Here is a 57,671-nt window from a genome sequence, read left to right as displayed (position 1 = left end):
ATGGAATATCATTATCCATACATAGAGAAGAAGCTGTAGAATCCATTACACCTAAACCTTCTTTTAATACATCTAAGTAAGTAAGCGTTTCGTATTTCGTAGCTGTTGGGTCAATAGATGGATCTGCGCTATATACGCCATCCACATTATTTTTTGCCATTAAAATAACGTCTGCTTCGATTTCCGCTGCACGTAATGCTGCTGTTGTATCTGTAGAGAAGTATGGATTACCTGTACCTGCTGCAAAGATAACAACACGTTTTTTCTCTAAGTGACGAACTGCTTTACGGCGAATGTAAGGCTCTGCCACTTGACGCATCTCAATTGAAGTTTGTACACGAGTTTGGATTCCAATATTCTCCAAGCTATCTTGAAGAGCTAATGAATTCATAACTGTAGCTAACATGCCCATGTAATCTGCTCCTGCACGATCCATGCCCATTTCACTTCCAATTTTCCCACGCCAAATGTTACCGCCACCAACAACAACAGCAACCTCTACATCAAGTTCTGCAATTTCTTTTACTTGTTCTGCAACTGACTTAATAACAGTTGGATTAATTCCAAATCCTTGCTCTCCAGCTAAAGCTTCTCCACTTAGCTTTAAAACGACACGATTATATTTCGGTTTACTCATAATGAACCTCCAATTGCTTACATCTTTATTTTAAAAAAGGGAACACAATGTGTTCCCTAATCTGTATTAGTTACTACCTTTTACTTGGTTCATTACTTCTTCAGCAAAGTTGTCTTCGCGTTTTTCGATACCTTCACCAACAGCGTAGCGAACGAATCCTTTTAATGTTCCGCCTTTAGACTCAACGAACTGACGAACTTTCATATCAGGGTTTTTAACGAATGCTTGGTCAAGTAAGCAAATCTCTTCGAAGAATTTGCCTAGACGGCCTTCAACCATTTTTGCAACGATTTTTTCAGGCTTGCCTTCGTTTAATGCTTGTTGTGTTAATACTTGACGCTCATGCTCAACTTCTTCAGCTGTTACAGCATCGCGGTCGATGTATTTAGGGTTAACTGCAGCGATGTGCATTGCAACATCTTTAGCAGCAGCTTCATCAGTAGAACCTTCAAGAACTGTTAATACACCAATGCGTCCACCCATGTGTAGGTAAGCGCCGAATGCATCTGCATCAGTTTTTGATACGATTTCGAAACGACGAAGTGTAAGTTTTTCACCAATTTTAGCGATTGCTTCATTGATGTGCTCTTCAACGTTTTTACCGTTTTCCATTGTTTGAGCCATAGCTTCTTCAACGTTAGCTGGTTTGTTAGTTAATAAGTGAGCAGCTAATTCTTTAATTAGTGCTTGGAAACCTTCGTTTTTCGCAACGAAATCAGTTTCAGAGTTTAATTCTAAGATTAAAGCGTCGTTACCGTTTGTTTCGATGAAAGTTAAACCTTCAGCAGCAATGCGGTCTGCTTTTTTAGCAGCTTTCGCAATACCTTTTTCGCGTAAGAAGTCAATTGCCTTCTCCATGTCGCCGTTAGTTTCTGTTAAAGCTTTTTTGCAGTCCATCATACCTGCGCCAGTTTTTTCACGTAATTCTTTTACCATTTGAGCAGTGATTGCCATATTTTTCATCCTCCTAAAATATGTATTTATACCTTTTATAAAGGTGTTTATACCTTAAAAAAGGTGATAAAAGGCCGAACCCCTTATCACCTTTCCAACTTTGTTACGCAGTAACAGTTTCTTCACCTTGTTTTGCTTCAAGGATCGCGTCTGCCATTTTAGATGTAAGAAGTTTTACAGCACGAATTGCATCATCGTTTGCTGGAATAACGTGATCGATTTCGTCTGGATCACAGTTTGTATCAACGATACCGATGATTGGAATGTGTAATTTGCGTGCTTCAGCAACTGCAATACGCTCTTTACGAGGGTCTACTACGAATAATGCACTTGGAAGACCTTTCATATCTTTAATACCGCCTAAGAATTTCTCAAGACGCTCTAACTCTTTTTTAAGTTGAACAACTTCTTTCTTAGGAAGTACTTCGAAAGTACCATCTTCTTGCATTCTTTCGATGTCTTTAAGACGCTTGATACGCTTTTGGATTGTTTGGAAGTTTGTTAAAGTTCCGCCTAACCAACGTTGGTTAACGAAGTACATACCAGCACGAGTTGCTTCTTCTTTAATAGCTTCTTGTGCTTGTTTTTTAGTACCTACGAATAAGATGTCTCCACCTTCAGCAGCGATGTCGCGCATCGTTCTGTAAGCTTCCTCAACTTTTTTCACAGTTTTTTGTAAGTCGATGATGTAGATACCGTTACGCTCTGTGAAAATGTAACGCTTCATTTTTGGGTTCCAACGACGAGTTTGATGTCCGAAATGAACACCAGCTTCAAGCAATTGCTTCATAGAAATTACTGACATAATATAGTTCCTCCTAAATGGTTTTTGATATCCTCCGTTTACTTCATCTCTAAGCGAAACTACAAACGTAGCACCAACACTTAAATCAGTAAACGTGTGTACTTTGTACTGACACCACTGCTTACTATATCATACTGAAATATTACAATCAAGTCGAAAATGCGAACAATGTAAAACTTTCTTTGTTCATACTCGAATTCTAGTATTACCAACCTTCATTTCTTTTAAGCAAAAAAGTAAAACACAATTAATAGTTTTCCCAGAAAACACGCTTATGGCACTTTTCACAAGCGCCATCAATCCATTGCACAAAAAAACTCTCCTCGATCGAGGAGAGTTTTTTATAAATTAGTTTGTTTTTAATTTAGCAAGTTCCTGTAGAAACTTGTCGTTTAGCACTTTAATGTATGTTCCTTTCATACCTAAAGAGCGAGACTCAATTACACCAGCACTTTCTAATTTACGTAGTGCATTTACGATTACAGAACGAGTAATTCCTACACGATCAGCAATTTTACTTGCAACAAGTAAACCTTCTGTTCCATTTAATTCTTCGAAGATATGCTCAATTGCTTCTAACTCACTGTAAGATAATGAGCTAATCGCCATTTGAACAACAGCTTTACTACGTGCTTCCTCTTCGATTTCTTCTGCTTTTTCACGTAAGATTTCCATGCCTACAACAGTTGAGCTGTACTCAGCAAGGATTAAATCGTCATCTAAGAACTCTTGACCAAGACGAGCTAATACTAAAGTACCTAGACGCTCACCACCACCAACGATTGGTACGATTGTAGTTAAACCTTGACCAAATAATTCTCTGTTTTCTACCGGGAATGCTGTGTAAGCACTGTTCACATCTAAGTTTGAAGATGTTTCTGTAATGTTGAATAAGCTTTGTGTATATTCTTCTGGGAATTGACGTTCTGCAAGCATTTGCTTCATGCGTTCGTTTTCGATTTGTTGGTGAATTGCATAACCTAGTAATTTACCACGACGACTAACTACGAATACGTTTGCTTCGATTACTTCACACATTGTGTCAGACATTTCTCTAAAGTTTACAGGCTTCCCTGCTGCGCTCTGTAATAACGCATTTAATTTTCTTGTTTTTGCTAATAATTCCATTTCAAAAGTTCCTCCTACATGTTACTCACATATTTTTTCATCACTTGGAAACTAGGGCGAGTCACCTGATGACACTATTACAAAATAAACTGGCTCACATCTTTATTTTTAGCAATTGTTGCTAATTTCTCCTCAACGTATTGAGGGGTTATCGTTATTTTCTCTAACGTAATTTCAGATGCTTCAAACGATAAATCTTCAAGGAGCTTCTCCATAATCGTATGAAGTCTTCTTGCTCCAATATTATCTGTATCCTGATTAACTTGATAAGCAATCTCAGCAATCTTACGAATAGCTTCGTCTGAAAATTCAATTTCTATACCTTCAGTCGCTAATAATGCCATATATTGTTTAATTAACGCATTGTCAGGCTCGATTAATATTTTAACAAAATCGTCTGTCGATAATTTTGTTAATTCTACTCGAATCGGAAATCTCCCTTGCAATTCCGGAATTAAATCCGACGGTTTAGACATATGGAACGCTCCAGCTGCAACGAATAAAATATAATCCGTTTTTACTGATCCGTATTTTGTCGCAACATTCGACCCTTCTACAATTGGCAAAATGTCACGTTGCACACCTTCACGTGATACATCTACGCTATTCGACTGCTTACCAGCAATTTTGTCAATTTCATCGATAAAAATAATCCCGAGCTGTTCAGCACGATAAACAGCCTCTTGTGTAACTTCATCCATATCAATTAAGCGCTGTGCCTCTTCATTTGTCAAGAGTTTTCTTGCTTCTTTTACAGAAAGTTTACGTTTTTTTGTTTTTTTCGGCATAAAACTCCCTAACGCATCTTGGAAATTCATTCCCATTTGCTCCATGCCAGTTCCTTGTAACATATCAAACATTGACGACTGTTGCTCAGTCACTTCAATCGATACAATCTCTTCTTCAAGAAGCCCTGCAGCAAGCTTTCTCTCCACATCTTGACGTTTCTTTTCGATTTCACCATCTTCTTGTGTATCAGACGTTTGACTCGAATTTTGAGCGCCCCCAAAAAGCATCTCTAATGGATTTTTAAATCCAGATTGCTTCTCCGGACTCGGTACTAAAATTTCAACAAGACGTTGATTCGCTTGCTCTTCTGCTTTATCTTGAACTTTCACTACCATTTCTTCTTTCACGATACGAACCGATGTTTCCACAAGGTCACGTACCATCGACTCTACATCTCTACCCACATATCCAACTTCTGTGAATTTTGTAGCCTCAACCTTAATAAAAGGTGCTCCAACGAGTTTCGCCATTCGTCGTGCTACCTCTGTTTTCCCAACACCTGTCGGTCCAATCATCAAAATGTTTTTAGGTGCTATTTCATCACGTAAATTTTCAGCTAATTTACTGCGACGGTATCGATTTCTCAACGCTACAGCAACCGCTTTCTTTGCGTCTTTTTGACCGATGATATATTGATCTAATTTTTCCACAATTTGGCGCGGAGTAAAATGTAAATGCATATAAAATGCCTCCCTTACGATTCTACAATTCTTCAACAATTATGTTGTGATTCGTATAAACACAAATATCACCAGCAATCTCTAAACTCGCTTTCGCAATTTGTTTCGCTGTTAAGTGTTCACTTGCATATTGCTTTAAAGCACGACCTGCAGAAAGCGCATAATTTCCACCAGATCCAATTGCTAAAATACCATCATCCGGTTCAATCACTTCTCCTGTACCTGAAACAAGAAGCATAGTTGTTTTATCCATGACAATGAGCATCGCTTCTAGTTGACGTAACATTTTATCGCCACGCCATTGTTTTGCCATTTCAACAGCAGCACGCTGCAAGTTGCCATTATACTCTTCTAATTTCCCTTCAAACATTTCAAAAAGAGTAAATGCATCAGCAACTGAACCTGCAAAACCAGCTAAAACTTTACCTTGGAAAAGTCTGCGAACTTTACGAGCTGTATGTTTCATTACAACAGCATTTCCCATTGTCACCTGACCATCTCCAGCCATTGCACATTCTCCATTATGATGAACTGCAAATATCGTTGTAGCGTGGAAATTCCCCATAGAAAAAACTCCTTTATTTGTTTTTATAGCTTTTAAAGCAATTTATGCCCGCGGGTGATGCTTCATGTAAACAGAACGCAATCTTTCTTTAGATACATGCGTATAAATTTGTGTAGTCGACAAATTCTCATGACCTAATAGCTCCTGTACAGTACGTAAATCCGCCCCTTCATCTAACATGTGTGTAGCAAATGTATGCCTTAACATATGGGGACTTATCCGCATTGTCAGTGACGCCTTTTTAATGAGTTCATTTAAAACATAACGTACTCCACGACTTGTTAGCGGTGTACCTTTCGCATTTAAAAATACCATACGAGAGTCTTCGTCAGTCTTATTAACTAACTGTTTTCTCCCATTCTCTATATAAGTAATTAAAGAATCTTGCGCATAGCTTCCGAACGGAATATACCTTTGTTTTTTTCCTTTTCCCATTACTAAAATTGTTCCCACCGCAAAGTCAATATCGGTAAGTTGTAAATTGACACATTCACTCACACGGATTCCAGTCGCATACATCAACTCTAATAAAGCTTGATTCCTTTGACCTAATGGTGTTCCCGTGTCAGAAACTTCAAATAATTCCTCTAACTCTTCAGCATATAAAAACTTTGGGATTGACAATTCTTTTTTGGGGAGTGACGCAAGTGCAAACGGATTATCTTTTCGATAACCTTCACGCATCAAAAAACGATATAAACTTCGTAAGCTTGATACTTTTCTTGCGACAGATTTACGGGCTAACTTTTCATCGTGCAACGTCGTTAAGTACAAACGAACATCCGCGTATGTAACGTCTAAAAAAGAGGATATGCCTTCTCGCTCCATAAATTGCACAAAATGTTCTAAATCATTTTGATAACTTGCAATTGTATATTTTGAATAATTTCTTTCAATTTGTAAATATCCAACGAATAATTGTAACAATTTCTTCACATTCACACAACTCACCTCAATAAAGGCTACTAAATCGTATCACAACTTAGTAGCCTTTGCAAGAAATTTAACTAAATATTTACAAAATTTTGAATTGTTTCTAAAGCTCGTGTTGCGTATGCTTCATTTCGTTCCGCTTTCTTTTTGATCTTTTTCTCTAACGGTGCAAATAGACCGAAGTTTGCATTCATCGGTTGGAAGTTTTTAGCATTTGTTGCCGTAATGTAATTTGCCATGCTACCCATTGCAGTTACTGACGGTAATACAACTGGCTCTTCACCTTGCACAAGACGTGCAGCATTAATTCCCGCTAATAATCCTGATGCTGCTGATTCAACATATCCCTCTACTCCAGTCATTTGACCAGCGAAGAATAAATCATCACGTTGTTTATATTGATATGTTGGACGAAGCAAATTAGGTGAATTAATAAACGTATTACGATGCATTACACCATAACGTACAATCTCTGCATTTTCCAGTCCCGGAATTAACTGTAGCACTTCTTTTTGTGGTCCCCATTTTAAATGCGTTTGGAAACCTACGATATTGTATAAAGTTCCCGCTGCATCATCTTGACGCAACTGAACAACAGCATATGGCGTTTTTCCTGTTTTTGGATCTTCCAATCCAACAGGTTTCATAGGTCCAAATACTAGCGTCTGTCTCCCTCTACTTGCCATAACTTCTACTGGCATACAACCTTCAAAGAAAATTTCTTTTTCAAACTCTTTTAAAGGCACTGTCTCAGCAGCAATTAAAGCCTCATAAAAACGGTCAAACTCTTCTTCTGTCATTGGGCAATTTAAATATGCAGCTTCACCTTTGTCATAACGCGATTTTAAATATACTTTATTCATGTCAATGCTGTCTTTTTCTACGATTGGTGCTGCCGCATCGTAGAAATAGAAATAATCTTCACCTGTTAGTTCTTTTAATTGTGCAGCAAGATCAGGAGATGTAAGTGGACCTGTTGCAATAATTGTTGGTCCTTCTGGAATTTCAGTAAGCTCTTCGTTCACTACAGTTACATTCGGATGGTTTTTTACGTATTCTGTTACTTTAGCTGCGAACTCATGACGGTCTACAGCTAAAGCACCTCCAGCTGGTACAGAGCACTCGTCTGCCGCACGAATAATTACAGAATCCATTAAACGCATTTCCTCTTTAATAACTCCAACTGCATTTGTTAAAGTGTTTGCACGAAGTGAGTTACTACATACTAATTCCGCAAATTTATCTGTGTGATGAGCTGGTGTTTGCCTTACCGGCCTCATTTCATATAATCTAACTTGGACACCACGTTTTGCAATTTGGTAAGCTGCTTCACTTCCTGCAAGACCTGCGCCAATGACGTTTACTACTTGTGTTGTCATTTATATCACCTTTCCTTTTCTTCCCGAAAAAAATGTGAGCAGTTACGCTCACATTTGTTGTTCTTCTTCATAATCGCACGAAATACATTGTACTTGCACGCCTTTTTTTAACTTTTTCTCTACAAGCATGCCTTCACACTTCGGACATTTACGACCAATTGGCTTATCCCAAGATACAAAGTCACACTCTGGATACGTACCGCATCCATAGAAAAGACGTTTCTTTTTGTTACTGCGACGCTCAATAATTTGTCCTTCTTCACATTTCGGACAAGTTACACCGATTTCTTTCACAATCGCTTTTGTATTACGACAATCAGGGAAATTCGAACAAGCCATAAACTTCCCGTATTTACCCATTTTAAAGACCATTGGATGTCCGCATAATTCACAGTCTTCCCCAGCTGGCTCATCTTTAATTTCCACTTCACGCATTTCTTTTTCCGCTTTTTCTAAGCGCGGTTCAAATCCTACGTAGAAATCATCAACAATTTTCACCCAATTGGCATTTCCTTCTTCTACTTCATCAAGGCTTTGCTCCATATTGGCAGTAAATTCAATGTTAATAATTTCTGGGAAAAACTCTAAAATAAGTTCAATTACTATTTCACCAAGTTCAGTCGGAACGAAGCGTTTATTATCCAAACCTACATATCCACGTTTTTGAATCGTTTCAAGTGTAGGTACATAAGTCGACGGTCTTCCAATTCCAAGTTCTTCAAGTGTTCTTACTAGACGGGCCTCTGTATAGCGCGGAGGAGGTTGTGTAAAATGTTGCTTCGGTTCTAAATCCTTTGAAAATACAGTTTCCCCTACTTCTAAAGGCGGCAACATCTTATCCTTTTCTTCCGCACCATCATCTTTCGACTCTACATACACTTTCATAAATCCTGGAAACTTTACAACCGATCCACTTGCACGGAACTGAACATTGTTATTAATGAGTCTCGCTGTCACAGTATCCATTATAGCAGACGCCATTTGACTTGCAACAAATCGCTCCCAAATCAATTTATATAATCGAAGTTGATCACGACTTAAGAAACTTTTCAGTTCCTCTGGCTTTCTCATTACCGAAGTAGGACGAATTGCCTCATGTGCATCTTGTGCATTTGACTTTTTCGATTCTTTCTTCTTTTCTGTTCCTATGTATTCCGTACCATACGCTTCAGTGATGTAAGTACGTGCCTCTGTTTGAGCTGTTTCTGAGATACGTGTTGAATCAGTTCTCATATACGTAATAAGACCTACAGTTCCTTGTTTTCCAAGATCTATCCCTTCATACAATTGCTGTGCAAGCATCATCGTTTTCTTTGCTCGCATATTTAACTTACGTGCTGCTTCTTGTTGCAAGGAAGATGTTGTAAACGGTAATGCAGGATTACGTTTTCGCTCTTTGCGCGTTACATTTTCAACTGAAAACGCATTGTCTTTCATCTGTTCAATTATTTCATTCACTTGCGTTTCATTCGTTAATTGAACTTTTTCACCATCTACACCGTAAAAACTTGCTTCAAATGTGTCTTTTCCTTTTACAAATTCTGTTTTAATTGTCCAGAATTCTTCAGGTTCAAAGCTTTGAATTTCCTTTTCACGTTCGATGATTAAACGAACTGCTACAGATTGTACACGCCCTGCACTTAATCCTTTTTTTACTTTCTTCCATAATAAAGGACTAATATTGTAACCAACAAGACGATCAAGTATGCGTCTTGCTTGTTGTGCATCTACTAAATCCATATTAATTGCGCGAGGATGTTTAAATGATTCTTTGATTGCATCTTTCGTAATCTCATTAAACACAACCCGACAATCTGATTCAACGTCCACATTTAACGTATTCGCTAAATGCCAAGCAATCGCTTCCCCTTCGCGGTCTGGATCGGCCGCGAGATAAACTTTCTTTGCTTTTTTCGCCGCTGATTTTAAATCCTTTAAGACGGGACCTTTACCACGAATGGTAATATACTTCGGGGTGAAGTTGTTCTTTACTTCTATCCCCATTTGACTTTTTGGCAAATCGCGAACATGTCCCATAGACGCGACAACTTTGTATTTTTTCCCTAAATATTTCTCAATGGTCTTCGCCTTAGAAGGCGACTCCACGATTACGAGGTAATCTGACATGCTAGTGCCTCCTTAAGAGGTGGATTCAAGTCTTCATTAATCTTATTGATTTCTCTTGTTTTTGTCAATCAAGAATGAATATACCATACAGTGCCAATCTACCATTTGTCAATAATTGTTTAATAAAAATTTAAAAATATAAGGTTAATTTAAAATCTCCTCCAAGATATCTTCTGCATTTCTTACTAATTTTGCTCCTTGTTGAATAAGATGATTCGTTCCCGATGCCCCCTCTATAAATATAGGTCCAGGAAGCGCAAACACCTCTCTATTTTGCTCTAACGCAAGGTCTGCAGTAATAAGTGTTCCACTTCTCGATTTGGCTTCTACAACTAAAACACCTTTACTTATACCACTAACAATCCGGTTCCTTTTTGGAAAATACCATTTTTTCGGTGCATAGTGCGGAGGATACTCTGTCAATAACAATATATATTCCTTCCACATTTCATATAAATGTCTATTTTCTTTCGGATACATAAACGACAATCCGTGCCCTAATATCGCAATAGTCGGGCAATGATGCCTTACTGTAATCTCATGAGACATTGTATCTATCCCTTTTGCAAACCCACTGACAATAAGCCACTCTCTTTCTAATAAAGGGTGTAAAATAAACTTCAAACTCTCATGACCATATAATGATGGTTCTCTCGTTCCAACAACTGCTAATTTATTTACTTTATTGAGAAAATCTTTTTCTCCTTTTCCATATAAAATGAAGGGAGGATCTTGTATTTCACGTAATAATTGCGGATAATTTTCATCCCATATCGTTATATAAAAAATACGATTTTTCTCTAAATAAGATATATATTGCGGAAGATTTGAACTTTGAAGAAATTTCACTAGTTCTGAAGATTTTTTCGAGGATATTCCAGTGTAGTATTCCATTTGTTTTTCGTTAAAAGTATATATGTTCTTTAATTCTGGATCGACATATAGTAGCCTCTCCATCGCTTTCCAATAATCTGCTAGCAAGTAATGAAGATGTAATAATCGCTCTCTTTTCATCTCAATTCTCCTTACCCATAATTTTTATTATGTAAACAGAAAAAGTGTAAAAAGACACCCTCAAGTAAGAGGGTGTCTTTCAACAGATTAATAGTTTTTGCAAGTCTCAAATAAACCTTTTTCTTTTAAAACAGAGATTAGCGTTTCTCCCATAACTGCTGGAGTTTCAGCTACTTTAATGCCACAAGCTTCCATTGTTTTAATCTTTTCAGCAGCAGTTCCTTTACCGCCAGAAATGATTGCACCAGCATGGCCCATACGTTTGCCAGCAGGCGCTGTTTGACCACCAATGAAGCCTACAACAGGTTTTGTCATATTAGCTTTTACCCATTCAGCTGCCTCTTCTTCTGCTGTACCGCCGATTTCACCAATCATAATTACAGCATGTGTTTCTTCATCTTCATTAAATGCTTTTAACGCATCAATAAAGTCTGTACCGTTAACAGGGTCCCCGCCGATACCTACAGCAGTAGATTGTCCAATACCCTCTTGTGTTAACTGGTGTACAGCTTCATACGTTAAAGTACCAGAGCGCGATACGATACCTACATGACCTTTTTTATGAATGTATCCTGGCATAATACCGATTTTACATTCATCAGGCGTGATAACACCTGGGCAGTTTGGTCCAAGTAAACGTGTATGTTTACCAGCCATATATCTCTTTACGTTTACCATATCTAATACAGGAATTCCTTCAGTAATACATACTACTAAATCAATTTCTGCATCAACTGCTTCCATAATTGCATCAGCCGCAAAAGCGGGTGGAACGTATACAACTGAAGCGTTTGCGCCTGTTGCTTTCACTGCATCTTCTACAGTATCAAATACTGGTACACCTTCAATATCAGTGCCACCTTTACCTGGCGTTACACCACCGACAATTTTCGTACCGTATTCAATCATTTGTTTTGTATGGAATAAACCTTGAGAACCTGTAATACCTTGAACAATAACTTTTGTATCTTTATTAACTAATACGCTCATTTTTCTCCCCCGCTTTCTATTAGCCCACTAGTGAAACAATTTTTTGTGCACCGTCTGCCATAGATTCTGCTGCAACAATATTTAAGCCAGACTCATTTAAAATTTTCTTACCTAGTTCTACGTTTGTACCTTCAAGACGTACAACTAAAGGTAACTCAAGACCTACCTGTTTCGTTGCTTCAATAACACCTTCTGCAATAACATCACACTTCATAATGCCACCAAAAATGTTAACGAAGATACCTTTTACATTTTTGTCAGAAAGGATAATTTTGAATGCTTCTGTAACTTTTTCGGCAGTTGCACCGCCACCAACATCTAAGAAGTTAGCTGGGTCACCGTGGTAATGTTTAATGATATCCATTGTAGCCATCGCTAAACCTGCACCATTAACCATACAACCGATATTTCCATCTAAAGGAATGTAGTTTAAGTCGTATTTTGAAGCTTCAATTTCTTTTGCATCTTCTTCGTCAAGATCACGAAGCTCTAAAATGTCTTTATGGCGATATAACGCATTAGAATCAAAGTTTAATTTTGCATCTAGTGCCATAACTTTACCTTCACCTGTTGTAACAAGTGGGTTAATCTCAGCGATAGAGCAATCTTTTTCAATAAACGCACGGTATAAGCCCATCATAAACTTCACAGCTTGTCCTACAAGCTCTTTTGGAATATTGATGTTAAATGCAATTCGGCGCGCTTGGAAACCTTGTAAGCCTACTGCCGGATCAATATATTCTTTAAAGATTTTTTCAGGTGTTTTTTCTGCTACTTCTTCAATTTCTGTTCCGCCTTCTTCAGAAGCCATTAAAACAACTTGAGAAGTTGCACGATCTAAAACTAGACCTACATAATATTCTTTTTTTATATCGCAACCTTCTTCGATAAGTAAGCGTTTTACTTCCTTACCTTCAGGACCTGTTTGATGTGTCACAAGTGTAGTTCCTAAAATGCTTTCTGCATATGTACGAACTTCATCTAAATTTTTTGCAACTTTTACTCCGCCAGCTTTGCCGCGTCCACCAGCGTGAATTTGTGCTTTCACTACACATACATCTGTTCCTAATTCTTTCGCTGCTTCTACAGCTTCTTCTACTGTAAATGCAACCTTCCCGTTCGGAACGCTAACCCCATAGCTTCTAAGGACTGCCTTACCTTGGTACTCATGGATATTCATGGTCCCATCCTCCCCTGTTTTCCTGTTTTACTCGAAAAGTTTTTTAATGTTTAAAAAACATTACATTGCCATTGTATAAGATGATTGGCACGCTGTCTACAATAAAGTGTCAGAAAACTGAAATCGCTTTATTCTTTTTCGAAAATAGTAATGTTTATATGCCAAAATAAAAAATAAGCTGCATATTTACAGCTTATTTTTGAATCATATCTTTAATTGGCGCGAATGACTTTCGGTGTTCCTCTAATACTCCATGCACTTCAATTGCCTCTAAATGTTGCTTTGTGCCATATCCCATATGTTGCTCAAATCCGTATTCAGGATACTTCTCTCCCAGTTCTTTCATCATACGATCTCTCGTTACTTTTGCGATAATGGATGCAGCTGAAATCGAAACACTTTTCGCATCACCTTTAATAATTGAAGTTTGCGGAATTGGTGTGGGAAGCTTCATCGCATCAATTAATAAATGTTGGGGTGTATAAGATAAATTTGCAACAGCATCTAACATCGCTTGTTTCGTTGCTTGGTAAATATTAATTTCATCAATAACTTGCGGTGATACAATTCCAACTCCAATTGCAATCGCTTGTACTTTTATTTCATCATAAAAACGCTCACGTTTCGCTTCACTCAGCTTTTTTGAGTCATTTAACCCTGGAATATAAAAATCCTCAGGAAGAACGACAGCTGCCGTCACAACAGGCCCAGCCAATGGCCCGCGCCCTACTTCATCAATACCTGCGATATATGTGACCCCTTTTTCACGCAAAGCATTTTCATACTTGGACATTTCAAAAAACTTCTCTTTTTCTTTCTGTTCTAACTCTTTTTGTTTATACCACTTCAAAACGAGCTTTTGAACGCCTTTTCGCTCATCTTTCATTAACAGTTGAAAGCGATCATCTTCTTCATTCATAATTTCTTTCAATACATTTTCCGCTTCTTTTATCGTCATTGTTTGCATTTATACAAGCTCCTTTTTAAACGTATCCAAAAAGAAAAGACGCACAAACGCACGTCTTATACTTCTTCTATTTTTTCCACATCTTCTACTTGCTCTGCAAACTCTTCCGGTGTCTCAAACGTCATTTTTCCAAGTTTGCCACCACGAAGCTCACGAAGTACAAGCTCAGATGTCTTATCATAATCAATCATTCCGCCGCCCATTAAGCAGCCTCTATTTTTTCCAATTGCATCGAATAATTCCACAATATCTTCTGGAATCTCATTTAAATTGTAGCGTTCTTTCAAGCGTTCTGGATAATGTTTCTCCATAAAACGTAATGCGTAAACAGCTACATCTTGTAAATTTAAAATTGAATCTTTAATTGCACCCGTCGTCGCTAAGCGAAGACCCACTAATTGATCTTCAAATTTAGGCCACAGAATACCTGGCGTATCTAACAATTCCATTTCCTTCCCAACTTTAATCCATTGTTGAGCTGTTGTCACACCTGGACGATCTCCTGTTTTAGCAATATTTTTCTTTGCCAATTTATTAATTAATGTAGATTTACCAACATTTGGTATACCTACAATTAATGCGCGAATCGCTCTCGGTCTAATACCTTTTGCAACCATTTTATCAAATTTTTCTTTAACAAGCACTTTACAAGCTGCTGCAATTTCTTTCATACCTTGTCCAGCTTGCGCATTAATCGAAATTGCCATATGGCCTTTTTCTTTAAAATATGCGATCCATTGTTTTGTTAAACGATCATCTGCCATATCCGCTTTATTTAAAACAACAAGCCTCGGCTTATGTGTAATGATTTCATCAATCATTGGGTTTCGAGATGATAATGGTAATCGAGCATCTACAAGCTCAATTACAACATCAATTAATTTTAATTTCTCCGTTACTTGGCGTCTAGCCTTCGCCATATGCCCTGGAAACCATTGAATTACCATGTTGCCACCTTCTTTTTCATTTATTTCACAATACGTGCGTCTTCTAACGGCCAATATAACATATTGGCTTTACCAATTACTTGATCCTTTGAAATCGTACCGATTGAACGGCTATCTTTACTAAAACGACGATTATCACCTAAAACAAATAATTGATCTTTTGGAACAGTTTTCTTGCCTGTCATTTCTTCAAGATTAAAATCATATGTAAGCGGTCCGTCAGCAATTTGCTTTTTCTGCTTGTCTAAATACGGCTCCTCATAAGCCTTTCCGTTAACATACAGTTTATCATTACGATACTCTATTTCATCGCCTGGCAGGCCTATAATGCGCTTAATGTAATCTTTATCTTCTGTTGCTCGAAATACGATAATATCAAAGCGTTTTGGATCTCCAATGTGATAACCAATTTTATTCACAATCATTCGATCACGATCATGTAAGGTAGGTGCCATCGATACCCCGTCTACGAGAATTGGAGCAAAGAAAAACTGTCTAATAACACCAGCTAATACAACAGCAATCAAAATTGCTTTAATCCATTCCCAAAGTGAACTCTTCTCTTTTTTCATGCATTTCCCCTCCACGGTTATGTAAGCTGTTCGTATTATACCAAAATTTCATATAGATTGGAAAAAGGGAGCTTGTGCATTTACAAGCTCCCATACATGTCTTATCGAATTTCTTTAATACGTGCTTTTTTACCGCGAAGGTTACGTAAGTAGTATAACTTAGCACGACGTACTTTACCACGGCGAAGTACTTCGATTTTCGCGATTCTTGGCGTGTGAACTGGGAATGTACGCTCAACACCTACACCGTAAGAAATCTTACGAACTGTGAATGTTTCACTAATTCCGCCACCACGACGTTTAATTACAACACCTTCGAAAAGCTGAATTCTTTCACGAGTTCCCTCAACAACTTTTACGTGTACACGTAAAGTGTCACCAGGACGGAATGAAGGAAGGTCAGTTTTTAATTGGCCTTTTGTAATTTCTGCGATTAATTGTTGCATATTAAATTCTCTCCTTTAAACAGATGCTCTTATAAAGTCTTAATAAATTACAGCGGAACATCGTTAATACGGCTACTGATTTCAGTAGCACAAATGTTATAATAGCATATTACTAGGCCTGTTGCAATAGCAAATATATGAAGTTATTACTGCTCTCGCTTTATTTCCTCAAGCCATTTTTTCTCTTGTTTAGATAGATCTCTATCATCTAACAAATCAGGTCTACGCGTATACGTACGGCGCAAAGATTCCTTATGTCGCCATTCGTCAATATTTTTATGATTCCCTGACATTAATACATCCGGTACCTTCATACCACGAAAATCAGCCGGACGTGTATAATGAGGATGCTCTAATAAACCTGTACTAAACGAATCCTCCACTTGTGAAGCATGATTTCCTAGCACGCCTGGCAAGAGACGTACAACACTATCAGTAATAACCATAGAAGCTAATTCTCCGCCCGTTAATACATAGTCACCAATAGAAATCTCATCCGTTACGAGATGCTCACGAATTCGTTCGTCATACCCTTCATAATGCCCACATACAAAGATCAAATGTTCTTCCTCTGCAAGCTCTTCCGCTTTCTTCTGCGTAAATCTTTCGCCCTGCGGACACATTAAGACAACTCTCGGCTTACGCTCTGTCTCTTTCGTCAAATCTTCTACAGCATCAAAAATAGGCTGAGGAGTAAGCACCATACCAGCTCCTCCGCCGTAAGGATAATCGTCTACGCTATTATGCTTACTTGTTGTATAATCACGAAAGTTAACAACACGAAGGTTTACCGCTTCTTTTTCTTGCGCCTTCTTTAATATAGAAGATCCAAATACACCGGTAAACATGTCTGGGAACAACGTTAAAATATCAATTTTCATTATAGCAACCCTTCCATTACATGAATGGTTACTAATTTATTTTCAATATTAACTTGAAGTACAACGTCATCAATATAAGGAATTAAAAGATCTTGACCCTTCGGACGTTTAATCACCCAAACATCATTTGCACCAGGAGAGAGAATTTCTTTGATTGTCCCTAGCGCTTCTCCTTCTTCCGTTACAACGCTGCAACCAATAATTTCGTGATAGTAGTATTCACCTTCAGCAAGTTCGCCTAACTGCTCTTCTGGTACTTTTATTAAAGAACCTTTAAACTTCTCTACTTCATCTACATTGTTATATCCTTCAAATGTTAATAAATCGAATGTCTTATGTTGGCGATGAGAAGTTACCTTCACCGGAAGGTAGTCTGTGTCTTTCTCATTCGATATGTATAGTGTGTTTCCTACTTTATATCGCTCTTCTGGAAAATCAGTACGAGAAATAACACGGATTTCTCCTCTTACGCCATGAGTATTTACAATTTTCCCTACGTTAAACCATTTTGTCATAAATAGTATGTCACCCCTGGTTTCTATATAAATTAAGCATCTCCATTTCATAGATGGAACATGCAATCTCTATTTAAATGTTAAAAAAGGGAGAGGAATAACTCCTCGCCCTTTTTACGTTTATTGAATTTCCAGTGTTACTTTTTCATCATTATGATGTCCCACTGAATACAAGAGCATTCGAATCGCTTTCGCAACTCTCCCTTGCTTTCCAATGACTTTTCCAACATCCTCAGGATGTACAGTTAATCGATACTTTATCTCTCCGTTGTAAAGTTCCTGTGTAACTTTTACATCTTCAGGATGATCGACAAGAGGCTTGACAATCGTCTCGACTAACTTCTTCATAGTCATTGCCTCAATTACTTACCTTGTTTAGATAAGTGGAATTTCTCCATGATACCTTGGTTAGAGAATAAGTTACGAACTGTATCAGATGGTTTAGCACCATTTCCTAACCATTTTAATGCTGCTTCTTCGTTGATCTTAACTTCAGCTGGTTGAGCAACTGGATTGTAAGTTCCGATTTCCTCAATGAAACGTCCGTCACGAGGAGAACGAGAATCTGCAACAACTACACGATAGAAAGGAGTTTTTTTAGCTCCCATACGTTTTAAACGAATTTTAACTGCCATTTATAAAGCACCTCCGAATTTATTTCACACAGATAATTATATTAGCAAAAAGACTATTGCTTTGTAAAGTATTTTTTCTTAACAGAGCCATCTTTTTTTCCTTACATGAATGGAAACTTCAATCCACCTAGTCCTTTTTTCTTGCCTTTTTGCATTCCAGTCATCGTCTTCATCATTTTTTTCATGTCATCGAATTGTTTGATTAGACGATTGATTTCTTGTACAGTTGTACCGCTACCTTTGGCAATGCGCTTTTTGCGACTAGCATTGATTATTTCCGGTTGTTCTCGTTCTAATTTAGTCATAGAACGAATAATTGCCTCAATATGCCCAATTTGTTTTTCATCAACTTGCGCATTTTTCAGCCCTTTAATTTTATTTGCACCAGGAAGCATTCCTAACAATTCATCAAGCGGCCCAAGTTGACGCACTTGTCCAAGTTGTTCTAGGAAATCGTCAAGTGTAAACGAAAGCGTACGCATTTTTTGCTCAAGTTCTTTTGCTTTCTCTTCATCAACTGTAGCTTGCGCTTTTTCAATCAATGTTAAGACATCGCCCATCCCTAAAATACGGGATGCCATACGCTCTGGATGGAACGCTTCAATTGCATCTAGTTTTTCACCCATACCAGCAAATTTAATCGGTGTGTTTGTTACAGCCTTAATAGATAATGCAGCACCACCGCGCGTATCACCATCTAATTTCGTTAATACAACACCTGTTAAACCTAACTGTTCATGGAAACTTTGTGCAACATTTACCGCGTCTTGTCCCGTCATCGCATCGACAACAAGGAAAATTTCATCCGGTTTCGCAACTTCTTTAACTTTCGCTAATTCATCCATTAGTTCTTCATCAATATGCAGGCGACCCGCTGTATCGATTAAAACATAATCATGATGATCTTCTTTTGCTTTTGCAATCGCTTGTTTCGCAATTTCAACAGGACTTACTTGATCTCCTAAAGAAAATACAGGCATGTCCAATTGCTTCCCTAATGTTTCAAGCTGTTTAATTGCTGCTGGACGGTAAATATCAGCTGCAACAAGCATCGGTTTACGATTATGCTTTTTACGAAGCAAATTCGCAAGCTTACCTGTCGTCGTTGTTTTACCCGCACCTTGCAGACCAACCATCATAATAACAGTCGGTGGCTTATTAGCAACAGCAATTTTGCTTTGCTCTCCGCCCATAAGTTCTGTAAGTTCTTCCTGTACAACTTTAATTACTTGTTGTCCAGGTGTCAAACTTTTCATTACATCTTGTCCGACAGCACGTTCAGACACACGCTTCACAAAATCTTTTACTACTTTAAAGTTAACATCTGCTTCTAAAAGAGCTAGACGAACTTCTCTCATCATTTCTTTCACATCGGCTTCAGAAACTTTTCCTTTGCCGCGGATTTTTTGCATTGTCTGTTGAAGTCGGTCGGCTAATCCTTCAAATGCCATATTGCCGCCCTCCTAATCTAATTTTTCGATAGCTTCAACAACTTGTTTCATTTCTTCATTCACATGCTCTTCTTCGCTGATTAGCTGTTTTAGCTTTGCAACAAGTCGCTGTCGCTCTTGAAACTTTTGAAGTAATACTAATTTTTCTTCATATTCTTCAAGCATCGCTTCAGTCCGTTTAATGTTATCATACACGGCTTGGCGACTTACATCAAATTCTTCCGCAATTTCACCAAGAGATAAATCATCTAGATAATAAAGCGACATATAACTTCTTTGTTTTTGCGTTAACAACGATTGATAAAAATCAAATAAATAGTTCATTCTCGTTGTTTTTTCGAGCATGTTGGATCATCCTTTGTTAAGTGATTTCCCTTTACATGAATTAGTTTACATGGAGTCCAAAAGAGTGTCAAGTTTTTTTCTTAACATCATATGTTTTTATAGAAAAAGAAGCGGAAATACCGCTTCTTTCGCTTATACTTCTTCTGTTTCTACTAAGTTCGCAAATAAACCATACACATATTGTTCTGGATCAAACTGCTGCAAATCATCCATTTGCTCTCCTAATCCAACAAACTTCACCGGTACATCCATTTCGTTACGAATCGCTAATACAATACCACCTTTAGCAGTTCCATCTAACTTCGTTAAAACAATACCAGTTACATTCGTTGCCTCCCGGAATGTTTTCGCTTGGCTTAAACCGTTTTGTCCTGTTGTTGCATCAATAACAAGCAATACTTCATGAGGAGCACCTGGTACTTCACGCTCAATTACACGCTTCACCTTCTCTAACTCTTTCATTAAGTTTACTTTATTTTGCAAGCGTCCTGCTGTGTCACATAGTAATACATCTACCTTACGTGCTTTCGCAGCTTGTACAGCGTCATACATAACCGCCGCTGGATCAGATCCAGATCCTTGTTTAATCACTTCTACACCAACACGATCGCCCCATACTTCTAATTGTTCAATCGCCCCAGCACGGAATGTGTCTCCTGCTGCCAATAGGACTGACTTACCTTCTGATTTAAACTTATGCGCCAGTTTACCAATTGTTGTCGTTTTTCCTACACCGTTAACACCAACAAATAAAACAACCGTTAATTGGTCCTCTTGCATATTAATTTCGTTACTAAAATCGCTGTCACCTTTGTAAATTCCCACTAGTTTTTCTGAAATAACAGCTTGTACTTCTTTTGGATCTTGAATGTTACGACGTTGTACTTCTTCTTTCAATTGATCAATTAATTCCATTACCGTCGCAACGCCAACGTCTGCACCAATTAAGATTTCTTCTAACTCTTCGAAGAAATCTTCGTCCACTTTACGGTAACGATACACTAAATCATTCACTTTATCCGCAAATGAATTTCTAGTTTTTTCTAATCCGTGTTTAAATTTCTCTGTTACTGTATCCGTTTGTTTTGAAATTTTTTCTTTTAGTTTTTTAAAAAAACTCATACTTTCCCATCCTTCCTATTCACTTGCAATAAGTTCTTCTCCGGCATCTAAACGAACCGAAACAAGTTTAGATACCCCTGATTCTTGCATTGTTACACCGTACAACACATCAGACTCTTCCATTGTACCTTTTCTATGTGTAATTACAATAAACTGCGTCTCATCACTAAATTTCTTTAAATACTGTGCAAAACGAGCTACATTCGCTTCATCAAGGGCGGCCTCTACCTCATCTAGTACACAGAACGGTACTGGGCGCACTTTTAAAATACCAAATAAAAGCGCAATTGCCGTTAAAGCACGCTCTCCACCTGAAAGTAAACCTAAGTTCTGCAATTTCTTCCCTGGCGGTTGTGCTACAATATCAATACCCGTATTTAGTAAATCCTCTGGATTAGTCATTACTAAATCCGCTCTACCGCCTCCAAATAATTCAGAGAATACCGATTGAAATTCCATTCTAATGCCTTCAAACGTAGTAGAAAAGCGCTTTTTCATTTCTTCATCCATTTCGGTAATAAGCTGGTGCAATGTCGTTTTCGCTTCTTCTAGATCGTCTCTCTGCTCTAGTAAGAATGTATGACGCTCCGCTACACGTTCATATTCATCAATTGCCCCTAGGTTCACTGTACCTAACTCTTCTATGGATAATTTGATTAATTTTACTTTCTTACGCGCATCTTCTGCAGGCATTGTCATTGTATATTTTAGTTTCGCCGCTTCAAATGAAATCGTATATGTTTCACGTAAATGTTGTAATCTATTTTCCAACTCTACATCAAGTCGGTTTATTCTCACTTCTTGATCTTTCAACATTTCAAGAATATATTTATGTTTACCTGTCGTTTCTTTCAAATTGCGTTCTAAATGTTCTACTCTCTCTTGCAACGATACACGTTGTTCACGACGAGAGCGAATTAATTCTGAAGTTTGATTACGATCATACGCTTTCTTCTCAATCATATTCGTAATTTGCTCTTCACCACTTGAATTAGATGTCATTTCTTGTTTTAAGAATGCTAAATCCTCTTTCGTTTTTACAAGTGTCGTATCCGTTTCTTCTTTTTCCTTCGTCAATCGTTCAACTTTTTCTTTTTGATTAGATAAGCGTTGTTGCTTTTCAGCTGCCAGCACTTTTAATTCAGTCATTTCTTTTTGAACTTTTTCTTTCGAAGAATGTTGCTCACTTTTTTGTTTTGTTAAAGCTACAATTTTACTATCTAACTCAGTGATATCAGCTTGAAGATTCGCTAAAATCCCTTCTAACTCCTCTTTACGCCCTTGCATTTTTACTCGATCTTGTAAAAACCCTTCAATCTCTAAATCATAAATAGACAAGCGGTCATTAATACGATGTTCTTCTAATTCTAAACGATTAATCTCTTCTCTTAATTTCTGCTCTTCTACACGATCCACTTCTACAGTTTGCCTTAGTTCGCGTATTTTCACTTCTTTTTCTTGAATCTCTTGTTTTACTGCTTTAACAAAGTTTTCTAACTTCGTTGTTTTTTCTTCCATATCAGTTAACTTGCGAGTCCACTCTTCCAGTTCACGTTGGCGTCCTAATAAAGAAGATTTCGCTTGTTTTACCGCCCCACCAGTCATAGAACCGCCAGGATTCACTACGTCACCTTCAATTGTTACAATGCGATAACGGTATTGCAGTTGTTTCGCCAACTCATTTGCTCCGCGTAAATCTTTCGCAACAATAACAGTACCTAATAAATTTGAAACTACATTTTCATATTTATTGTTGTACTGCACAAGTTCTGCCGCCACACCTACAAACGATGGGTGTTGATTTACAATGCGTAATTGCTCAAATGATAACGATCTGCTTTTAATAACAGCTTGCGGTAAAAACGTTGCACGTCCATGTTTATTTTGCTTTAAAAATGCAATCGCATTACGAGCATGCTCCTCTGTTTGTACAACAATATGCTGCATCGCTGCACCTAGAGCGATTTCCATTGCAACTTCGTATTCTTTCGGAACCGTTAACAGTTCCGCAACAGCACCCTCGATACCTTGCAACCTATTTTCTCTAGCTTTCAATACTTCACGTACACCTTGATAGAAGCCAGAATAATCTTCTTGCATCTCTTCAAGCATTTCTTTTCGAGAACGTGCCTGTTGCACAAATTGGTATGCTTGGTATAGTTTTGTTTCATTTTCACTATACTGCGTCTTACATTTCCCAAGTGCCGCCTCTGTCTTCTGTATGTTTGAGAGAATGCCAGCTACTTTTTCTTTCGCTTGTTCGTAACTTTCTACAAGTTTCGTCTTTTTCGCTGTAATTTCCATACGCATTTCTACATATTTCGCATTCTCTTCATCTAGACGCTCGTTTTTAGACGTTTGCTGTTTAGATTGTTCTTCAATCATAGATAATTCATTGCGATGACTAGCTTGTTGATTTAAAAGTTCAATATAGTCACCTTTTAAATTCTCAATCTGTTCCTCTAAATTGTCAGCAAAAGTAGCAAGCAATTGCTCATTATCATGCAATTTTTGCTCCAACTCTTTTACTTCATTCACAAATTGCATTAAAGCTTCTGTACTTGACTCAATCTCACCATCGTAAATTTTAGCTTTCTCTGTTAATTCAACAATTAACTGCTCAAGTTGCGCACAATGCGTCGTAGCATTTTGCTTTCTCTCTTTTAACAACTCGCGCTGCCCTTCTAGTTTTTCTAGCTCTTTACTAGAAAGAAGAAGTACCTCTTGCAACGAGTCTACAGACTCATCTACCGCTTGTAATTGTCCTCGTAATTCCTCAAGTTCTTCTTCACTTTTTTGTAAATTCGTTGACATTTTAGCTTCTTCGTTTTTATTATGCCCAAACTGATTTCGAAGTGCTTCCCATTTCTCATGCAATTCTTCAATTTCATGGACAATAAGCGCAGCTTCTACTTTCTCTAATTCTTCTTTATTCTCAAGATAATCTTTCGCAATAGAAGCTTGTCTTTCTAAAGGTTCTACTTGACTACTTAATTCATGAATTATATCTTGTACACGATTTAAGTTTTCTTGTGTTTCTTCTAATTTTCCTTCAGCTTTCTTTTTGCGAAGTTTGTATTTTAGTACGCCTGCCGCTTCTTCAAATACACCTCGACGCTCTTCTGACTTACTACTTAAAATCTCTTCCACTTTCCCCTGGCTAATAATTGAAAAAGCTTCTCTTCCCATACCAGAGTCCATAAATAAATCAATAATATCTTTCAATCTACATGATTGTTTATTAATATAAAAATCACTTTCACCTGAACGAGATACACGACGTGTTACACACACCTCATTGTATTCAATTGGTAAACGTTGATCTTCATTATTTAAAGTTATTGTTACTTCAGCAACATTAACCGCTCTCCTCGTATCACTGCCTGCAAAAATAATATCCTCCATCTTTGCACCACGTAATGATTTTGCAGATTGTTCACCAAGTACCCAGCGAATTGCATCAGTAATATTACTTTTCCCGCTTCCATTAGGTCCTACTACAGAAGTTACACCCGGGACAAAATCAACAGATACACGCTCAGCAAAAGACTTAAACCCTGCTATTTCTAATCTTTTTAAAAACACGAAAGGCCTTCCTCCTATTCTCCGTCTTTATAAATGTTCTCTATACAAAAACAAGCTATTATACGGATTTACCTTCTTTTTATTTACAAACAAAAAGAAAGTTTCATTCTATGCACAAGGAATCCCCCTCATTCAAAGGGGGATTCCTTATAGTTGTTCTTTTAATTTTTTCAATGCTTCTGCAGCAGCTTGTTGTTCTGCTTCTTTTTTCGACTTACCACTACCAAGACCTAAAGCTACGTTATTTAACGTAACACGTGACACAAATTCTCGATTGTGAGCTGGTCCTTTTTCTTGCAAAATTTGATACTCAACATTGCCACTACCATCACGCTGAATCAATTCTTGTAACTGACTCTTATAATCCATCACATGAGAAAAAGCACCCTCATTAATTTTCGGATATACAATTTCTTTTAAGAATTCCCAAACTGTTTCTAACCCTTGATCAAGATAAAGGGCACCAATAAACGCTTCAAAGACATCCGCTAATAAAGCTGGTCGTTCACGTCCACCTGTCATTTCTTCACCTTTTCCTAATAAAACAAGGCTACCAAATGACAATTCGTTCGCAAAACGAACAAGAGATGGCTCACATACAATAGCTGCACGTAGTTTTGTTAACTCTCCTTCGCTCATTGTCGGATATTTTTGAAACAGATACTGCGATACAGTAAGTTCCAATACTGCATCTCCAAGAAATTCAAGACGCTCATTATCTTCATGCGGTTTTTTTCGATGCTCATTCACATACGATGAATGCGTAAATGCTTGAATCAATAATTTTTCATCTGTAAACGTAATACCTATCTTTTCTTGAAACACTTTAAATGCTTCACGATATTTTGTTTCGTATTTTTTTTCTCTATATTTTCGGTACGGCATAGGTCCCTCCAGATATAAGCCAGAAAGCCCCGCTAAAAAACGGGACTTCACTTAAGCATTATAGATGACTCTCTATGTAAGTCACAGCATCGCCAACAGTAGCAATCTTTTCAGCATCTTCATCAGAAATTTCCATTTCGAATTCATCTTCTAATTGCATTACAAGTTCTACTACATCTAGGGAGTCTGCTCCTAAATCTTCCTTGAAGCTTGCAGCTGGTACTACCTCAGTCTCTTCTACTCCTAAACGATCAACGATGATTTTTGTTACGCGCTCTAAAACATCTGCCATATTCCATTCACCTCCCCTCAAATATTATATTAAATATTGACCAAAAAAACTAGGTGAAATCGATTCTTTTATTACATTACCATACCGCCATCAACATTTAACGTTTGACCTGTAACATATTTGCTTTGATCAGAAGCAAAAAACGTTACAGCATTCGCGATATCTTGCGCTTCACCAAATTGAGCAGCTGGAATAACTTTTAACATTTCGGCTTTAATATTCTCATCTAGTACATCAGTCATATCAGTCGCAATAAAGCCTGGCGCAATTGCATTCACAGTAATATTTCGACTTGCTAACTCTTTTGCAGATGTTTTTGTTAATCCAATAACACCCGCTTTAGCAGCAACATAATTAGCTTGCCCTGGGTTTCCTATAACACCCACAACAGAAGCGATATTTATAATTCTACCGTGACGTTGACGCATCATATAACGAGATACTGCTTTTGTACATAAGAATACACCTTTTAAGTTTGTATTAATAACTGTATCCCATTCTTCTTCTTTCATACGCATTAATAAATTATCTTTTGTTACACCAGCATTATTTACAAGAATATCAACTTGTCCAAATGTATCTACTGTTTGTTTCACCATATTTGTAACATCATCAGCATTTGCAACATCTGCTTTTACCGCAATCGCATCAGAACCTAATTTCTTAATTTCATCTACTACTTCATTTGCTTTTTGTTCATTACCTGCATAATTTACTACTACATTTGCCCCTTGTTTCGCTAAATCGATCGCAATCGCGCGACCAATTCCACGTGAAGCGCCAGTTACTAATGCTACCTTCCCTTTTAACATCAGTTTTCTCCTCTCAAATTTGAAATGGTATCTTTTAATGTCTCTTCATCATATATCGCATATGCTTTTACTGATGAATCAATTGACTTCATAAGTCCAGCAAGTACTTTTCCAGGTCCAATTTCAATAAATGTATCTACTCCCTGCTTCACCATACATTCAATAGACGGGTACCATAATACAGGCGAATAAAGCTGTTCGATTAACTTTTCTTGAATGTCGGCACCACGTGTAATAACATCCGCCGTAACATTTGCAATAACAGGAATATTCGTATCATGAATTGTAATTTCATTCAAAACACTTTGGAACTTCTCAGCTGCCGGCTTCATAAGTGAAGAATGGAATGGCCCACTTACTTTTAGTGGAATTGCTCTCTTTGCACCATTTTCTTTCGCTCTTTGAGAAGCAAGCTCTACGCCTTGCTTCGTTCCAGAAATTACAATTTGCTTCGTACTATTCATATTAGCGATTTGCACTGCATATCCTTCACTTGTTACTTCTTCTGTAACTTGTTTCAGCATATGTGGGTCAGCACCTAATATAGCTGCCATTGCACCTTCCCCGCCCGGAACAGCTTCTTCCATATATTCCCCGCGTTTCCTTACAGCATATACCGCATCTTCAAAAGTGAATGCACCAGCTGCTACAAGAGCGCTATATTCACCTAAACTATGACCAGCGACAAAGTCAGGTGTAATGTCATACTCTTTCAAAGCTGTCAAAATAGCAAAACTCGTTGTTAATAATGCAGGTTGAGCATTTGTTGTTAATGTAAGCTTTTCCTGCGGTCCTTCAAAAATCACTTCTGAAAGTGAATCTTGTAACACCTCATCTGCTTTTGCAAACACTTTTGCAACCTCTTTATTATTCTCTGCTAATTGTTTACCCATTCCAACTGCCTGTGAACCTTGGCCCGGAAAAAGAAATGCTATTTTTCCCATTTCAAATCCTCCTCTTATTGGAGTGACTCTTTCTCCATTACGCTTGAAATTGTAGGAATTACTTCTTTCGCTACCATTTCTCTCGTTTGACGAATCGCACTAAATATCGACTGGTCATTAGAAGAACCGTGAGCCTTAATGACAGGTGCTTTCAATCCAAATAATGCAGCTCCCCCGTACTCCGAATAATCCATTTTATCTTTTAATACCATAAGTTTTGGCTTTAATACCGCCGCTGCTAATTTGCTCGTAAACGAACTCATTAGTTGTTCTTTCAACATAGAGAATAGCGCAAGTGCTGTTCCTTCTAATGATTTCAACGCTACATTCCCTGTAAAACCATCACATACAACAACATCTGCTACACCTTGCAATAAATCTCTTGATTCAACGTTCCCAACGAAATTAATTGGCGCATCCTTAAGCATTGCAAATACTTGCTTTGAAAGCTCGTTTCCTTTTCCATCCTCTGTTCCAACGTTTAATAGTCCAACACGAGGATTTTCAATTCCTCTTACCTTCTCAGCATAAACAGATCCCATTACTGCATATTGATATAAATGAATTGGTTTTGCATCAACATTTGCTCCAACATCTAACATAACAAAACCTTTTCCATCTACAGTTGGCATTGTAGGCGATAAAGCTGGTCGCTCAATTCCTTCCATGCGACCGACAACAAATAATCCAGCTGCCATTAAAGCTCCTGTACTACCTGCGGATATACAAGCGTCTGCTTCTCCATCCTTTACTTGCTGTGCCGCAAGTACCATTGAAGCTTGTTTTTTTCGACGAACCGCTCTTACTGGTTCCTCCGTCGATTCTATTTTTTCGTCTGTATGAAGAATAGTAATTCGTTCATCACTCGTTAAATATTGACGAATTTCCTCTTCTTTCCCTACTAACGTAATATGTAAATCAGAATATTCCTTAATAGCTTTCATTGCCCCTAATACTACAGCCTTTGGAGCGTGATCTCCGCCCATTGCATCTATTGCGATTTTCATAAGTTGTTACCTTCCTCACTATAATTACTAGATCGATACATTTCAAAAGTGCCTGTAAAAACAAGTTCTTCTCCAACGAAGCTACGCACTTTGACAACCGTCCGTCCCTTATCATTCTCTACATCTTCAACGCGCGCTTTTGCAACAACACGCTCTCCTAATTTCACAGGGCGAATGTATCGAATGGTAGACTTTGCAGTTAAAGCTAATTCTTCATCAATAACCGCAACAGCTAGTGAGTTTGCTTGCGCAAACAGATGATGCCCACGGGCAATTTGATTTCTTTTAAATACATGTTCTACCTTTACTTCAAAGATAGAGATTGCATGTCTATCTAATTCAATATCAATAATTTCTCCGACAACCTCTTCTAACGGTAAAGATTTCACATCTTCTTCATGTTGCTTTGTAGCTACATGTTTAATTCTCTCTCTTAATTCAGGAATAGACAATTCCATACGATCCAGTCGTACTGTTTGTATACTCACTTGAAATTTTTCCGCTAAATCTTCATCCGTAATAAAAGGATTTGATTCGATTGTTTGTTGTAATAATTCTTGTCTTTCTTTTTTACTTCTTCTTTTCTTCATACCGCACCATCCATTTTTATGACTAGGTACTAACAGTAGTATATAATCATTAAAAGTAGAATGCAACAAAAATTTTTGTTGACTCCCTTTAATCGAGCTTCTCTCCTTGGAACACACCTGTCCCATCAAGATACGTACGCAAGGCAGCGTACTGATCATTGTGCCAAAATGCTTCTGAATCTACTAGTATCGCCGCATCTTGCCTTGCTGTTTCTAACGCTCGATAATCGTGTACCATGTCAGCAACCTTAAATTCTGGTAAGCCACTTTGCTTACTCCCAAAGAAATCTCCAGGACCTCGTAATTCTAAATCTTTTTCTGACAATACAAATCCATCATTTGTTTCAGTCATTATGCGCATTCTTTCTTTTCCTGTTTCTGATTTAGGGTCTGCTATTAATAAACAATATGATTGTTCACTACCACGCCCGACACGCCCTCTAAGCTGATGAAGCTGCGATAAACCGAAACGTTCTGCATCATAAATAACCATCACAGTCGCATTCGGTACGTTCACACCCACCTCAACAACTGTTGTCGATACAAGAATTTGCACTTTATTTTCACTAAACTGGCCCATTATCTCTTCTTTTTCCTGAGACGATAATCTCCCATGCATCAATCCAACTTGGCATTTCCCTTGGTAATGATGCGTCAGCATACTATGTAAGTCGATAGCATTTTGCACATCAAGTTTCTCAGATTCTTCAATTAGAGGACAAATAACGTATGCCTGTCTTCCTTTTTTTATTTCCTTCTCAACAAAACCGAGGACGCGATCTAACATATCATGTTTTGCCCAGTATGTTTCAATCACCTTTCTACCTGCTGGCATCTCATCGATTATCGAAACATCCATCTCTCCAAATGCAGTAATTGCAAGCGTACGCGGAATTGGTGTCGCTGTCATAAATAATACATCTGGACTTTCACCTTTCTCCCGTAAAACTCGGCGCTGCGCTACACCAAATCGATGCTGTTCATCTGTAATAACGAGACCCAACCTATGAAATATAACTTCATCTTGAATTAAAGCGTGCGTTCCAACAAGAATATCTATTTCTCCTTGTTCTAACTTCGCTAAAATTTCTCGGCGTCTTGCACCTTTAACAGAACTTGTTAGCAGTTCCACCTTCATACCAAAATGCGAAAACGTTTCAGCAAGCGACTGATAATGTTGCTCAGCTAAAATTTCTGTAGGAACCATTAAAGCACCTTGATAATGAGCTAATTTCGATGCATAAAGGCCAATCGCAGCAACAACTGTTTTCCCAGAACCAACGTCACCTTGTAATAGTCGGTTCATCCGATAAGGAGATGTCATATCTTTTAAAATTTCATCTACAACTCGGCGCTGCGCACCAGTTAACGGGAACGGCAATGCATCGATAAATTCTTGTAATTCTACTGACGGAATCTCTTTCTTCGTCCCTTTTGAATTTTCCCTCTCCATTTTCCTCAGTGTTTGCATTTTCAGCTGAAATAAGAAAAATTCCTCATATACAAAACGGCGACGCGCTTGCTTTAAATCCTCCTGTCCTACCGGAAAATGCAAAGCCTTAAGTGCTTCATATCTTGGTAATAATTTATACCGGCCTAACAAACCATCCGGTAACACTTCGACTATAGAATCTCCATATTCCTTTAACGCTTGAGCAATAAAACGACGCATCTGTTTTACTGTAAGTTTCCCCTTTACTGAGTAAACAGGCTCCACTTCTTGTTGACGTACAACTGGCCCAAAATGAAGTTCTGATACAGCAATTGTTTGACGATGTTGATCCCATTTACCAGTAATCGTTACCGTTTCATCTAACGTTAATTTTTGCTTATAGTAAGGCCTATTAAAACATACCGCCGTAATTAAATAACGACCGACGAGAACACGAACTGTTAGACGCGATTTCTTCTTACCATAATATTGCAGCAAAGGAGCACTATGAACCTTCCCTTCAACCGTTACACGTTCATCATGCTTTACTTCAGCAAGATCTTTCATCGCATAATCTTCATAACGGTACGGAAAATGTTCTAATAGATGAGAAACTGTATAAATCCCCATCTCATGTAGTAACTCAGATGTTTCTCCTCCGATCCCCTTTACATCCGTAACAGGAACTTGTACAACATCATTCAAGATTCTCACACCCCGTCACATTATTTTCTTTATTGCATTTTATTTGAGTACCAATTAGCATCTGTAATCGCTCTCTTTCACCTTATATATTCTATCATAGGCATTCTAAGAGAAACTACTCAAATCCCTTATATAAAACAAGTAAAAAAGAGCCTCACTATTAGCAGCAAGGCTCTTTTCTCTCTTCAATATGCTAGCCTTTTGAATAAAAACTAGTAATAAACTTCATATTACTACTTCTTATCCATTAGCAAGTAAGTAATCCATTTATTTTCAAAACGAATCTTATCTTATTCTACAGAGAAGATGAAAGAATACACTGGTTGGTTTCCAGCATGCACTTCTACTTCTGCATCTTCAAATTTCTCTTCTACAAATTCAACTAACTCCGCTACTTCTTCGTCAGTTGCATCTTCACCTTGTAGAATCGTTACGATTTCAGAATCTTCATCAATAAGCGCTTCTAGTAATTGCTTCGCAGCTCCTACTTTTTCAGCATTTGTAGATACAATTTTTCCATCTGCAATACACATGAAGTCATCTTTTTGAATTGCTACACCATCAATTTCCGTATCACGTACAGCATACGTAATTTGACCTGTTTTCACATGAGATAAAGCTTCTTGCATGTTTTCTTCATTCTCTTCTAACGTTCCAACTGGGTTAAATGCTAACATTGCTGCCATACCTTGAGGAACTGTTTTCGAACGAACAACAATAACTTCTTGATCTACAACTGATGCCGCTTGTTCTGCTGCCATTACAATATTTCCGTTATTCGGTAAAATAATGATTTTTTCAGCATTTGCTTCTTCAATTGCCTTCACGATATCCTCCGTACTTGGATTCATCGTTTGACCACCTTCGATAACTTTCGTTGCGCCGATGCTCTCAAATAAAGTTTTAATACCAGACCCCATTGCCACAGTTACGATACCATATGGTTGTTTTTCTTTCGATTGAGCTGGTTGTTCAGGAACCATAGCAGGTTCATCTAATAAAGCAGTATGCTGTTCACGCATATTTTCTACTTTGATCTTAATTAAACTACCGTATTTTTGCCCGTAGTTCATAGCGTCTCCAGGATGTTCTGCGTGGATATGAACTTTTACAATTTCATCATCAGACACAACTAGTAGAGAATCACCATATACACTAATATCTTCACGGAATTTTTGTTCAGAGAAATTATGCTCTTTCACCTTTTCAGCCTCTAATTTCACCATGAACTCCGTACAATATCCATACTTAATATCTTCTGTACTCAATTGGCTTTGTACACTACGGTGATGTTCTGCGCGTACCATCTCATTCATAGATGTTTGCGTCGGTGCATCAGAAGAAATCGTTTCTCCTTTTAAGTCAGCTAAAAATCCTTCGTATACTACTACAAGACCTTTACCACCGCTATCTACAACGCCAACTTGTTTTAATACAGGTAATAAATCTGGCGTACGATTTAACGATGCGTTTGCTTCTTTCACAACGTCTTCCATAAACAAAACAAAGTCGCGCTGTTTTTTCGCAACTGTTACTGCATATTTACCCGTTTCTCTTGCAACCGTTAAAATCGTTCCTTCAATCGGTTTCATAACCGCTTTATAAGCCGCCTCTACTCCAGCTTCTAGTGCTGCAGCAAAATCAACTGTTGTTAATTCTTCTTTTTGTTCAATGGATTTAGAGAAACCACGGAACAACTGAGATAGAATAACTCCAGAGTTACCACGAGCTCCCATTAATAATCCTTTGGCTAAACTTACGCCGACTTTACCAGCATGCTGTGAAGGATTTGCTTTCACTTCACGCGCACCTGAAGTCATAGATAAGTTCATGTTTGTACCGGTATCGCCATCTGGAACTGGAAATACGTTTAATGCATCAACAAGCTGAACATTATTTGTTAAATTATTCGCTCCTTGCATGATCATTTGTGATAAACGTTTTCCATCAATTTTTTGAATTGACACAGATTTTCCTCCTTAATGCACATTACAAGTTTATTACTTTAACTCCTTGTACGTAGATGTTTACAGAATCTACTGCTAGTCCTACAGTTTGATCTAATGTATATTTCACTTTCGTCTGCACATTATGTGCCACTTCTGAAATTTTCGTACCATAGCTCACAATAATATACATATCAATATGTACTTCATCTTCATCTTTACGAACAATAACACCTCTAGTGAAGTTTTCTTTTCGTAAAATGTCTGTTAATCCATCTTTTAACTGATTTTTTGATGCCATACCTACGATACCGTAGCAATCTACCGCGGCACCTCCAGCAATTGTTGCAATTACATCTGTACTAATATCAATTTGACCGTACTTCGTTTTAATTTCAATTGACATCTCGTTTCCCCCTTCATAAATGGTGAAAGTGAGCTAGACTACTTTAGTTACTATCATATAATCTTTTTAAAGAAAATTCCATCGTTCTTTCTTTTCACTCTCATATTTTATGTTTTAAATTACACTTTTTTATGATGAGCAAAATAGTCCATTGTTATTATACAACATGTACCACTATAATATGTCAAGCAATTTTTATGGATTTTAACTTTTCTTCATTGACATATAGTGTCAAGTAAATTTTCTTGATTTCTTTTTTCTACGGTGTTGCATTCTCTTTTTAGTTGTGTTAAATTATAGTAGTGTTTTTAGCATCGCATAAAAGACTAACATTGAAAAATTACGTATGGTAAGGTATCAAGGGAGGGAAATATAAATGGCTCGTGTTTGTGCTATTACTGGAAGAAAAGCTCGTTCTGGTAACTCTCGTTCTCACGCAATGAACGCTACAAAACGTAAGTGGGGCGCTAACCTTCAAAAAGTTCGCGTACGCATCGACGGAAAAGTTCAACGTGTTTACGTTTCTGCTAGAGCATTAAAATCTGGCAAAATCGAACGTGTTTAATAATAAAAAAAAGAGCCGATAGGCTCTTTTTTTACTATAACAATGGAAAAAGCACCGGTGATAGGTGCTTTTTTTAATCTTTTTTGAAGGTATTTAACATTGCACGAACAATTCCACCAAGAAATTTAGGTAACTTAATTGTATAAAATCTCATGGTTTCCCTCCTAATCCCCATTACTCCACTTGGTCACTATATGATGTAAGGAGCAAAATTGTTTCTTCAATCAGTGCTTCTTATCAACATTAATATGCCAGAAGTAAATGAAAAAGTACCTTTTTCCTCAACGAGTTCGTTACTAATACAAAGTGTTGATCCCCACTCTATTGTTTTATTAGTAAGAGGGTACTTAAAACCAAACAATGTAATCCCTTCCACTATTTCAGTAACTGGTACAAAAGATACATAAGGAAAATTTTTATTTTCTTCAATTATATGTGTACCCACTTTTTTAACTGTTATTTCATTTTTATTGTCCACAATACACATTTCTATCTCTACTTCTAACCCTTTTAAAAGCATTTGTATATTTGCCAAACCGTGATCAAGTCTTCCACCGGTAGCACCAAAAATACGAATTAGTGCCGGCTTCTGTCCTAATGCCCAGTTGATTGCAATTTCTAAATCCGTTTGATCTTTTTCCCGCGGAACAATATGTAATTCGTTCGTTTGCTGTCCCATCCATACTAATTCTTCTTCAGTAACTGAATCGTAATCTCCAAACGCAACAGCCGGGGTAATCCCTTTCTTTAATAGACGGTATACTCCCCTATCAACCGCAGCCCACACTACTTCCTCATTCTCATATCGAGCAAAATCTGCGCAATATTCCGAAGGTCCTCCTGCCAAAATATGAATAATCATTTTTTCTTCCCCTTCCATTGTAAAAAGGCAATCTGCCATTCGGTAGATTGCCTTTTTACATATTTTTACCCTATCCTATGAATACCTTACTAGGATAAAAGTTCATCACTACCCACGAATTACGCGAATTGCTTCACCGCGGTCTTTTTGATTGTATACTGCTGATCCAGCTACAAGTACATTTGCTCCTGCTTCCACACAAAGTCTTGCTGTTTCAGCATTTACACCACCATCAACTTCAATTTCTACTTCTAGATTGCGCTCTTTCACCATGTCTGCAACTTGTTTAATTTTCGGTAATACAGAATGGATAAACTTCTGTCCACCAAATCCAGGGTTTACTGTCATAAGTAATACCATATCTATATCTTCTAATACATGCTCAATCACTGAAACTGGCGTATGTGGATTTAATACAACACCCGCTTTAATACCGTGAGATTTAATTAACTGAATTGTACGATGCAGATGTGGACACGCCTCTACGTGAACAGTAATAATATCCGCTCCCGCTTGTGCGAAAGTCGGGATATAGTTATCAGGATTTTCAATCATTAAATGTACATCTAATGGTAATGATGTAATTGGACGGATAGCTTCTACAATTAATGGTCCAATCGTAATATTTGGTACGAAATGTCCATCCATTACATCAACGTGAATGTAATCCGCTCCGCCCTTTTCTACATCTTTAATCTCTTCCCCTAATTTTGAAAAATCTGCTGATAAAATCGATGGTGCAATTTTAATCATAACTAATACCTCGGCTTTCTCTCTCTAATTTCTTCTACGAATTGTTTATAGTTCTTATAGCGATATTCTGTAATCTTCCCTTCTTCAACCGCAGCTTTCACTGCACATTTCGGTTCAGAAAGATGTGTACACCCTCTAAATTTACAGTATTGGCTCGCTTCTTTCAACTCTGGAAAACAATATGTAAGATCTTCTACTTCTATATCAATGAAATCTAGTGAACTAAAACCCGGTGTATCTGCTACTAGTCCACTCCCAATTGCAATTAATTCTACGTGTCTTGTCGTATGCTTCCCGCGTCCTAAATGGGAGGAAATATCATTTGTTTTCAGCTCTAATTCTGGACGTAGCACATTAAGCATTGAAGATTTCCCAACACCAGATTGACCCGCAACGACAGAAACACAATTTTCTAAGTATGGTTTTAATATATCAATACTTTCTGACGTATTAATAGAAGTAAATAAAACATCATAACCCATCTCACGATAATCATTCGCATAAGCTTCAACAGTTGCTTTCATCTTTTCATCTACTAAATCCATCTTGCTAATACAAATAATTGGCTTAATGTTATGATATTCAATCAGCACTAAAAATCGATCTAACAGTCCAGGATTAAAATCTGGTTCTACTGCAGAGAACACAAGGATCGCTTGATCGACATTAGCAATAGGAGGTCTAACAAGTTCATTTTTTCGATCAAACACTTCAAGCACATAACCTTCAGTTGGATTATCTGCCTGAAAAACAACTTGGTCTCCTACAAGTGGTGTAATTTTATTTTTTCTAAATACACCTCGCCCACGACATTGCGTAACCCCTTCTTCATGCTGCACGTAATAAAACCCACTTAAAGCTTTTATAATTTTTCCTTCTGGCATAGAATTCTCCTTTTTTTGTATAAGGTGATGCTGAATTTAAAAATGAATGGATTTAAATTTTCCAAATAACGATTTCAAAACCTACCATATATACTTTCGCTAATATACATTAAATTTCCCATTAAATGCAAAAAAATATTTACAGCTGCATCACTTTACTAGCTTTTTGAATCATATATTTTTGCCTGCTATACCGTCCACTTTGTAGACAGCATAACAGGCAATAATAATAATAATAATAATAATAATAAGTAGACTTTCACTATTATTGAGTTGGATATGGTACTTCTTTATCAATAATCGTTACTCCATCTCGTACAATTTTATAGTGTCCCTTTGAACCTTCTTGAATTACAAATTCTAAAGAAATAGTCGCTGATTCAGTAATTGTTCTCGTTTCAACCGGTCTATCCATTTTTTGCTGCATGTCTTCTTTATAAATTTCTATTGTTTGCGGCTTTTTTTCACCTGTTACAGCAGGCTCATATGGGATAGAGATATTGTCCACTTTTACCGTTTTAGTCACTTTAGGCTTTTGACCATCAGAGATAATAATAGTTACTTTATCTCCCTCTTTTAATGGTGTACCTGGTTTTGGAAATTGCGAAATTACAAGTCCTTTTTCGACTGAATCTGAATACTCTCGTTTTATATCTGACGTTAGTTTTCTCTCATTCAAATAACCAGTTACACTATTTTCAGTCCACCCCGAAAAGTCACCTGGTCTAATTTGATAAGGACCTTTACTTACCCAGATTTTCAGTTCTTGCTCCGCTTCTATAACCATTTGATCAGGCGTCGGAATTTGCTCTACAATTTCACCTTTCGGCTTATCATTTTCAATATAATTTACTGTAACTTGTTTATATTTTTCTTCTAACTCAGCTTTTACACTCTCAAAGTTTTTCCCTGTGAAATTCGCCATCTTACTTTTCTTTTTTCCACCTGATTGATAGATAGTAATTTTAGCGTTTTCTTTTACGACTCTTCCTGCTACAGGTTCCGTTTTTATTACATCCCCAACTTCAATATCATCTGTATATACAATATTAGGCTCCGTCACCTCAAAGCCCTTTTCTACTAACGTATTTACAGCTGTCGTGTATTTCATACCAGCCACATCAGGAACTTTCACATCTTTCGGAATAAATAATCCTGGAATAACCGTAAGCGCTAATGTTATTCCTATTGCTAAAAATAAAAATGTTGAAATTAAAACTTTAAGCCACTTGTTACTCCGTTTTTTCTTCTTATCTAACTCAGCTGCTTCTGCTCTTATCGGTTCTTCCACCTTACTCCCTTTTAAAACAATCGTTTCATCACTTACATTTTCAAATAATTGTTCTTGTTGAATAATCGGAATCGCTTTCGTCGCTTCCATATCTTCTGGTATGTAAAATGGTTGCTCATTTATCCTCTCTGGATATAGCGCAGTTTCAATATCTCGCTTCATCGCATTGGCAGATTGATATCGATGGAAAGGATCTTTTGCAGTTGCCTTTAATATAATATTTTCAACACTTTGCGGAATATTTTCATTCCATCTTTTTGGTGATGGGATTTCACTTTGTAAATGTTTTAAAGCTATAGCAACAGCAGATTCGCCAGAAAACGGTTGTCTTCCTGTTAACAATTCAAACATAACTATTCCAAGAGAATAAATATCCGATTGTTTATTTGCTATCCCGCCACGTGCCTGTTCTGGTGATAAATAATGGACTGAGCCCAGTACTGAATTTGTATGTGTAATTGTTGTTGCACTTGTAGCTGTCGCAATTCCAAAATCTGTTACTTTTATTATTCCATCAGCTCGAATTAAAATATTGTGCGGCTTTATATCACGATGCACAATTTCAAAATGATGGGCGTGTGCCATGGCGGATGTTAACTGCTCCATAATATCAAGAGCTTCTCCTATAGGTAACATACCTCGCTCAATTATGTATTGCTTCAATGTTTGCCCGGGTACATATTCCATGACAAGATAATATATACCATCTTCTTCTCCGACATCATACATATTCACAATATTTGGATGCGACAACGTTGTAACAGACTGCGCTTCTCGATGGAAACGTTTAATAAACTCTTCGTTATTTGAGTAGTCGAGTCTTAATATTTTTACCGCTACATCTCGGCCAAGTATATCATCATGAGCTAAATATACATTGGCCATTCCGCCACCACCAATCATTTTCAGCAGCTTATAACGGTCATTTAAGCGTTTTCCAATCAGCACGTTGCACTTCACCTACTTTCGTTTGTCGAACCCGCATAATCAATAAGAACAAGTGTGATATTATCTTCTCCACCGCGATCATTCGCCAATTGAATGAGACGCTGCCCTTTACCTTCAAGCTGTTCATTTAACTGTAAAATTTGTTGCATATCATCAATAGAAACTTTGTTTGATAACCCATCAGAGCAAAGAAGTAATTGATCATCTTCCTCAAGCACCAACGTTTTAACATCTAATCCAACTTTTTCTTCTGTTCCTAGCGCTCTTAATAACACATTCTTTTTCGGATGATACTCTGCATCTTCCTTTGAAATTTCACCATGTCTCACAAGCTCATTTACAAGCGAATGATCTTCCGTTACAAGCGTCATTTCTCCTTCTGATACCATATAGCAACGACTATCTCCTATATGCCCTATCGTCACAAAACTTGGTGTACAAACAGCTATTATAAGCGTTGTTCCCATACCATTACATTCTACATTTTGCTGAGCGTATTCATATATGCGCTCATTAATAATCCCAACACTAGTATGTAACCATTGTTCTACTTTTTTCGGTTCATTCATATTATGCGTTTGCTTCCAATAATCATGGAATAATTGAATGGCCATCGAGCTAGCTACATCACCAGCTCGATGACCTCCCATTCCATCTGCTACTACCGCTAAAACATTTCCATCTAAATTGTGAAAAACTCCTGCACTATCTTCATTATGTTGACGAACTTTTCCTTTATCCGATAGAAATACGGCTTTCATCTCGTCACCTCGTCTCTTCTTTGCGCTCCTTCGCACGCAACTGACCGCAGGCTGCGTCAATATCATGACCTTGTTCACGGCGAATCGTTACATTCACTCCACGATCTTTTAACGTTTTCTCGAACAAGAAAATTTGCTCACGTGGTGTACGTACATAATCACGTTCAGGTACGTAGTTTACCGGGATTAAGTTTACATGACATTTTACACCTTTTAAGAGCGCAGCAAGCTCTTCAGCGTGCTCAACTTGGTCATTTTCTCCTCCAAATAATCCATATTCAAAAGTAATACGGCGCCCTGTTCTATTTACATAGTATTTAATAGCTTCCATTAAATCCGGTAATTTATAAGCACGGTTAATCGGCATTAACTTTGAACGTAATTCTGAGTTTGGAGCATGCAATGAAATCGCAAAATTAATTTGTAGTTCTTCTTCAGCAAACTTATAAATTTTCGGGATAATTCCACTCGTCGAAACAGTCATATGTCTAGCACCAATATGAAGTCCTTTTTCATGGTTAGTGATGCGTAAGAATCCCATTAAATTATCGTAGTTATCAAATGGTTCTCCAATTCCCATAACAACAAGAGAACTTACACGTTCTTCTGTTTCATCAAGCGCACGCTGAACTTCTACTACTTGCGCTACGATTTCTCCAGCTTCTAGGTTTCGTTTTAGTCCACCAAGTGTCGAAGCACAGAACGTACATCCAATACGACAACCAACTTGCGTTGTTACACAAATGGAATTTCCATATTCATGTCGCATTAATACCGTTTCAATAGAATATCCGTCATATAATTGGAATAAGAATTTAATCGTTCCATCTGAAGACGTTTGTTTTACTAACGTGTTTAAAGTAGTAATATCAAAGGAATTCGACAATTTATCACGCAATCCTTTAGAAAGGTTTGACATATCCTCATAATTTTTTACACGTTTTTTATATAGCCAGTCAAAAATTTGTCCAGCGCGGAACTTCGGTTCTCCTTGTTCCTTTAACCAATCTTGCATTTCATGAAGTTGTAAAGAGTAAATTGATGGTTTCTTCGTTTCTACATTTTTCTTTTGTTTTCTTACAGTTGTTTCCATGATGCTACACCTTCTTCCTTAAACAAGCAATATAAAAGCCATCCGTTGCAAAATAATGCGGTAAAATTTGTACTTGACCTTCATTAATATACGGACTTAATTTTTCTGGCATACGTTCTTTTATCGTAGTATCCCATTCAAATTCAGGATGTTCTTTTAAAAATTTATCTATTACTTGTTCATTTTCTATTTTCTCAATTGTGCACGTACTATAAACAAGACGACCGCCTTGTTTTAATAATGGTGCTATTTTTTCTAGTATCGCAAGTTGAATCGTCGATAATCTTTCACTATCGCCTTTATCTTTTCCTAACTTAATATCAGGCTTACGTCTAATTACACCAAATCCAGAACACGGTGCATCTACCAATATTTTATCAAACGTTTCATTTGCAAAGTGCTCTTGCACTTTTCTAGCATCTAGCGCTTTTGTTTCAACATTTTCTAGACCAAGTCGCTCTGCTTGCTGTTTAATTAAACGTACTTTGTGTGCATGTAAATCAAGGGACATGACCTTACCAGTTCCCTTTAATCGTTCCGCGATATGCGTTGTTTTTCCGCCTGGAGCAGCACAACTATCAAGAACTGCATCTCCCGTATTCGGTTCTAAAGCGCGTGCTACAAGCATAGAACTTTCATCTTGAATAGAAAGAAATCCTTTTTTAAACGCTTCTGTATGCGCTACATTTCCTCTTTCAATCTGAATTGCATCATCTGACAAGTCACCACGTTTTGCTTCTATACCTTCACTTGCCAACAACTCAATCGCTTCTTCTACCGTTACCTTATCAACATTCACACGTGCTGTTGGTACAGGTGGTAACATGTTTACTTCGCACATTTTCTCTGCAGTTTCTAAGCCATATGCAGAAGTCCACTCTTGTACAAGCCAAACTGGATGACTCGTCGCAATTGCAAGACGTTCTACTGGATCCTTGATTTCATCTACAGAAGGTACACCTTCTCTCTGAATCGAACGTAATACACCGTTCACCATACCAGCAATTCCTTTATGCCCGCGACGCTTTGCAATCTCAACCGCTTCATGAATAGCCGCTCTTTCTGGCACTCGGTCTAAATAAATCATTTGATATAAAGATAAGCGAAGCAATACCCTTACCCACGCCTCAACCTTCTTTTTTAAAAAAGGCTGTAAATAATAATCTAATGTGTCACGACGTTGAATCGTTCCATATACAATTTCAGTTAATAAACCAATATCTTTTCTATCAATTGCACTTTTTTCAATTAGATTATTTAAAAGTAAGTTGCTATATGCACCACTTTTTTCCACTTGAATTAAACCATCAAGAGCTAATTCACGAACATTTTGTCTCATGCATTTTCTCCTAACTTCGTTCCAATTTCAGGTTTTGTTCCACGTAAAAATTGTGAACAACTCATACGCTTTTTACCAGAAGGTTGCAATTCAGTAATTTTAATACCTGTTTCATTACTAGTTGCTACAACAAAACCATCTTCTTCGATTGCAACAATCGTACCTGCTTCAGCCGGTTCAGTTACAGGCACTTTTTCTCCCCACCATACTTTAACAACTTGTCCTGCTAAAGTTGTATAAGCAACTGGCCATGGATTCAATCCGCGAATGTGATTGTATACTTCCTCACCTGTTTTTGTCCAATCAATTTTCTCTTGTTCACGTTTTATATTGTAAGCAAACGTTACTTCTTCTTCGTTTTGTTTAATCGGTTCTAACTTACCTTGAATTAATAAAGGTACTGTTTTAGATAGAAGGTGTGCTCCAGCTTCACTTAATTTATCAAATAATGAGCCTGTCGTTTCACGCTCTTCAATTTCCACTTCCACTTGCGTTAAGATATCACCAGCATCCAATTTTTCTACCATATACATAATTGTAATACCAGTTTTTTCTTTACCTTCCATAATTGCATAATGAATTGGTGCACCACCACGAAGTTCAGGAAGTAAAGAAGCGTGGACATTAATACATCCATACTTCGGTGCTTCTAAAATTTCATTTGGTACAATCTGACCAAATGCAGCTGTTACAATTAAATCTGGCTCTAATGCCAATACTTTTTCATATTCATCTTTTTCACGAATTTTTAACGGCTGTAACACAGGGATACCATGTTTTTCCGCTTCAACTTTAACAGGTGTAGGTGTTAATACTTTTTTTCTACCTACTGGACGATCAGGTTGCGTCACAACACCTACTACCTCATAGCCATCTTCAATAAGACGACGAAGCACCGGCACTGAAAAGTCCGGTGTTCCCATAAACACTACTTTTATCATTTAAAAACCGCTCCTTTTAACACCTATTCTAGTTCGTTTTCTTCATAATATCTTGTCACTTTCGATGTAAATAAAACACCGTGTAAATGATCGATTTCATGTTGAATTGCACGCGCTAAAAATCCTTCCGCTTCTAATAAAAATACTTTCCCACGGCGATTTTGCGCTCTTACTTTAATATAATCGGCACGTTCTACTTCACCATAAAGTCCCGGGAAGCTTAAACAGCCTTCGGGACCTACTTGTTCACCACGTTTTTCTAATATTGATGGATTGATTAACTCGATTTTCCCAGTATCATCATCGACATCAACAACCGCTACTTGCAAGCTTACACCTACTTGAGGCGCAGCTAAACCGACTCCGTCCGCAATTAACATTGTTTCATGCATATCTTTCAACAATTTCACTAACTTTTTATCAAAGTTAATTACTCTTTCGCATGGTGTTTCTAACACTTCATTTGGATGCTTGATTATTTCTAAAACTGCCATATTTCCCTCCGCTACATTAACATTGTTGGATTAAAATCAATTGAGATTTGTAGCTCTTTTTGCATTTCTGCTTGATAATGTTCATTTACCATTTTGAGCACGTTCTTTAAGTTTGGTTCCCGTTTGTATTTTATCATGCATTGATAACGATATCTATCTTTTATCCTTGGAATTGCTGAAGCAACTGGTCCTAACACCATTGTTTGCTGTGAGCAATGCGTTCGTAAATACGAGGCAATTTTTTCCGTCACTTGCACCGCTTTTAATAATTCAGGATGAGATACAGTTACAAGTACAACATAGTAATATGGGGGATATTGTCTTGTTCGCCTCATTTGCATTTCTTGGTCAAAAAACACATCATATTGTTGGTTCTTCGCTAACTCTATACTGTAATGTTCTGGCGTATATGTTTGAATCACAACTTCCCCTGGCAATTCATGTCTACCCGCTCGTCCACTTACTTGCGTCAATAACTGATATGTCTTTTCACTTGCCCGAAAATCAGGTAAGTGAAGCATCGTATCTGCAGTTAAAACCCCAACAAGAGTTACTTTCGGAAAATCTAATCCTTTAGCAATCATTTGTGTTCCAAGTAGTATATCTGCTTTTTCTTCCCCAAACGCCTTTAATAATTTTTCATGCATTCCTTTTCGACTTGTCGTATCTACATCCATTCGAATGACTCGCGCCTCTGGAAATAGTTTTGTAATTTCTTCTTCTACCTTTTGTGTACCTGTACCAAAGAAACGAATGTATGTACTTTGACAAGCTGGACACTCAGTTGGCATATTCTCTTCGTAACTACAATAATGACATTTTAAACGATGATTCATTTTATGATATGTCAATGAAATATCACAATGCGGACATTGTACAACATACCCACAATCACGGCACATAACAAATGTAGAATGACCTCTTCTATTTAAAAAGAGTACCATTTGTTCTTTCTTTTCTAATCGATCTGCTATTTTTTCATGCAGCGCCTTAGAAAACATTGATCGATTCCCGTCACGAAGTTCTTCTCGCATGTCAACAATCTCTACCGTTGGTAAAGCTTGTTCATTCATACGTCTTTCCATTGTTAGTAGTTTATAAACACCTTTTTTCGCCCTTGCAAACGATTCAAGTGTTGGTGTCGCACTACCAAGAACGATAGGACATTTATGATATTGCCCTCTCCAGACAGCTACATCTCTTGCATGATACCTCGGATTATCTTCTTGTTTGTAACTTGATTCATGCTCTTCATCAATAATAATAATCCCTAAATTCTCAAAAGGCGCAAAAACGGCTGAACGCGCACCAACTACAACTTTCACTTCTTTTCTTAAAATCTTACGCCACTCGTCATACTTTTCTCCAACAGACAACGCACTATGAAGAACTGCAACTTGCGAGCCAAACCTACCTTTAAAACGATCCACCATTTGGGGCGTTAGTGCAATTTCAGGAACAAGAACGATAGCTTCTTTTCCTTTCTCAAGCACTGCTGCTATAGATTGTAAATATACTTCTGTCTTTCCACTTCCTGTAACACCATATAGTAAAAATGGATTATAAGTTTCATTTGTAATTGATGATAAAATCGGTGTAATAACTTGTTTTTGTTCCTCCGTAAGTGGAAATGGTTTCGTTTGTTCAAAATCATCATCGTCATACGGATTTCGGTATACTTCCACATACTTTTCTGAAATGAAGCCCTTTTTAACAAGTGCTTTTATTGGAGCATCTGTTATTTGTAACTCTTCTGTAATTATTTTCAACGGTACACTTTTATAATTTTCCACAAAATAATAAAGTACATCTTGTTGTTTTTTACTTTTCAGTTCAAATGCCGCTAATTCCAATTTATCTTCTGGCAACTCCGGCTGAACAACTCTTTGCTTCTTCTTTTGTACTTTATCTTTCACTTGATAAACGACTTCAACCGTACCATTTTTAATTTCTTGTTGAATAGTCCGGTATAAATGTGGCTGCTGCTCGATTACTTCAAAATCAATTGCTTCTTTATCCTGAAATAAATATAGTATTTCAGATGCTATTTCTTCCTGTTTACAAAGTTGTAGACGTTTTTTATACGTTGCTTTTATCGCAGTTGGAAGCATCACTTGAAAAGCTGAAATCATGTAGCATAACGTTTCACTTGTAAGCCAATATCCAAGCTTTAATAATTCATCATTTAAAACCGGTGTTACATCTAATATTTCATGGATTGTCTTTAACTTCTTACTTTCTACATCCACCGAATCTTTAATCCCAATAATAAAACCTTGTAATTTCCTTGGCCCAAACGGAACTACTACACGCATTCCTGTCTGTACAATATCTTCCCATTTTTCAGGGATAATGTAATCAAATGGTCGATCTGTCTGACGGGCAGGTACATCAACAATTACACTTGCAAATTTCATAAACGATCATCTTCTAACATCATTTCAATTTGCTTTAATATTTCACGAGCTACCTCTTTTTTCAGTAAAAGTGGTAACTCAATAACTTTTCCATCTTTTCTATACATTGTTACAATATTCGTATCCGTGCCAAATCCAGCTCCTTGCGCTTTTACATCATTCGCGACAATCATATCTGCATTTTTCTCACGTAGTTTTTTCGTTGCATATTCCTCTACATTTGTCGTTTCAGCAGCAAAACCGATAAGTAACTGTTTATCCTTTTTCTGACCTAACGTTTTTAAAATATCCACCGTTCTTTCGAGTTCAATGACAGCATCACCATTTTGCTTTTTCATTTTATTATCATGAACATATTTCGGACGATAATCTGCAACTGCTGCTGTTTTAATGACAACGTCTACGTTTTGATAATGTTGAAGAACTGCTTCTAACATATCTTGTGCAGATTCCACTTGCACTGTCGTTACATGTAACGGTGGATTTAATGCTGTCGGTCCTGAAACGAGTATAACATCAGCGCCTAAATTCGCCGCCACTTCTGCAATCGCATACCCCATTTTTCCAGAAGAAAAATTCGTCATAAAACGAACTGGATCAACTTTTTCACGTGTTGGGCCAGCAGTTATTAATATTCTTTTTCCCTGCAATGGTTTGTGTTCTGAGAAAGCTTCCTCTAACCGTGCAATAATCGCTTCAGGTTCTTCTAGTCGTCCCTTCGCTACATATCCACATGCTAAAAAGCCTTCCCCAGGCTCAATAAATGTATATCCTAGCGTTTTCAATGTCATCATATTTTTTTGAACAATTTTATTTTCATACATATGCACATTCATAGCAGGCGCAATCCATACCGGGGCTGTAGTAGCTAACAGAGTAGTTGTAATCATATCATCTGCAATACCACCAGCTAACTTTCCAATACAATTGGCAGTAGCAGGTGCGACAAGTACAACATCCGCCCAATCTGCTAAATCAATATGAGCAATAACAGCCGAGTCTTTCTCATCAAACGTATCCGTATATACATCATGGCGAGAAAGCGCTTGGAATGTAAGAGGCGTAACAAACTTCATTGCCGACTCACTCATCATTACTTTTACAATCGCGCCAGATTGTGTCAATTTACTCGTTAACGCAGCTGCTTTAAAAACCGCAATGCCTCCTGTTACACATAGAAGTATCTTTTTCCCTTTTAGCATATGACTCGTCCTCTTTCTTTTTCAAACTTATAATACTGAAATAGAATTCCCAGCTCGTCAGTACCAATATTTCATTCCTTTCGTAAAAAAATAACAACCTACTTGTAAATAGGTTGTTACCGTTACATAGAAAATTATAAAGTCTATGTTTTATTTTGTCGAAGGCAAAGGCTTATTCAGCTACTTTATCTTCACTTGGTACGTAGCTTAATGCTTCTGCATCGATTTCTTCTAATGCTTTACCTACACATTTATGAGAAACAGGTTGCTCTACAACACAGTTATTAGCAAGTTGCATTTCACGTGCGCGTTTTGCAGCCACTGTTACTAATGTGTACTTAGAATCGATTTTTTGTAGTAATGAGTCAATTGATGGATTTAACATAATTATAGACCCTCCGTCATTTCTTTATAATATTTTGCTACCCTTTCGCGGCGGCAATGTTCGCCAACCACAATCGCTTTAATTCTATCACAAGCTAATTCAACTTGATCGTTTTCTACTACATAGTCGTAAGCGTCCATCATCTCGATTTCTTCTTTCGCTACAGTTAAACGATTTTCAATAACATCTTCAGTCTCTGTACCACGTCCGACAATACGGCTCTTTAGTTCAGATAAACTTGGAGGTGCTAAGAAAATAAATACACCTTCTGGGAAAGCTTTCTTAACTTGAATTGCTCCTTGCACTTCAATTTCTAAGAATACATCTTTTCCTTCTTGTAATGTTTTTTCAACATAGTCAATTGGTGTTCCGTAATAATTACCTACGAACTCAGCCCACTCAAGTAATCTTTCATTACGAATCATTTCCTCAAATTCTTCTCTTTCTTTAAAGAAATAATCCACACCATCTACTTCACCTTCACGCGGCTTACGTGTCGTTACTGAAATAGAGTACTGAAAACGTGTATCCTCATGGCTAAACAGCTCTTTACGAACCGTTCCTTTTCCAACCCCAGAAGGCCCTGAAAGAACGATGAGCAATCCTCTTCTACTTCTCATAAATATGTAAAACCTACCCTTCCTCACTTAAATCTTCTTTATTATTCAAACGATGTGCAATCGTCTCTGGTTGAATTGGACTTAATACAACATGCCCATCATCCATAACAATAACCGCCCTTGTTTTTCTCCCATACGTAGCATCAAGCAAAGCATTATGTTCGCGTGCTTCTTGTACTGTTCGTTTAATAGGAGCTGACTCCGGACTTACAATAGCAATAATTCGATGAGCAGATACAATATTTCCGTATCCAATATTTAAAAACCGCATGGCCATAGTTTGCGCCTCCTAGTAAGTCTATCCGATTTCTCCACCACGTATAACTTTATATATTTTTTGAAAGCTACTCAATATTTTGTACTTGTTCACGAATTTTTTCAAGGTTATTTTTCATTTCTACAACATATTTTGAAATTGTTAAGTCATTTGCCTTAGAACCAATCGTATTAATTTCTCTATGCATCTCTTGCACGATGAAATCCATTTTCCTTCCAACAGGCTCTTCAATCTGCAATGTTTCACGAAATTGCTCTAAATGACTTTGCAAACGAACTAACTCTTCATGAATATCACAACGCTCTGCAAAGATTGCGACTTCTGTTAGCAATCTTTGTTCATCTAACTCTTGATTATGTAATTCTTTTAAGCGATTTTCTAATCGTTCACGATATTTTTGTGTAACAATTGGTGCATGTGGAATAATTGCATTTACACAATTGCTAATCTCTTGTAAACGATACGCTATATCTTTATGTAATCGTTCTCCTTCGTCATCTCTCATCGTTTTCAACATATGAGCAGCTTGACGAACAGCCTCATATAAACTGTTCTCAAAATGTTCATTTACATTTTCTATTTCTTCAATTGCTGTTACTTCTGGCATTGCCATTAATTGCTCGAGTGTAATAGAATCTTGTAATTGAAACTTTCCTTTTATATCTTCCATCATCGATTGGTACTGCTCAAGAAGTGACCAATTCACACTTAATTTTCTTTCAACAAGTCCTTCACCTGCTATACTAATAGACACTTCAATGCGTCCACGTCGAACTTGCTGTGCAATTATTTTACGAATTTTGTCCTCAAATACCATCATTTGCTTAGGAAGTCGAATACTCATCTCTAAAAAACGGTGGTTCACCGATTTCATTTCTACTGTAATTTGAAAAGTATCACTTTCTACTTTCGATCTTCCAAACCCTGTCATACTAGAAATCATTTTTATCACATCCAAGCCATAAAATAACTCAATGAAAAAGGTAATAGAGACAAGGCTCTACTACCTTCTGTAAATTATATCACATTTTCATAACATTGACTATTTCAAGTTTAATCCCTTCTTATATAACATTGGCTTTTTCTTTTTCGCCTTTTTCCCTGTTAATAAAGAACCTACTAGTAAGAAAGTCGGAATTGATGACAAACCTCCAATTAATAACCAATCTCTTGCTTGTATCGGCATTGTGCTAAAAATCGGTTGTAACGGTGGATAATATATCACCACTAGCATGAGTAGTAATGAAATGATAACCGCCCCTACTAAATACACGTTCCCAAATGGATTACGATGAAAGACAGAATGCTCACTACGACAATCAAATACATGAATAAGCTGAGCAAGTACCAACGTCGCGAACGCTACAGTTTGTGCATATTTCAGTTCATTTGGATGTTGGTTATACGCAATAATAAACGCTACTAACGTCACTGCCCCAATTAAAAAACCTCGACTTATTATTTTCCACGCAAGCCCTCTAGCGAATACCCCTTCTTTCGGGTGGCGCGGCGTTCTCTTCATCACATCTCCTTCAGCCTTATCCAAACCTAATGCCATCGCTGGTAAACCATCAGTAACTAAGTTCACCCATAAAATTTGAATAGGAACCATCGGCAGGGGTAATGCAAGTAACATCGCAAATAACATAACTAAAATTTCTCCAACATTTGATGCTAATAAATATCGGATGAACTTACGTATGTTCTCGTATATATTTCTTCCTTCTTTAATCGCTGACTTAATTGTAGCAAAATTATCGTCTAGTAAAACAAGTGAAGAGGCTTCTTTTGCAACATCTGTCCCTGTAATCCCCATCGCTATCCCAATATCCGCTGTTTTTATAGCTGGAGCATCGTTCACTCCATCACCTGTCATCGCTACTATATGCCCTTGATTTTGCAGTGCCTTAACAATTTTTAATTTATGTTCAGGTGATACACGAGCGAATACATACGTATCTTCTACAACATTTTCTAATTCCTCCACATCCATATTCGCGAGTTCTACTCCTTCAACAACGCGTCCATCTGGTGGCAAAACTCCTAATTGTTCAGCAATCGCCATTGCTGTCACTTTATGATCACCTGTAATCATTACTGTTCGAATACCAGCTTCTTTACACTCTTTTACCGCCTGCGCCACTTCTGGTCTTGGTGGGTCAATCATACCTTGTATCCCAACTAACATAAAATCTTTTTCAACGTCTCTTTCATGTTCAATAGAATCCGTTATTTTTAAAGGTTTAAACGCAACTGCAATTGTTCGAAGCGCTTGACTACCTAAACTATGAATAGCCGCCTGTACTTCTTTTCTATATAGCTCACTTAACGGCTGTTGCTTATCCCCCCATAAAATCGTTTGGCTCATTTGTAAAAGAACATCCGGTGCTCCCTTCGTAACAATAAACTTTTTCCCCTCTCGATCTCGTACAATAACACTCATCATTTTTCGAGTTGAATCAAATGGAAATTCACGAATAACTTCAAATTTCCCTTTCAATGCCTCACGTGTTATCCCAGCTTTCATTGCTGCAGCTACAAGCGCTCCCTCTGTTGGATCTCCATCTAATACGTACGCCTTTTTCTTTTGAATAATATTTGCATTGTTACATAGTGAACCAAATGTAAGTAGCTGATAAAGTGCTTTTGTCTTAGCTGGATTCACTTCTTTTTCACCTTTCATAAAAGAGCCATTAGGTTCATATCCTTGCCCTGTCACTTTCCACAATTCTCCGCCTGACCACATATGTGTTACCATCATTTTATTTTGCGTCATTGTTCCCGTTTTATCAGAACATATAACGGAAGCACAACCTAACGTTTCTACGGCTGGTAACTTTCGTACAATTGCTCTCTTTTTTATCATACGCTGTACACCAAGTGATAAAGCTACTGTAACAATTGCCGGCAACCCTTCTGGAATAGCCGCAACAGCCAGAGAGACACCAGCTAAAAACATATGATATACTTCATTCCCTTGATACACACCAGCTAATACAACGAGTGCTGTCAAAATAAGAGCCACAATAATTAATATTTTTCCGAGCTGTTCTAACCTTCTTTGCAGTGGTGTTTCCATTTGCTCTGCATTTTGTAACATATTTGCAATTTGCCCCATCGCTGTATTCATACCAGTTGCTACAACGACTCCTGTACCAGATCCTCGCGTAATCATCGTCCCCATAAAAGCCATATTTTTTTGATCACCAATTGCAACATCTTGCCCTTGCAATGCTTCTACCTTCTTTTGTACAGGTACGGACTCCCCTGTCAAAGCAGACTCTTCAATATATAAACTTGATGCTTCAACAAGACGCACATCAGCCCCAATACGATCACCACTGGAAAACTTAATAATATCACCTAAAACAAGTGCTTTAGATGGTGCTTTTACCCACTTTCCATTCCGCATTACAGTAACTTGTGGAGCGGCTAGTTCCTTTAAAGCTTCCAATGATTTTTCAGCTTTTCTTTCTTGAAAAAATCCGAGAATACCATTGATAATAACAATGGCAACAATAGCAATAGAATCAATGTATTCACCTAAAAACGCAGAAACAACTGTTGCTCCAAACAAAACGAGTACCATAAAATCTTTAAACTGTGCTAAAAATACCATTAGTGCAGAAGGCCTTTTTGCTTCTTCTAATTCATTAGTACCAAATTTCTTTACGCGCCCTTCTGCTTCTTTCTCTGTAAGTCCAACCTTTACATTCGTATTCGTTCTTTCTTCCACTTCATGTGCCCGCATTCCATACCAGTTCATCCTGCCATCGACCTCCTGATTCCAGACATACTCTATTGAAAGCTTATTCAGCCTCGTCCAAAAAAATGCTATAATTAACTTTTAGTTAGAAAGGAGTGTTCATTTATGGCATTCGATGGATTATTTACAAGAGCAATTACACATGAAATTGCAAATTCTCTTTACACAGGAAGAATTTCCAAAATATACCAACCTTCAAAGTATGAGATTTTATTACATATTCGAGCAAACGGAAAGAACCAAAAACTAATTCTTTCGTCTCACCCTACATATGCGCGTCTGCACTTAACGAATCAAAACTACGATTCACCAGCAATACCGCCAATGTTTTGTATGCTTCTTCGTAAACATTTAGAAGGTGGGTTTATTGAAAAAATTGAACAAATTGACTTAGAACGTATTATTCAAATTACAGTTCGCAGTCGGAATGAAATTGGAGACGAATCATTAAAAACATTAGTAATCGAAATAATGGGCCGACATAGTAACATTATCTTAGTAGATACGAAAACAAACGTTATTTTAGATAGCTTAAAACACATATCTTTAGCGGTAAACCGCCATCGTACTGTATACGCTGGAGCTGAATATATTGCACCACCAGCACAACATAAAATTAACCCACTTCAGATTGAAACAAATGATGAATTTATTAGACCACTAGACTTTCTATCTGGAAACATGGATAAACAGCTTGTCGGCACCTTTACGGGAATATCCCCGTTATTCGCAAAAGAAGTAGTGAAAAAAGCTGGTATGGTAAATGAAAAAGCATTAGCGGATGCATTTTTCTCCATACAAAAACCATTATTAACTCATACATATTCACCAGCGATGACTACTTCAAATGGGAAAGAATTCTTTTATCTTTTCCCTCTTGCACACTTGCAAGGAGAAGATAAGACGTTCTCATCTGTTAGTGAATTGCTTGATCGTTTCTTTTTCGGAAAAGCAGAGCGCGATCGTGTAAAACAACAAGCTCATGATTTAGAACGCTTTATGCAAAATGAAAAAAATAAAAACGAGAAAAAACTCATTAAACTCGAAAAAACACTGCAAGATGCTGGAAAAGCAGATAAATATCAACTATTTGGAGAGCTACTTACAGCTAATATGTACGCTTTGAAAAAAGGCGATAAAGATATTGAGGTCGTTAATTATTACGATGAAAATGGCGGAACTGTAAAAATCACATTAGATCCTTTAAAAACACCATCTGAAAATGCACAACGCTATTTCCAAAAGTATCAAAAAGCAAAAAATTCAGTTGTTGTTGTAGAAGAACAAATCGAAAAAACCAATGAAGAAATTCTTTATTTTGATAGCTTACTTCAACAAATGGAAGCTGCTTCTTCAAAAGATATTGAAGAAATTCGTGAGGAATTAGCTGAAGAAGGTTATGTGCGCAATCGCAAAACGAAAAACGCAAAGAAAAAGCCTACTAAGCCAGTATTAGATAAATATTTAGCAAGTGATGGCACAGAGATTTTCGTTGGTAAAAACAATAAACAAAATGATTATTTAACAACGAAGTTTGCCCGCCGTGATGAAATTTGGTTACATACGAAAGACATACCTGGCTCTCACGTTGTCATTCGTTCTTTAGAGCCTGCTGAAGAAACTTTACTAGAAGCTGCCAAAATTGCCGCTTATTACAGTAAAGCGAAAGAGTCTAGCTCTGTACCTGTTGATTTCACTAAAATACGCCATGTGAAAAAACCGAGTGGTGCAAAACTTGGTTTTGTTACGTACGACAATCAGCAAACCGTATATGTAACACCAGATGCTGATATTGTAATGAAATTAAAAGCGTAAATACAAAAATGCGTTGCTTATAAGCAACGCATTTTTTATATTCGTTCACACTAGTTCATATACCCATTTACTAATTCATAACATCTTGCTTTTGTCATCTTATATTTCTCTTCTGAAGCTTCTATACGCCTCATCGTTCCATTATTTGTATCAGTACCAATTGCTTTAACTTTACTTTCTTTTTCTTTAACCCACGCAATTTGTTTCGTTTTTAACGACTGAAACGCATCAGGTGACATCGTACTTTTTAATGTACTGTAAATTTCATTTAGTTTATTATCCCACAGTTCATAATTTCCTTCTATTTCATTTACTATATCATTGGTTGACATAGCATTCGTATGTTTTTCTTGTTTATCTATAGCAGCTAATTCACTTAAAACATTTGCTCTATCTATCTTTGAAGAAGATTCTTTTTGCGATTGTTTCTCTTCTTTTGAGCCTGTATACGCACTCGAATCCTTTCTCTGTACTTGTTCTGTTTCTTGAATATTTCTTTCTTTCGTTACCTTTTCATACCTATTTTTATCTACATTGTATGAAATAAGAGATGTTTTCGCATTTACAGTAATTAATCCGTTACTATCTTTGAATATGTATTTCTTATCGCCACTATTTTCTTCACTTACAAATGACACATTCTTATCGTCTGGCATTTTTAAAATTCTATTTGCTTCTTCTTTTGTAAGTTTTAAATCTTCAGGAAAAACGAATGACCATTTATCCATTAACCATTCCCCTTCTTTATACACCAAATGAAATTCCCAATCTTGGGCCGCATTACCTATTTCATCTTCTAAACTTAATGTATGTACCGTTAAATTTTCTTTATCTTGTGAAGAAGAAAATCTTATTTCAGTTTGAAAATAATTTGGGAATGGTAACATATCAGTCTCTCTCGATCTATTAAAGTTAGCAAGCAATTCAGGAAGCTGATTCTCTACAAACTTTTCTGAAACCAATCCTTTAACTCCTTTTTTAGCTGTCTCTAAATCCCCAGGATTATTTCGGCTCCATCCATTTTCTTTTTCCATCTCACTAAACGCATTTGCTATTCCATCTACACTCTTTCTTACAATCTTTTTTGCTTCTTTTTCTGTCACTTCTGGCGCTTCATCAAGCTGGTCAATCATTTTATTCACTTGAACTTTGTTTTCACTTGTTTCACACCCCGTTATAACAAGCATACTAGCGGCCAAACAAAATGACATTACTTTACTTAATTTCTTCATACATTCACATTCCTTAACCCAATTTTTTCGTTACATCTCTTTACCTACAAAAAAACGTAACAATCCCTTATTATACCAATTTTTTAATTTATTTATACAAAAAATATAATACTTAAATTAAAAAGATTTTGTTTGCAAGTTTACATTATTGTTCATTCACATAAAAACTTACTGTAAAAATTTTATATATATTTATTTTACATCCGTCTAGTTTTTTTGACACACAGCTACCCTCTTCTCTTTTATTCTAAATAAATATATTGGCACAATTCTTGCTTTATTAATGTAAAAAGGAGGAATTAAAATGAATATAAGAATAACTAACATCCAAAAACAACTACATAATTACGGAATCGACGGGTTACTTATTACAAAGAAAGAAAACCGTCAATATGCAACAGGCTTTACAGGTAGCGCTGGCGTCGTCTTAATCTCTGCCGATCAAGCTGTTTTTATCACTGATTTCCGCTATGTAGATCAAGCGAAATCACAAATAAAAGATGCTGAAATTATTATGCATAAAGGAAATTTAGAAAAAGAAATTGCACATCAAGTATCGAAATTAAACATTCAAAAACTTGGAATTGAAGAAAACAACATGACATTGCAACAATATAAAAACTTGCAAAAATACGTACAGGCGGAAATGATTCAAGTGTGCGAAATTATCGAAAATATTCGTATCATTAAAGACACGCCTGAAATAGAAACAATGAAAATTGCAGCTAATATCGCGGACGAAGCATTTCACCACATTCTTACGTTTCTAAAACCAGGAATAAGTGAAAATGCTGTACGAGATGAATTAGAATTTTTCATGCGAAAAAAAGGGGCTACATCTTCTTCATTCCAAATCATTGTAGCCTCAGGCGTTCGTTCTTCACTTCCCCATGGAGTTGCATCAAATAAAATAATCGAACGAGGGGATATCGTTACATTAGACTTCGGTGCACTTTACGACGAATATTGTTCCGATATAACACGTACTGTAGCAATAGGGGAACCATCGGAAGAATTCAAAAAAATATACAATGTTGTACGAGAAGCGTTAAAACGTGGGACTGAAGCGATTAAGCCTGGAGAAACTGCGAAAAGTATCGATGATATAACGAGGGATTACATTACAGAACATGGATACGGTCAATACTTTGGCCACTCTACTGGGCACGGTCTTGGGTTAGAAATACATGAACCTCTTCGCTTATCTCAAGAAAGTACGGCTACTTTAGAAGAAGGTATGGTTGTTACAGTTGAACCTGGTATTTACATTCCGAACTGGGGCGGTTGTAGAATTGAAGATGATATCGTCATTACAAAAGATGGATATGAAGTTATTACAAAATCAAATCGAGAACTAATTGTTATTCCTTGTTGAAATCACGACCTTTTTTAAAGGAGTTTTTCGTTGCACATAGAATTCTTTCTCTGGAGTCATCGTTTAAGAGGGGGAATTTAAATTGAATTTTGTAATTGATAAGATAGATGGGTTACAGCCTGAATTTTCAAATCTTGTTTCCATGATGAATTACGCTCGCTATACAACAATGCAAGGGGTGGAAGGTTTAACAATTGAGGAACTTGATTATTTATATGATAAGGACACAAATTCAATTGGCATGTTATTGTACCATATGGCCGCTATTGAATTTTACTACCAGATTCATACTTTTGAAGACCGTGAACCAACGGAGGCTGAATTAGAACGCTGGTTACCTGGCATTGAATTAGGCGATCTTGGACGTGAGAAAATAAAAGGAAACGCTATAGAATTTTACATAAATACATTACAAGAAGTACGTTCCAAAACAATCGAGACTTTTCAATCGTTACCTGATGAATGGTTATTTAAAACGACAGACTTTTGGTATGACAAACCAGCAAATAACTATTTTAAGTGGTTTCACGTTTTTGAAGATGAAATCAATCATCGTGGACAAATTCGTTTAATTAAAAAGATGCAAAAAGCTCATGCAGTAAAATGAGGAAATGCCACCGAATAAGGTGGCATTTTCTTTTATTCATTAACGAATATATAAGTTGAATTAAAAGGTTACAGCTACTATTTGTCGAAATATATACGTAACACTTATCGACAAATGGAGCGGAGCCAAATGACAAATGCACATCAAAACGAAAAAGAGAACCTACTTGTAGCAATGAAAACGACTAAAAATAAACGCATGTATGAACGTTATCAAACGATCTATTTCTATGTACAAGGCTATTCTATAAAAGAAATTATGAACATGATCGGTCGTTCTGAAAAAACGATTTATAATTATGTGAATGCTTATAAAGAAAAAGGATTAGATGGCTTAATCATGGGACAATCAACAGGAGCACCACGTAAATTATCCCCT

The 57,671-nt window shown here is 37.1% G+C and carries 56 protein-coding genes (1 of these 56 running past the window's edge); 5 read left to right on the top strand and 51 right to left on the bottom strand.

Features of this window, described 5'->3' with window-relative positions:
* The 33 genes from pyrH to ATL10_RS16510 all read right to left on the bottom strand — a co-directional run.
* Nucleotides 1-637, bottom strand: the 5' portion of a protein-coding gene (gene pyrH, locus ATL10_RS16670; RefSeq protein ID WP_000042669.1) for a UMP kinase. The gene continues 86 nt to the left of window position 1, outside the view; 637 of the gene's 723 nt are visible here — the first part of the coding sequence; it begins with the start codon at nt 635-637; its stop codon lies off the left edge, out of view.
* Nucleotides 638-703: 66 nt separating this feature from the next.
* Nucleotides 704-1,591: a translation elongation factor Ts gene (gene tsf, locus ATL10_RS16665; RefSeq protein WP_001018577.1), complete on the bottom strand. Its 888-nt coding sequence runs from the start codon at nt 1,589-1,591 to the stop codon at nt 704-706.
* Nucleotides 1,592-1,694: 103 nt separating this feature from the next.
* Nucleotides 1,695-2,396 carry a 30S ribosomal protein S2 gene (gene rpsB, locus ATL10_RS16660; RefSeq protein ID WP_000111485.1) on the bottom strand — a complete coding sequence of 234 codons (702 nt, stop codon included), beginning with the start codon at nt 2,394-2,396 and terminating at the stop codon, nt 1,695-1,697.
* A 348-nt stretch (nt 2,397-2,744) separates the two neighbouring features.
* Nucleotides 2,745-3,524: a GTP-sensing pleiotropic transcriptional regulator CodY gene (gene codY, locus ATL10_RS16655; protein WP_000421290.1), complete on the bottom strand. Its 780-nt coding sequence runs from the start codon at nt 3,522-3,524 to the stop codon at nt 2,745-2,747.
* Between the two features lie 77 nt (nt 3,525-3,601).
* Complete coding sequence (gene hslU / locus ATL10_RS16650) at nt 3,602-4,993, bottom strand: ATP-dependent protease ATPase subunit HslU (protein WP_000550085.1); 1,392 nt, start codon at nt 4,991-4,993, stop codon at nt 3,602-3,604.
* A 22-nt stretch (nt 4,994-5,015) separates the two neighbouring features.
* A complete protein-coding gene (gene hslV, locus ATL10_RS16645) occupies nt 5,016-5,558 on the bottom strand; it encodes an ATP-dependent protease proteolytic subunit HslV (protein ID WP_000526274.1) in 543 nt (180 codons plus the stop codon).
* A 42-nt stretch (nt 5,559-5,600) separates the two neighbouring features.
* A complete protein-coding gene (xerC, locus tag ATL10_RS16640) occupies nt 5,601-6,500 on the bottom strand; it encodes a tyrosine recombinase XerC (RefSeq protein ID WP_001101245.1) in 900 nt (299 codons plus the stop codon).
* Nucleotides 6,501-6,565: 65 nt separating this feature from the next.
* A complete protein-coding gene (gene trmFO, locus ATL10_RS16635; protein WP_000213006.1) occupies nt 6,566-7,870 on the bottom strand; it encodes an FADH(2)-oxidizing methylenetetrahydrofolate--tRNA-(uracil(54)-C(5))-methyltransferase TrmFO in 1,305 nt (434 codons plus the stop codon).
* 48 nt (nt 7,871-7,918) lie between these two features.
* Entirely contained in the window at nt 7,919-9,997 is a 2,079-nt protein-coding gene (gene topA / locus ATL10_RS16630; protein ID WP_001286955.1) for a type I DNA topoisomerase, read from the bottom strand.
* Between the two features lie 144 nt (nt 9,998-10,141).
* A complete protein-coding gene (dprA, locus tag ATL10_RS16625; protein WP_110497166.1) occupies nt 10,142-11,011 on the bottom strand; it encodes a DNA-processing protein DprA in 870 nt (289 codons plus the stop codon).
* Nucleotides 11,012-11,098: 87 nt separating this feature from the next.
* On the bottom strand, nt 11,099-12,001 hold the full coding sequence (gene sucD / locus ATL10_RS16620; RefSeq protein WP_000115178.1) for a succinate--CoA ligase subunit alpha: 903 nt from the start codon (nt 11,999-12,001) through the stop codon (nt 11,099-11,101).
* Between the two features lie 19 nt (nt 12,002-12,020).
* Complete coding sequence (gene sucC / locus ATL10_RS16615; protein ID WP_001020790.1) at nt 12,021-13,181, bottom strand: ADP-forming succinate--CoA ligase subunit beta; 1,161 nt, start codon at nt 13,179-13,181, stop codon at nt 12,021-12,023.
* 193 nt (nt 13,182-13,374) lie between these two features.
* Entirely contained in the window at nt 13,375-14,148 is a 774-nt protein-coding gene (locus ATL10_RS16610) for a ribonuclease HII (protein ID WP_001194269.1), read from the bottom strand.
* Nucleotides 14,149-14,204: 56 nt separating this feature from the next.
* Nucleotides 14,205-15,095, bottom strand: a complete 891-nt coding sequence (gene ylqF / locus ATL10_RS16605) for a ribosome biogenesis GTPase YlqF (protein WP_000236702.1) — start codon at nt 15,093-15,095, stop codon at nt 14,205-14,207.
* 20 nt (nt 15,096-15,115) lie between these two features.
* Nucleotides 15,116-15,667, bottom strand: coding sequence for a signal peptidase I (lepB, locus tag ATL10_RS16600; RefSeq protein WP_000711852.1), 552 nt, complete (start codon nt 15,665-15,667; stop codon nt 15,116-15,118).
* Nucleotides 15,668-15,768: 101 nt separating this feature from the next.
* Nucleotides 15,769-16,113, bottom strand: a complete 345-nt coding sequence (gene rplS / locus ATL10_RS16595; protein ID WP_001186516.1) for a 50S ribosomal protein L19 — start codon at nt 16,111-16,113, stop codon at nt 15,769-15,771.
* A gap of 146 nt (nt 16,114-16,259) precedes the next feature.
* Nucleotides 16,260-16,994 (bottom strand): tRNA (guanosine(37)-N1)-methyltransferase TrmD, encoded by a 735-nt coding sequence (gene trmD, locus ATL10_RS16590; RefSeq protein WP_000686899.1) that lies wholly within the window; start codon nt 16,992-16,994, stop codon nt 16,260-16,262.
* Complete coding sequence (gene rimM, locus ATL10_RS16585) at nt 16,994-17,509, bottom strand: ribosome maturation factor RimM (protein WP_000170272.1); 516 nt, start codon at nt 17,507-17,509, stop codon at nt 16,994-16,996. Before rimM ends, trmD begins: the two co-directional genes overlap by 1 nt.
* 120 nt (nt 17,510-17,629) lie before the next feature.
* Nucleotides 17,630-17,857 (bottom strand): KH domain-containing protein, encoded by a 228-nt coding sequence (locus ATL10_RS16580; RefSeq protein WP_000737399.1) that lies wholly within the window; start codon nt 17,855-17,857, stop codon nt 17,630-17,632.
* 14 nt (nt 17,858-17,871) lie between these two features.
* The gene (gene rpsP, locus ATL10_RS16575) at nt 17,872-18,144 is read right to left on the bottom strand and encodes a 30S ribosomal protein S16 (protein WP_000268750.1); all 273 of its coding nucleotides are present in this window, start codon (nt 18,142-18,144) and stop codon (nt 17,872-17,874) included.
* A gap of 101 nt (nt 18,145-18,245) precedes the next feature.
* Nucleotides 18,246-19,595 carry a signal recognition particle protein gene (gene ffh, locus ATL10_RS16570; RefSeq protein ID WP_000863460.1) on the bottom strand — a complete coding sequence of 450 codons (1,350 nt, stop codon included), beginning with the start codon at nt 19,593-19,595 and terminating at the stop codon, nt 18,246-18,248.
* A gap of 12 nt (nt 19,596-19,607) precedes the next feature.
* Entirely contained in the window at nt 19,608-19,940 is a 333-nt protein-coding gene (locus tag ATL10_RS16565; protein WP_000891062.1) for a putative DNA-binding protein, read from the bottom strand.
* 132 nt (nt 19,941-20,072) lie between these two features.
* Entirely contained in the window at nt 20,073-21,062 is a 990-nt protein-coding gene (gene ftsY, locus ATL10_RS16560) for a signal recognition particle-docking protein FtsY (protein WP_000007642.1), read from the bottom strand.
* A 15-nt stretch (nt 21,063-21,077) separates the two neighbouring features.
* The gene (smc, locus tag ATL10_RS16555; RefSeq protein WP_075717457.1) at nt 21,078-24,647 is read right to left on the bottom strand and encodes a chromosome segregation protein SMC; all 3,570 of its coding nucleotides are present in this window, start codon (nt 24,645-24,647) and stop codon (nt 21,078-21,080) included.
* A 147-nt stretch (nt 24,648-24,794) separates the two neighbouring features.
* Nucleotides 24,795-25,532: a ribonuclease III gene (gene rncS, locus ATL10_RS16550; protein WP_001146875.1), complete on the bottom strand. Its 738-nt coding sequence runs from the start codon at nt 25,530-25,532 to the stop codon at nt 24,795-24,797.
* A 58-nt stretch (nt 25,533-25,590) separates the two neighbouring features.
* Nucleotides 25,591-25,824: an acyl carrier protein gene (gene acpP / locus ATL10_RS16545; protein ID WP_000786062.1), complete on the bottom strand. Its 234-nt coding sequence runs from the start codon at nt 25,822-25,824 to the stop codon at nt 25,591-25,593.
* Between the two features lie 71 nt (nt 25,825-25,895).
* Entirely contained in the window at nt 25,896-26,636 is a 741-nt protein-coding gene (gene fabG / locus ATL10_RS16540) for a 3-oxoacyl-[acyl-carrier-protein] reductase (RefSeq protein ID WP_000911769.1), read from the bottom strand.
* Nucleotides 26,636-27,580 (bottom strand): ACP S-malonyltransferase, encoded by a 945-nt coding sequence (gene fabD, locus ATL10_RS16535; protein ID WP_090977188.1) that lies wholly within the window; start codon nt 27,578-27,580, stop codon nt 26,636-26,638. The genes fabG and fabD overlap by 1 nt, the downstream gene beginning before the upstream one ends.
* 14 nt (nt 27,581-27,594) lie before the next feature.
* The gene (plsX, locus tag ATL10_RS16530) at nt 27,595-28,587 is read right to left on the bottom strand and encodes a phosphate acyltransferase PlsX (RefSeq protein WP_000684100.1); all 993 of its coding nucleotides are present in this window, start codon (nt 28,585-28,587) and stop codon (nt 27,595-27,597) included.
* Nucleotides 28,584-29,177, bottom strand: a complete 594-nt coding sequence (gene fapR / locus ATL10_RS16525; RefSeq protein ID WP_000747349.1) for a transcription factor FapR — start codon at nt 29,175-29,177, stop codon at nt 28,584-28,586. Before fapR ends, plsX begins: the two co-directional genes overlap by 4 nt.
* A gap of 88 nt (nt 29,178-29,265) precedes the next feature.
* Nucleotides 29,266-31,314: an ATP-dependent DNA helicase RecG gene (gene recG, locus ATL10_RS16520; RefSeq protein ID WP_001000823.1), complete on the bottom strand. Its 2,049-nt coding sequence runs from the start codon at nt 31,312-31,314 to the stop codon at nt 29,266-29,268.
* 290 nt (nt 31,315-31,604) lie between these two features.
* Nucleotides 31,605-33,281, bottom strand: a complete 1,677-nt coding sequence (locus ATL10_RS16515) for a DAK2 domain-containing protein (RefSeq protein ID WP_000027131.1) — start codon at nt 33,279-33,281, stop codon at nt 31,605-31,607.
* 22 nt (nt 33,282-33,303) lie between these two features.
* A complete protein-coding gene (locus tag ATL10_RS16510) occupies nt 33,304-33,666 on the bottom strand; it encodes an Asp23/Gls24 family envelope stress response protein (protein WP_000021109.1) in 363 nt (120 codons plus the stop codon).
* A gap of 376 nt (nt 33,667-34,042) precedes the next feature.
* Between ATL10_RS16510 and rpmB the strand changes: the two genes are divergently transcribed.
* Nucleotides 34,043-34,231, top strand: coding sequence for a 50S ribosomal protein L28 (gene rpmB / locus ATL10_RS16505; protein WP_000124776.1), 189 nt, complete (start codon nt 34,043-34,045; stop codon nt 34,229-34,231).
* Nucleotides 34,232-34,304: 73 nt separating this feature from the next.
* Here the strand turns inward: rpmB and spoVM are convergent, their stop codons facing one another.
* The 17 genes from spoVM to ATL10_RS16420 all read right to left on the bottom strand — a co-directional run bounded on the left by spoVM (nt 34,305) and on the right by ATL10_RS16420 (nt 52,264).
* Nucleotides 34,305-34,385, bottom strand: a complete 81-nt coding sequence (gene spoVM / locus ATL10_RS16500; RefSeq protein ID WP_001213599.1) for a stage V sporulation protein SpoVM — start codon at nt 34,383-34,385, stop codon at nt 34,305-34,307.
* Between the two features lie 66 nt (nt 34,386-34,451).
* Complete coding sequence (locus tag ATL10_RS16495; protein ID WP_000752665.1) at nt 34,452-35,132, bottom strand: thiamine diphosphokinase; 681 nt, start codon at nt 35,130-35,132, stop codon at nt 34,452-34,454.
* Between the two features lie 69 nt (nt 35,133-35,201).
* The gene (gene rpe, locus ATL10_RS16490; protein ID WP_000589974.1) at nt 35,202-35,846 is read right to left on the bottom strand and encodes a ribulose-phosphate 3-epimerase; all 645 of its coding nucleotides are present in this window, start codon (nt 35,844-35,846) and stop codon (nt 35,202-35,204) included.
* Nucleotides 35,847-35,848: 2 nt separating this feature from the next.
* A complete protein-coding gene (rsgA, locus tag ATL10_RS16485) occupies nt 35,849-36,730 on the bottom strand; it encodes a ribosome small subunit-dependent GTPase A (protein WP_001113932.1) in 882 nt (293 codons plus the stop codon).
* Between the two features lie 265 nt (nt 36,731-36,995).
* Nucleotides 36,996-38,969, bottom strand: a complete 1,974-nt coding sequence (gene pknB / locus ATL10_RS16480; RefSeq protein ID WP_000904744.1) for a Stk1 family PASTA domain-containing Ser/Thr kinase — start codon at nt 38,967-38,969, stop codon at nt 36,996-36,998.
* A gap of 8 nt (nt 38,970-38,977) precedes the next feature.
* Complete coding sequence (locus ATL10_RS16475) at nt 38,978-39,730, bottom strand: Stp1/IreP family PP2C-type Ser/Thr phosphatase (protein WP_000648708.1); 753 nt, start codon at nt 39,728-39,730, stop codon at nt 38,978-38,980.
* Between the two features lie 4 nt (nt 39,731-39,734).
* The gene (gene rlmN, locus ATL10_RS16470; protein WP_000450550.1) at nt 39,735-40,823 is read right to left on the bottom strand and encodes a dual-specificity RNA methyltransferase RlmN; all 1,089 of its coding nucleotides are present in this window, start codon (nt 40,821-40,823) and stop codon (nt 39,735-39,737) included.
* A 4-nt stretch (nt 40,824-40,827) separates the two neighbouring features.
* On the bottom strand, nt 40,828-42,162 hold the full coding sequence (gene rsmB / locus ATL10_RS16465; protein ID WP_001249664.1) for a 16S rRNA (cytosine(967)-C(5))-methyltransferase RsmB: 1,335 nt from the start codon (nt 42,160-42,162) through the stop codon (nt 40,828-40,830).
* Nucleotides 42,159-43,103: a methionyl-tRNA formyltransferase gene (fmt, locus tag ATL10_RS16460; protein WP_090977186.1), complete on the bottom strand. Its 945-nt coding sequence runs from the start codon at nt 43,101-43,103 to the stop codon at nt 42,159-42,161. The genes rsmB and fmt overlap by 4 nt, the downstream gene beginning before the upstream one ends.
* Nucleotides 43,104-43,126: 23 nt before the next feature.
* The gene (gene def, locus ATL10_RS16455) at nt 43,127-43,597 is read right to left on the bottom strand and encodes a peptide deformylase (protein ID WP_000279455.1); all 471 of its coding nucleotides are present in this window, start codon (nt 43,595-43,597) and stop codon (nt 43,127-43,129) included.
* 11 nt (nt 43,598-43,608) lie between these two features.
* On the bottom strand, nt 43,609-46,014 hold the full coding sequence (gene priA, locus ATL10_RS16450; protein ID WP_090977185.1) for a primosomal protein N': 2,406 nt from the start codon (nt 46,012-46,014) through the stop codon (nt 43,609-43,611).
* A complete protein-coding gene (gene coaBC, locus ATL10_RS16445; protein ID WP_000911748.1) occupies nt 46,011-47,216 on the bottom strand; it encodes a bifunctional phosphopantothenoylcysteine decarboxylase/phosphopantothenate--cysteine ligase CoaBC in 1,206 nt (401 codons plus the stop codon). The genes priA and coaBC overlap by 4 nt, the downstream gene beginning before the upstream one ends.
* 172 nt (nt 47,217-47,388) lie before the next feature.
* Nucleotides 47,389-47,601: a DNA-directed RNA polymerase subunit omega gene (gene rpoZ, locus ATL10_RS16440; protein WP_000933961.1), complete on the bottom strand. Its 213-nt coding sequence runs from the start codon at nt 47,599-47,601 to the stop codon at nt 47,389-47,391.
* Nucleotides 47,602-47,603: 2 nt separating this feature from the next.
* Nucleotides 47,604-48,221: a guanylate kinase gene (gene gmk / locus ATL10_RS16435; protein ID WP_001257742.1), complete on the bottom strand. Its 618-nt coding sequence runs from the start codon at nt 48,219-48,221 to the stop codon at nt 47,604-47,606.
* A gap of 13 nt (nt 48,222-48,234) precedes the next feature.
* Nucleotides 48,235-48,498, bottom strand: a complete 264-nt coding sequence (gene remA / locus ATL10_RS16430) for an extracellular matrix/biofilm regulator RemA (protein WP_001251456.1) — start codon at nt 48,496-48,498, stop codon at nt 48,235-48,237.
* A 67-nt stretch (nt 48,499-48,565) separates the two neighbouring features.
* Nucleotides 48,566-49,441 (bottom strand): YicC/YloC family endoribonuclease, encoded by an 876-nt coding sequence (locus ATL10_RS16425; RefSeq protein ID WP_000625865.1) that lies wholly within the window; start codon nt 49,439-49,441, stop codon nt 48,566-48,568.
* Nucleotides 49,442-49,540: 99 nt separating this feature from the next.
* The gene (locus ATL10_RS16420; RefSeq protein WP_097924682.1) at nt 49,541-52,264 is read right to left on the bottom strand and encodes a calcium-translocating P-type ATPase, SERCA-type; all 2,724 of its coding nucleotides are present in this window, start codon (nt 52,262-52,264) and stop codon (nt 49,541-49,543) included.
* Nucleotides 52,265-52,369: 105 nt separating this feature from the next.
* Between ATL10_RS16420 and ATL10_RS16415 the strand changes: the two genes are divergently transcribed.
* Nucleotides 52,370-54,079, top strand: a complete 1,710-nt coding sequence (locus ATL10_RS16415) for an Rqc2 family fibronectin-binding protein (RefSeq protein ID WP_000863271.1) — start codon at nt 52,370-52,372, stop codon at nt 54,077-54,079.
* A gap of 50 nt (nt 54,080-54,129) precedes the next feature.
* Here ATL10_RS16415 and ATL10_RS16410 read toward each other — a convergent pair whose 3' ends face one another.
* Complete coding sequence (locus ATL10_RS16410; RefSeq protein WP_000736524.1) at nt 54,130-55,311, bottom strand: lysozyme inhibitor LprI family protein; 1,182 nt, start codon at nt 55,309-55,311, stop codon at nt 54,130-54,132.
* A 304-nt stretch (nt 55,312-55,615) separates the two neighbouring features.
* On the opposite strand from ATL10_RS16410, the gene ATL10_RS16405 reads away from it, so the two are divergent.
* From ATL10_RS16405 to ATL10_RS16395, 3 genes are all read left to right on the top strand, one after another.
* Entirely contained in the window at nt 55,616-56,686 is a 1,071-nt protein-coding gene (locus tag ATL10_RS16405) for a M24 family metallopeptidase (RefSeq protein WP_110497164.1), read from the top strand.
* An 82-nt stretch (nt 56,687-56,768) separates the two neighbouring features.
* Nucleotides 56,769-57,293: a DinB family protein gene (locus tag ATL10_RS16400; protein ID WP_001012043.1), complete on the top strand. Its 525-nt coding sequence runs from the start codon at nt 56,769-56,771 to the stop codon at nt 57,291-57,293.
* 129 nt (nt 57,294-57,422) lie between these two features.
* The coding region (locus ATL10_RS16395; protein ID WP_181419329.1) for a terminase gpP N-terminus-related DNA-binding protein at nt 57,423-57,671 on the top strand (249 nt) is incomplete at its 3' end.

The organism is Bacillus sp. 196mf, from assembly GCF_003217275.1.
In the GTDB taxonomy this organism is placed as follows: Bacteria; Bacillota; Bacilli; order Bacillales; family Bacillaceae_G; genus Bacillus_A; species Bacillus_A thuringiensis_S.
The sequence above is the reverse complement of the archived record's forward strand: the minus strand, read 5'-3'. Positions and strand labels throughout refer to the sequence as shown.

Bases quoted from the DNA above. Each gene is read 5' to 3' on its own strand.
- tsf (WP_001018577.1), bottom strand. From the start codon at position 1,591: ATGGCAATCACTGCTCAAATGGTAAAAGAATTACGTGAAAAAACTGGC.
- rpsB (WP_000111485.1), bottom strand. From the start codon at position 2,396: ATGTCAGTAATTTCTATGAAGCAATTGCTTGAAGCTGGTGTTCATTTC.
- codY (WP_000421290.1), bottom strand. From the start codon at position 3,524: ATGGAATTATTAGCAAAAACAAGAAAATTAAATGCGTTATTACAGAGC.
- hslU (WP_000550085.1), bottom strand. From the start codon at position 4,993: ATGCATTTACATTTTACTCCGCGCCAAATTGTGGAAAAATTAGATCAA.
- hslV (WP_000526274.1), bottom strand. From the start codon at position 5,558: ATGGGGAATTTCCACGCTACAACGATATTTGCAGTTCATCATAATGGA.
- trmFO (WP_000213006.1), bottom strand. From the start codon at position 7,870: ATGACAACACAAGTAGTAAACGTCATTGGCGCAGGTCTTGCAGGAAGT.
- topA (WP_001286955.1), bottom strand. From the start codon at position 9,997: ATGTCAGATTACCTCGTAATCGTGGAGTCGCCTTCTAAGGCGAAGACC.
- dprA (WP_110497166.1), bottom strand. From the start codon at position 11,011: ATGAAAAGAGAGCGATTATTACATCTTCATTACTTGCTAGCAGATTAT.
- sucD (WP_000115178.1), bottom strand. From the start codon at position 12,001: ATGAGCGTATTAGTTAATAAAGATACAAAAGTTATTGTTCAAGGTATT.
- sucC (WP_001020790.1), bottom strand. From the start codon at position 13,181: ATGAATATCCATGAGTACCAAGGTAAGGCAGTCCTTAGAAGCTATGGG.
- ATL10_RS16610 (WP_001194269.1), bottom strand. From the start codon at position 14,148: ATGCAAACAATGACGATAAAAGAAGCGGAAAATGTATTGAAAGAAATT.
- ylqF (WP_000236702.1), bottom strand. From the start codon at position 15,095: ATGGTAATTCAATGGTTTCCAGGGCATATGGCGAAGGCTAGACGCCAA.
- lepB (WP_000711852.1), bottom strand. From the start codon at position 15,667: ATGAAAAAAGAGAAGAGTTCACTTTGGGAATGGATTAAAGCAATTTTG.
- rplS (WP_001186516.1), bottom strand. From the start codon at position 16,113: ATGCAACAATTAATCGCAGAAATTACAAAAGGCCAATTAAAAACTGAC.
- trmD (WP_000686899.1), bottom strand. From the start codon at position 16,994: ATGAAAATTGATATTTTAACGTTGTTCCCAGACATGTTTACCGGTGTA.
- rimM (WP_000170272.1), bottom strand. From the start codon at position 17,509: ATGACAAAATGGTTTAACGTAGGGAAAATTGTAAATACTCATGGCGTA.
- ATL10_RS16580 (WP_000737399.1), bottom strand. From the start codon at position 17,857: ATGAAGAAGTTAGTCGAGACGATTGTCAAGCCTCTTGTCGATCATCCT.
- rpsP (WP_000268750.1), bottom strand. From the start codon at position 18,144: ATGGCAGTTAAAATTCGTTTAAAACGTATGGGAGCTAAAAAAACTCCT.
- ffh (WP_000863460.1), bottom strand. From the start codon at position 19,595: ATGGCATTTGAAGGATTAGCCGACCGACTTCAACAGACAATGCAAAAA.
- ATL10_RS16565 (WP_000891062.1), bottom strand. From the start codon at position 19,940: ATGCTCGAAAAAACAACGAGAATGAACTATTTATTTGATTTTTATCAA.
- ftsY (WP_000007642.1), bottom strand. From the start codon at position 21,062: ATGAGTTTTTTTAAAAAACTAAAAGAAAAAATTTCAAAACAAACGGAT.
- rncS (WP_001146875.1), bottom strand. From the start codon at position 25,532: ATGCCGTACCGAAAATATAGAGAAAAAAAATACGAAACAAAATATCGT.
- acpP (WP_000786062.1), bottom strand. From the start codon at position 25,824: ATGGCAGATGTTTTAGAGCGCGTAACAAAAATCATCGTTGATCGTTTA.
- fabG (WP_000911769.1), bottom strand. From the start codon at position 26,636: ATGTTAAAAGGGAAGGTAGCATTAGTAACTGGCGCTTCACGTGGAATT.
- fabD (WP_090977188.1), bottom strand. From the start codon at position 27,580: ATGGGAAAAATAGCATTTCTTTTTCCGGGCCAAGGTTCACAGGCAGTT.
- plsX (WP_000684100.1), bottom strand. From the start codon at position 28,587: ATGAAAATCGCAATAGATGCAATGGGCGGAGATCACGCTCCAAAGGCT.
- fapR (WP_000747349.1), bottom strand. From the start codon at position 29,177: ATGAAGAAAAGAAGAAGTAAAAAAGAAAGACAAGAATTATTACAACAA.
- ATL10_RS16510 (WP_000021109.1), bottom strand. From the start codon at position 33,666: ATGTCAATTGAAATTAAAACGAAGTACGGTCAAATTGATATTAGTACA.
- rpmB (WP_000124776.1), top strand. From the start codon at position 34,043: ATGGCTCGTGTTTGTGCTATTACTGGAAGAAAAGCTCGTTCTGGTAAC.
- spoVM (WP_001213599.1), bottom strand. From the start codon at position 34,385: ATGAGATTTTATACAATTAAGTTACCTAAATTTCTTGGTGGAATTGTT.
- ATL10_RS16495 (WP_000752665.1), bottom strand. From the start codon at position 35,132: ATGGCAGATTGCCTTTTTACAATGGAAGGGGAAGAAAAAATGATTATT.
- rpe (WP_000589974.1), bottom strand. From the start codon at position 35,846: ATGATTAAAATTGCACCATCGATTTTATCAGCAGATTTTTCAAAATTA.
- rsgA (WP_001113932.1), bottom strand. From the start codon at position 36,730: ATGCCAGAAGGAAAAATTATAAAAGCTTTAAGTGGGTTTTATTACGTG.
- ATL10_RS16475 (WP_000648708.1), bottom strand. From the start codon at position 39,730: ATGAAAGCCGTATTTCTATCGGATAAAGGAAAAGTTCGTCAACATAAT.
- rlmN (WP_000450550.1), bottom strand. From the start codon at position 40,823: ATGGAAACAACTGTAAGAAAACAAAAGAAAAATGTAGAAACGAAGAAA.
- rsmB (WP_001249664.1), bottom strand. From the start codon at position 42,162: ATGAGACAAAATGTTCGTGAATTAGCTCTTGATGGTTTAATTCAAGTG.
- fmt (WP_090977186.1), bottom strand. From the start codon at position 43,103: ATGATAAAAGTAGTGTTTATGGGAACACCGGACTTTTCAGTGCCGGTG.
- def (WP_000279455.1), bottom strand. From the start codon at position 43,597: ATGGCAGTTTTAGAAATAATCAAGCATCCAAATGAAGTGTTAGAAACA.
- priA (WP_090977185.1), bottom strand. From the start codon at position 46,014: ATGAAATTTGCAAGTGTAATTGTTGATGTACCTGCCCGTCAGACAGAT.
- coaBC (WP_000911748.1), bottom strand. From the start codon at position 47,216: ATGCTAAAAGGGAAAAAGATACTTCTATGTGTAACAGGAGGCATTGCG.
- rpoZ (WP_000933961.1), bottom strand. From the start codon at position 47,601: ATGTTAAATCCATCAATTGACTCATTACTACAAAAAATCGATTCTAAG.
- gmk (WP_001257742.1), bottom strand. From the start codon at position 48,221: ATGAGAAGTAGAAGAGGATTGCTCATCGTTCTTTCAGGGCCTTCTGGG.
- remA (WP_001251456.1), bottom strand. From the start codon at position 48,498: ATGGCCATGCGGTTTTTAAATATTGGATACGGAAATATTGTATCTGCT.
- ATL10_RS16425 (WP_000625865.1), bottom strand. From the start codon at position 49,441: ATGATTTCTAGTATGACAGGGTTTGGAAGATCGAAAGTAGAAAGTGAT.
- ATL10_RS16420 (WP_097924682.1), bottom strand. From the start codon at position 52,264: ATGAACTGGTATGGAATGCGGGCACATGAAGTGGAAGAAAGAACGAAT.
- ATL10_RS16415 (WP_000863271.1), top strand. From the start codon at position 52,370: ATGGCATTCGATGGATTATTTACAAGAGCAATTACACATGAAATTGCA.
- ATL10_RS16410 (WP_000736524.1), bottom strand. From the start codon at position 55,311: ATGAAGAAATTAAGTAAAGTAATGTCATTTTGTTTGGCCGCTAGTATG.
- ATL10_RS16405 (WP_110497164.1), top strand. From the start codon at position 55,616: ATGAATATAAGAATAACTAACATCCAAAAACAACTACATAATTACGGA.